The following is a 56,395-nucleotide window of genomic DNA, read 5'->3' on the forward strand; positions in this document are numbered from 1 at the left end:
CCCGATGCACCCAGTACGCCTCGTGCGACCCGACGAAGGACGCGTCGCCGCGATGCCACGCCGCGAGGGCGCCGTCCGGAGACCAGTAGAGCTGGTGCAGAAGATCCTGCCGGCTCTCACCGAAGTCCAGGTGAGAGGCCGAGGCGTACTTCAGCACCAAGATCCCGTCGAGACCGCCCAGCCCGTAGCCGTACTCCTCGCAGCGCACCGGATCGGGCCCGAAGTGACCCACCAGCGACATCGGATGTCCTCTCCGCGATATCCGTGATATTAAGGTAAGGCTAGCCTAAATAACTGTGCGTACGCCGGTATGCCCGGCGCAGGCAATGCAACCACTCGCTACGGAAAGACCTTTCTTCATGTCCCCTCGACCACCCTGGCGCCTGGCCGGCGCGCTGGCCCTCACGCTCGCCCTGCTGGCGGGCTGCGGCTCCTCCACCGCCTCCCCCGGCGCGGCCGGATCGGAGGGCGCGGCCGAGACCCGGGTCTTCAAAGCCGACAACGGTGACATCACCATCCCGGTCAACCCCAAGCGCGTCATCGCGACGGGCTACGCCGTGCCGGTGCTCATCGAGGCCGGGGCCTCCCTGGTCGGGATCTCCACCTGGCAGCGCGGCGTACCGCTGATGACCGACGCGGACCGCGCCACCTACGAGAAGCTGACCAAGGTCGCGGGCGAGACCGCCGCCGAGACCAACTACGAGGCCGTCGCCGCCGCCAAGCCGGACCTGATCGTGATCGGCGTGCCCAAGCCGGTGCTCGCCGACGTGGACATGAAGCGGCTCGCGTCGATCGCGCCCACCATCCACATCGGCCCCACTGTGCCGGACGCCTGGCGCGAGCTGTCCCGCCGCCAGTCCGACGCGGCCGGGCGGCTGTCCTACTTCGAGGCGGAGAAGGCCGCCTACGAGAAGAAGGCCGGCGAGCTGGCCGAGAAGTACCGCGACGCGCTCAAGGGAGTGAAGTTCGGGCACGTCGGGTCGTACGGCGACGTCGCCAAGGGGACCTTCCACCGCGAGTACGCCCACTCCTGGGGCACCAACATCGCGCAGGACATCGGGGTGACCTACTACGGCGAGGTCAAGGAGAAGGGCGGCGGCGGCAAGGACGTCGCCGAATACTCCGCGATCGAGGAGCTTCCGGACAGCCTCGGCGAGGCCGACGCGATCACGTACTCCGTCCAGCCGGACGGCACCCCCAACGCGGCCATCAAGCACGTGCTCGAATCCAAGCTGTGGCCGTCGCTGCCCGCGGTGAAGGCCGGCAGGGCGTTCCCGCTGCGGTACACCGAGGCCGCCACCTACCGGTCGGCGACGAAGACCCTCGACGCCATCGACCAGGCGCTCGCGCCGCTGCTCAAGCCATGAGCCATACGACTGAGGACAGGTCCGACCCGCGCGAGAAGGTGGCCGCGCACCACCGGGCGGGCAGCGGCAACGTCCGCGTGCCGTACCCGATCGGCGTCCGTACCACCACGATCGTGGCCCGGCAGGAGCTGACCCCGCGCATGCTGCGGCTGACGCTGGGCGGTCCCGGGCTGGACGGCTTCCACACCTACCAGGCCGATGACCACGTCAAGATCGTGTTCCCGGACGCGGACGGCACGCTGCGCGCTCCCGTCCCCAACGACCAGCAGATGCTCGACTGGCCGCACCCCATGCCGCCCACCCGGAAGTACACGATCAGGCGCTACGACGCCGCCGCCCGCGAACTCGACCTCGACTTCGTGCTGCACGACGGCGGCCTCGCCTCCACCTGGGCGGAGAAGGCCCAGGTCGGCGATGCGGTCGTGGTCGCCGGGCCGCCCGGGGCCAAGGCGTTCCCGCACACCTACGACCACTACGTCTTCGCGGTGGACCCCACCGCGCTGCCCGCCGCCGCGCGCTGGCTGGAGGAGGCCCCGGCCGACGTATCCGCACATGTCGTGATCGAATGCGACGATCCCGCCGAGCACGACTATCCGCTGCCCGGTGGGCGGCCGGGGGTCCAGATCATCCGGCTGGTCCGGGAGGGCTCGCTCTCCACGCTGGCCGACGTCGTGCGCTCGCTGGACCTGCCCGGCCGGGCGTTCCTGTTCGCGGCGGGCGAGGCGGGCGACATCAGGCCGCTGCGCGCGTGGAGCGCCGGACGGATGGACGCGCTGATCACCGGCTACTGGAAGCGCGGAGTAGCCGGGCTTGTCGAAGACTGAACCGGCGCAGGTCTTTGGGCGGCGGGGCTTCGAGCGGCGGGTCTTTGGGCGGAGGGTCGCCTTCCTGGTGGGGGGTCTGGTCCTGCTCACCGTCGCCGCGGTGGCGAGCGTGAGCGTGGGTGCGCACGGCGTCCCGCTGGAGGAGGTGTGGCGGGCGCTGACCGCGTACGCGGGCACCGACGACCATCTGATCGTCCGCGACGTGCGGGGGCCACGGACGGTCCTCGGGATCGCGGTCGGCGCGGCGCTCGGCGTGTCCGGCGCGCTCATCCAGGCGATGACCCGCAACCCGCTGGCCGAACCCGGCCTGCTCGGCGTGACCTCCGGGTCCGGCTTCGCGATCACGCTGGGGGGCGCGCTGGGCCTCGGCGGGTCACAACCCGCGCAGCTCACGCTCGCCGCCATCGGGGCGGTGCTGGTCGCCGCCCTGGTCTACGCCGTCGGCCGTACGTCGCCGCTGCGGCTGGTACTGACCGGCCTCGCGCTCAGTTCGGTGCTCGCCGGGCTGTCGCTCGGGCTGCGGCTGATGCTGCCCGACGTCTTCGACGAGTACCGGTTCTGGTCGATCGGCACGCTGGCCGGACGCGAACAGGCCCCGCTGACGCTGCCACTGCTGGTGATCGCCGGGGCGGTGCTCGGCGCGCTCGCGCTCAGCCGCTCGCTCGGCACACTGGCACTGGGCGAACAGGTCGCCCACGGCCTCGGCGGCCACGTCACACGGACCCGGGTGACCGCCCTGCTGATCGTTACCCTCCTGGCCGGCGCCGCCACGGCGGTGGCCGGGCCGATCACGTTCGCCGGCCTCATCGTGCCGCACCTGGTCCGCCGCGCGGCGGGCGGCTCGGTGGGCTGGCTGATCGCCCTCACCATGGTCGTCGGCCCGGTCCTGCTGGTGGCCGCCGACGTCGTGGCCCGCATCCTGCTACCCACCGGCGAGGTCCCGGTCGGCGTGGTGACCGCCTTTCTTGGCGGACCCGCCCTGATCTGGGCCGTCCGCCGCTACGGGACGGTGTCGCTGTGAGGGCGTACGTACTGCGCTTCGGCCCGTACTCCGCGTGTACCCCCGTCACGGTGGCCGCGCTGGTCCTGTTGTCCTGCGGGATGGTGTCGCTGTGAGGGCGTACGTACTGCGCTTCGGCCCGTACTCCGCGGCGCCCGACCGGCGTACCGCCGTCGCGGTGGTCGCCGACGTCGTGGCCTGCGCCGGCGGGGTGACCGCTCTTCTGGATGGACCCGCGCTGATCTGGGCCGTCCGCCGCTACGGGACGGTGTCATCGTGAGGGCGTACGTGTTGCGCTTCGGGCCGTACTCCGCGGCGCCCGAACGGCGTACCATCGTCACCGTCGCTGCGCTGACCGTCGCCGCGCTGGCGCTCGCCCTGCTCGGCCTGTGCCAGGGTGCGACCTGGGCCAGTCCCGCCGAGGTGCTGCGCGCCCTGGCCGGACAGGGCGACGCCGTTGTGGTGATCACCGAGTGGCGCGCGCCCCGGGTGGCCGCCGCCCTGGTGTTCGGCGCGGCGCTCGGCCTGTCCGGCGCGGTCTTCCAGAACCTCACCCGCAACCCGCTCGGCAGCCCCGACGTGATCGGCCTGGACGCCGGCGCGTACACCGGGGCGCTGGTCGTGATCACGATGCTCGGCGGCACGTCGGCGCAGCTCGCCATGGGGTCGATCCTCGGCGGGCTGGTGACCGCCGCCGCGGTGTACGTACTGTCGTCGCGCGGCGGGCTCAGCGGCCTGCGGCTGATCGTGATCGGCATCGCCGTCAACGCCATCCTGGTCGCACTGAACTCCTGGATCGTGCTGCGCGCCGAACTGGAGGTCGCCATCGCGGCCACCGCCTGGCACGCCGGTTCGCTGAACGGCGTCAACTGGGAGGACGTGCTGCTGCCGTTCGCCGTCATCGGCGTACTGGCGGCCGGCGCGCCCATCCTGGCGCACGCGATCCAGCAGGCGGCGCTCGGCGACGAGATCGCGATCACCTCCGGCGTGGACCTGCCCCGGCTGCGGCTGCTGCTGGTGCTCGCCGGGGTCACCTGCACGGCCACGGTCACCGCGGTCGCGGGCCCGATCGCGTTCATCGCACTGTCCGCGCCGCAGATCGGCCGCAGACTCGCGGGCGCGCCCGGCGTACCGCTCGCCCCCGCCGCCCTGACCGGCGCGGTACTCCTGCTCGCCGCCGACCTCGCCGCGCAACTGCTGCTCGCCCCGATCTCGCTGCCGGTCGGGGTGGTCACCACCGTCATCGGCGGCTGTTACCTGATCTGGCTGCTCTATCGGGAGGTGCGACGCGCATGACGGTCGCCGGCGCGCGGCTCGCCGCGCAGGAGATCACGCTCGGGTACGGCGAGCGCGTCGTCTCGGCGGGCCTGAACGTCGCCGTGCCGGACGGCGCGTTCACCGCCGTCGTCGGCGCGAACGCCTCCGGCAAGTCCACCCTGCTGCGCGCCCTGGTCCGCCTGCTGCGGCCCGAGGCCGGAGCCGTACTGCTGGACGGCAAGGACGTCCGCGGCTACCGCCCCAAGGCCGTCGCCAGGGAGATCGCGTTCCTGCCACAGAACCTGCTCGCCCCGGAGAACATCGTGGCCAGGCGTCTCGTGGCCCGCGGCCGGTACCCCCACCAGTCGCCGCTGTCCACCTGGTCCCCCGCCGACGAACGGGCCGTGGACGACGCCATGGTGGCGGCCGGCGTCACCGACCTCGCCGACCGCCCGGTCACCGAACTGTCAGGCGGGCAGCGGCAGCGGGTGTGGATGGCGATGGTCCTGGCCCAGGAGACCGGGCACCTGCTGCTGGACGAGCCGACGACGTTTTTGGACATCGCGCATCAGTACCAGTTGCTGGCCTTGCTGGCCCGGCTGCGCGACCAGGGGCGCACGATCGTGGCGGTGCTGCACGACATCAACCAGGCGTGCCGGTACGCCGACCACATCGTGGCGATGAAGGACGGGAAGATCGCGGCGGAGGGGCCGCCGGGGGAGGTGATCGACGCGGCGCTGGTGGAGGACGTCTTCGGGCTGCCCTGCGTCGTCGTCCCGGACCCGGTGACCGGCACCCCGATGGTCGTTCCTACGCTTTGACTCTGGCTGGGGCGAGGCTCAGCAGGCCGCAACCGTAGGACTTGGCCCGGCCGATGCCCGTGGTCAGCGCGGTGGTGAAAAGGTCTGCGTCGGTGACCACGAGATGACCGTCGAACCGGACCGGGTCGATGGTGATCTTGCTGCTCTCGCGGCGTTTGCCGATCAGCCTCGGGGCCGGGCTGGGCGCGACGTCGGGGCCGCCCTGACGGCTGACCGGGATCACGAAACCGTGCTGCTCGCCCTTGCTGATGAGCCATTCGAGCTGCTGAGCGGGCTGTCGCAACGGTACCCGCTTACGGTCTGCGCTGTCCTTGATGTGCGCGCAGCGCGTCGGGTTGGCCATCAGCCGGAACGCGAACCTCCGGCCCGGCACGACGGCGTCCAGCACGGGCTGGAGGGAACGTACCTCTGCCGCTCTGAGGAGGAGATCGGCGGGGAGGGCGCTCCAGTTTGGTTCGGTACGGCTCTGCACGTACTGGACGATCTGGCCGTTCGGGAGTGTGTCGATGCGCCACAGCACGCCGTGCTCACTGCGGAACGTGCCGGTGGGCGGCATTTCGGGATACCCGGACATCACGGTCCGGTGCATGTCGTGCACATCGGTGACGTCCCGGCGGAAGGCCGCCGACCTGGGGTTGACCAGGAGCTTTGTCAGGAACACTGGCGTGCTCCTTCGCTCGTCAGCACCACTTCCCCGATCCGCACGGCCCGCGCGGCGAACCGCCGGTCGTTCGCACTGAAACTGACCGGCTGGTCGTACCGGACCTCGGCACCGGGAGTCCCGGGCGGACACTCAACAACCGTCCGCAGCGGCTCTGCCGGAGTGTCTCTCCTCACCAACCATTGGTGCCGCTTCAGGATCTCCTCGGCCGGCTCTGGCTCAGGCCCCTCTCCTGGTTCGAGTAGGGGACGGGCCGGAACGTACGCCTTGCGCCCGAACGACAGCGGCCAGTGCGGATTCCGTACCGCGGCGGCGACCCTGTCGAGCATGCTCTCCTCGCCTTCGAGTACCACTAGGAAGAGCGCATCGGCCAGGTAGTAGCGCTCACTCACGACCGTCCGGTGCCCGGTGCCCTGCGTGGTGGGCACGTTCTGAGCGGTGTGATAGTCGCGCTCCATGACCCCCTCACGATCCACCCGCACGGCCAGCCGCAGCCGGGCCAACTCGGCAAGCGCCGCGTCATCGTCCCGGTCGATCCCCATCGCGGCTGCCATCAGGCCGACAACACCTGATTTGGTTGGTTCGGGCATCGTGTCCCGGATGATCCCGCGCGACCTGATCCCCCAGGACTGCATCGGCCCATCGAAACAGAGCGGAAGCGATGCGATCACAGCCCGTACTTCCCAGCGTCGATCACCTTGGTGGTGAAGTCGTTCAGGCTGTCCACCACCTGCACGCCTGCGACATCGGGGATCTTCCCCGACACGGACGCGGCCACGGCGGCACGGATCTGGTCGTCACCATAGAAGCCGCGCAGCTTGCCGAAGTGCTTGATCAGCTCGGTGGTGGACGCCTGCATGACGTCGGCGTCGGTGATGGGGTTGAGGAAGGCGTTGGCCAGGTTCCACGCCCCATGCTCACGGACCACGCCGAGCAGCGTGTCGGGCATGGTCCGGGCGGCCATCGAGTTCTGCTTGCCGCCGGGCACAGCATTGACGAACGCCAGCAGCCAGGCCCGCGCGGTCCGCTCGGCGAGATCGACGTCGCCTTCCAGGTTCTTGGCGAGCTGGGTGAGGTCCACGTTGGCGTAGCGGTAGTAGCAGGCGGTGTTGAAGTCGATCGTGCCGAGCATGTCGGCCCCGGACTCGTCCTCAGGCTTGAAGTCGTCCACGGCGGTGTAGAAGTCGAATTCGGTGAGCACGACATGGGTCGAGATCGCATGCGCCACCTGCGAGGCGGCGTCCACGTTGAGATCCTTGTTGTCAGCGATCATCCGTCCGAACAACGCGATGTCGGCGGCCCGGCTCGCATCGAGAATGCGTCGGATCTCCGCCTGCGCGGCCCTGTCCGGCTTGATCTTCTTCTTCTGCGCCTCCGTCTTGGCCTCGGCGAACGTCTGAAGTTTGTCCCAGTTGTCCCGGCAGTGGTCGGCCAGCCGTTCGACCGACTCCCGCCCGACGAACAGCAGGTACTCGGTGAGCCCCTTGTTCGCGTCCAGCCCGAAACCGAGCTGTTGCAGCGCCGCGATGACGATGGGACGCGCCTCGTCGGGGTCCTTGTCGTGCAGCGCCGCAACCACGCTGTCCAGCAGCCGCTTGGTACGCACCCCCACCTCGGCCCTGTCCAGCCCGTACCTGTCGAACAGCAGCCGGGCGGCTCGCTTGAGACTCTGACTGGAGATCCGCCCCCTGACGTACCCGCCAAAGGTCGCGGTCTTGGGCTGGCCCACGTCGTCCCGGTTCAAGTTGCTGACCGGAAAGGACTGGAGCAGGTGCAACTCGATGATCATTCCGTCGTCTCCGTGGAGTCGGTGGCCGGGGCTTCGCGGTAGTACTCCTCGGCCCACTTGAGGCGGATCTTGCTCGCCCGGTCGCCCCGGTGCTGGTCGCCCAGCAGTACGAGGAGGTCGTCGAGCAGCCGCCCATAGTGGACCGGCACGTCATGGGCGGACAACAGGCGGACGGCCTGGCGCAGATGGTGCGGCAGGGAGTTCTTGTCCCTGGCGAGTAACGCCATGAGCCGCCGCTCGACCGCCGGGCTGTCCAGCTTGCGGTGCAGCCTGCCCAGAGAGGCTCCGATCGTGTGGCGGCCTCCGCCGCCGTTCCAGCTCGCCGGGTGCAGCGCGAACAGACTGCCGAGCAGCAGCCAGATCTCCGCCTCCTCAGAGTCGGATGGCGGGTCGTGCTTGTACACGATCTGGTAAGCCTGGCCCTGCGGCCCGCCCTCCACGAAGGCGCGCCGCAGGCGTGCGAGTGTGCGGCGGGCGTCGGAGACCTGGTACGGATTGTCCGACCGCAGCGCGTGCCCCAGGTTGTTGAGGTATGTGACGTAATTGCCACGTCGTTCTGCGACCGACTCAGGCATCGTCGTCCTCCGTTTTGGTGACGTAGCCGCGGACCTTCTCCTCGAACCAGCGTTTCGACCGGTCAAGCCGCTTACTGAAGTCGCCGTAGCGCCTGCCGAGGGCCGCTGCCATGCGGCCCTCCGCAGGCGTTCCCTTGGCCCACCCCTCCGCGGCGGTGACCGCGAGCCGCCGGACCTGCCGTGCCCATTCCTGGGCGGCGGGCGCCTCAGAGCTTCCCGCCGCGCGGGCCGCACCGAGACCGATCAGGAATCGGCTGAACGGAGCGGAGAGCCCTGGCCAGTAGTAATGGTCGATGTCCGGCGTCTTGTCGGCGCCGAACTCCTTGCGGTGATCTTCCTGCAACGAGTGCAGCGCGGACCCCGCCTCGTCGGCCAGCGTGATGGCCGTGCCGATCAGCGCGCCAAGGGTCTCATCCCGCGCTCGGAGCAGTGGTACCGGTGCGGGGATCTGCTCCTCCAGCCAGGTTTCGACCACCGCCCCCTTGGAGTCGAGCCGCTGCCCGAACACGCGCAGCGTGTGGACCGTGTCCAGGGGGATCAGCCCTCGTTCGGCCAGCTCGGCGATCTGGTCGAGAGCGACCGGCCGTTGCCGGTTCCTGCCCTCCTCCCACACATCGGTCAGCAGCAGTTCGACGCTGTGCCGCCAGATGCCGCGCATCGGATGCAGCCGTACCGGGTACATGGGCGCGTCCGCCTTGAACCGGCCCCTGTTGTCACGGCGCCGGCGGAAGGCCGCCATCAGTTCCTCGTCGGGGGCCTTGATGTCGAGCCGGGTGCCCGGGGTGATGACCACGCCGTCCACGGTGTCGCCCGAGGCGGACAGTAGAACCCGCCTCGACGGCCAGGTCAGTAGGTCGGTCCAGCCGCGCGCGACACGCTTGTCGGGCGTCGGGGGCGTCGGGGCGTCCTCCCAGACCGGCCGGTCGTACTCGGTGGTCATGCGGGGCTTCTCCAGGCCGGGCTGGTAGACCAAGGCATTGAGCAGCAGGGTCTCCTTGAGCGTTTCGCCCTCCACCAGTACGACGCCGAACCGGTTGCAGGGGGCCTGCTCCGATGACTTGTCCTTCTCATAGGGGGTCTTCATGCCGCCCGGGTCGAAGGCGTGCAGGGTGACCAGCCAGCGGGCGGCCTCGGCCGCGGACAGTGTGACCGTGTCCGTGGCGGTGGTGTGGTCGAAGAGCGTCACATTGTTGCCGACCGCCCGGTACGGCACCAGCTTCGCGGCCGAGGACGGGTCCAGGCCGACCAGGTCCGGGCACTGCATGAACGGCAGGCGCTGGTGAAACAGGTCGAACCGCTCCCGGTGGCGCTCGGCGTACTCGGCGATCGGGTCGGTGGGCAGCCGTTCGGCCTTCCACAGCGCACTCCACTCCGCTTCGCTCGCCGGGCCGTCGTACGCGCGGTGCAGGATCGCGAGCAGCAGCCGGTGCAGGGCGGCCGTCATCGTCGGGGCCTCCGTGGCGATCCGGCGGATCGCGTGGGCCTGGCCGAACAGGTCCACGATGCCGGTGGACCAGTGCCGGCCATCGGTGCCCATGACCGGTATCCATTCCTGCGTGAGCAGGTCGAAGGACGCCGTGGCGGCCCTGCTAGCGGGCATCGGCGTACGCGCCGGGGCGGATGCCTCCTGCTGGGTCGGCTCGGGCTCCTCCACGAGCAGGCCGAAGTGTTCGCGGTAGCGCAGCACATATCCGGCGACCTCGCACCACCCGTCGTTGAGCAGCAGATACCGGTACTCGCGAAGCCAGGGCGAGTCACGGAAGGGTGGCGGCACGGGCGTCGCCGCGATTGCCTGTACGACCTCGGCGGGCACCCCGGCCGAGGTGTCGAGCGTGATCTCCGAGCCGTCCAGGGCCTCCAGCGCCTCGGTGCCGGGCGGGATGGGGGCCGTGAGGTCGATCGGCGGACCGCCCAGGATCGGTACGGCCCGGCCGTCCCCCTCGGCCCGGAACAGCACCACGTCAACTGACTCCGCCACGCTTCCCTCCCTTCTGCTGCCGTGTTTGGCGTGCGCTCTTGCCGTGCCGGGTCAGCTCGCCGAGATGGGTGACCGCGATTGGGTGCGGCAGGTACATCACGCGGCCGTCGCGTTCGTTCTTCTGCCGTTCCCGCGTCAGCTTCTCGGCCGCGGTCCGCCAGGATTCCTCCCACCCGGTCGGGCAGGGGATCGCCTCGTCGGGACCGTAGACGGCGTCGATCAGCTCCGTCACCTCTGCGGCGGGTTCGAGGGCGGTCCGCTCGCGCAGCAGTGCCCAGGTGCGCATCAACGTCATCGGGGCGTAGATCCGGTCAAGGTAGGCAGGGAACCGCGGCCCTGCGTCGGTGTCCTCGACTCCGGCGATGGCCAGTACCGGTTCACCGCGCCTGCTGAAGCGGTGCAGCCGCCCGGCGCGCTGGATCAGCCGGTCGATGGGGGAAAGGTCGCTCAGCATGGCGTCGAAGTCGAGGTCGAGCCCGTGTTCGAGGACCTGCGTGGCGACCACGATGGCCCTCGGCCGGGTGCCGTTCTTCCCGAAGAAGGCCCTGAGGTCGGCTTCGACCGCCTTGCGCTCACCGGTGGGCATGGGGCCGTTGATGGCGATCAACCGGGGGCGTTCGCCCGGAGGCAGGGCGGCGATCCGCTCTTCCAACGCCGTGTAGGTGGCCTCCGCCCTGCGTACCAGGTTGTGCACGATGGCGACGCACCCGCTGTCGGCCGCGCGGTCCAGCGCCCAGTCCGCGATGTCCTCATCGGGTACGTGCGCCAGCCGGACCCTCCGCCCGGCGTTCAGGTCGGAAAGGGCCGTGTCCATGCTCAGCACGCTGCCCTTGCCCGCCACCGTCACCCGGGGATAGCCAGGGTGCGGCTCGGGGTCGGGCGTCTCGCGGGGCAGGTTGCGCAGCAGGCCCGACTGCCAGGCCCGGATCAGTTCCTCCCTGCGGCTCGCGGGCAGCGTGGCCGAGAGCATCACCACGGAGGTGCCGAGGCGTCCGAGCCAGGCGAGCAGCCGGTCGAGGATCGTGGACATGTAGGTGTCGTAGGCGTGTACCTCGTCGATCACCACGACCTTCCCGGACAGGGCGGCCAGCAGGACGAAGAAGTGACCCGATCGGATGGCCCCTTTCATCGCCTGGTCGACGGTGCCGACGCCGAGCGGGGTGAGCAGGCTCTTCTTGCGGGTGAACCACTCCTGGGCCTGTACGTCGGAGTCGTCCGGGTCGTCGCGGCCGACATCCGTGGGGTATTCGTTCGCGGCGGAGTGGATCAACTGCACGATGGTCCGGTTGTCGCCCAGCCGCTTCTGGAGGTCCTGCACCTCGGTCAGCATCTGGTTGCTGGTCGCCTGGGTCGGCATCGCGACGTACGCGCCGATCAGGTTCAGCCTGTGGACGAGGGCGGCGGCGGTCTGGAGCCCGGCCTTGGATTTTCCCTCTCCGGTGGGGGCCTCGATGATGATCAGGGCGGGTTCGTCCCGGTCGGCGGTGATGTGTTCGGCGAGGGCCTGCACGGGGCGAGGGCTGTCGGCGGGGAAGAGTTCGGCGAACGTCGTGGGAGGTGTCCAGGGGTGCAGTTCGAGCCTGCGCACCGCCTCGGTGGCCAGGCGTTGGGCCTCGCTGGCGTACGTGGCGGGGTCGGGCGCGTCGGCGTACGGGAAGTTTCCGGTATCTGACGCGATCCAGTCGCTGACCGACGCCAACGCGGCGAACCCGACCGCGGCGGCGGCGCTCATGTGCACCTTCTCCCACGCTGCGTCGAGCGGCAGCCCGCGTAACGCGACGATGTCCTTGACGAAGGAGTCCCGCCATCCCTCCCAGGCGGGGCCGCCATGGTGGTTGATCTCCCGCCGCGCCTGCCGCAACGCACTGCCGTCCGGGAAGTACCCGTGGTGCCCACCGAGCGCCACTGCGATGACCTCGGCCGTTTCCTGCGTCGCACCCCAGCGGAGCAGCATGTCCTTCAGATGCATCGCGGTCAGCAACCCATGCGGCGTATCGACCCGCTGCTTCAACCCCGCCGGCTTACGCACGGCCTTCACATCCGCCGCCGCCCGCTCGGGGAAGTGGTCCGCCGCGAGGTCGGCCTTGAGGCCCTGGAAAGCCGGGCTGTATTTGCCCAGGTCATGCAGCCCGCACAACGTCGCAATCCACCCATCCGGATTCCCTAACGGCTCGAACCCGGCCCGTAACTCCGCAAAACACTGAGGCCCAAGCAGCTTGCCGATCAACCGCTCAGCCACCGCCGCCGTATCGAGCACATGACAGACCAGCGGGTGGTACCGATCCCCGGTCGCTTTCGCCCAGGGGGCCGAACTGGCGGGGGTCACCAGAGGAAACCTGAGTTGGACACGTTTCTCCTCAGCATGGCTGAGCGGGGATTCCTCGTCCGCGGGGAATGCGGAGAGGTCGTGCCGACGGGCAAAGAGCCGCCCGTGCCTTGGGAAAGGCGAGGTTGATCGTAGTGCATTGGTCCGAACACGGTGAGCGAAAAGAGTACCGGTCCCGGCTCAGTTCTTGAGCAGCCTGCTGGTGAATCCGGCGCGGAGGAGAGCCTGATAGGCGTCATGGACCTCTGCCGGGATGGGTTGCTCGATGGTGTAGCCGAGTCGGGGGTACTCGATCACCCGTTGAAGATCGCCCACGATCATGTCGATGACCAGCTTCGCGTCCCCGATCGAGCGGGCGTAGTCCTCTAGGTCGAGTGGTTCCGACGTGCACACGAACTCGACCTCCGGCCACAGCTTCCGGGCGGTGGCGTAGGCCCGGCGTTCCATGTACGGCTTGGAGATCAGCAGGACCGAGGTGGGGTGGTGGCCGGCGTCGGTGAGGACCTGGCGGGACAGGGTGATGTTCTGGCCGGTGTTGGTGGCGTGGGGTTCGAGGAGGATGGCCTGGTCGGGGACGCCGAGGGTGAGGGCGTGTTCGCGGTAGTGGACGGCCTCGCCACGGGGGAAACGGGCCGCGGTGGTGGGGGTGGTGGCGCCGGAGAAGACGAGCAGTGGGAACCGGCCGTCGTGGTACAGGGCGGCGGCGGTGCTCGCCACGCCGAGATCGTGGCTGCCCAGGCCGATGGCCACGTCGCAGCGGCGCGGAGGGTGGCGCAGGAGGTGGTAGTCCAAGATCGTCCGGGCATGCCGCCACTGTTCGTCACTGATCTGTTCGGCACTCACTCCGCTGCTCCCTGTCGGCCGCGGGACTCCTCGATACCGCTCATTCCCACATGTTCGGGTGGGAGCATAAGGGCGGGTGTCGTCGGAGGGAGTGCAATGACGGTCGTGCATTCGCCAGTGAGCATGCGTTCGCTCGATGGTCTGCGTTTGGCGGCGACCCTCACCACTCCGGCGGAGGGGCCTTCGGAGGCCGCCGTGGTCTTGGTACATGGCGGGGGCGTGACCCGGGAGGAGGGCGGGTTCTTCACCCGGCTGGCGGAAGGGCTCGGCGCGGCCGGGCTGGCGTCGTTGCGGTTCGACCTGCGTGGCCATGGGGAGAGCGCGGGCCGCCAGGAGGAACTGACCCTCGCCACGATCCTCAATGACATCCGCGTGGCGCTACGGTACGCCGCCGAGGCGATCGGTGCTGAGACGGTGAGCCTGCTCGGGGCCAGCTTCGGCGGCGGGATCTGTGGCTACTACGCCGCCCACCGGCCCGCTGAAATCCACCGGCTGGTGCTCCTGAACCCTCAGTTCGACTACAAGCGACGGACCATCGACAGCCGCTCCTACTGGCACGATGACCGGCTCGACGAACAGACCGCCCGCCTTCTCGACGCCCAGGGCTACATCCAGTTCACCCCGCAACTCAGGCACGGGCGTCCGCTGCTCAATGAGGTGTTCTGGCTCCAGCCGCACACCATCCTGGAGGAGATCAAGGCACCCACGCTCATCGTGCACGGCACCGCCGACACCCTCGTCCCGATCGAATCCTCCCGCGCCGCCGTGCCCCGCTTCACCGCCTCCTGCGAACTGATCGAGATCGAAGGGGCCCAACACGGCTTCGCCGTCCACGACGACCCGCGCTACCTCCTCCCGCAAAGCCAGGCTTGGCAGGCGTCGGTCATCCGATCGATCGCCGAGTGGTTGTGCCACGACGGCTGACCCTGGGCGCCTCTTTCGGTGCGAGTCGGCATCGCACTACGGGTTTCTTTCCTCCGTCAAGGCAACGCAGAGCGAACGCACGAGTGGTCGGGTGTTCCATCGGCTGAGAACTCGCATGGTGTCCATCAGCACGGTCCACGTACGTCTTGAACATGTCTCATGGGCGATCTGAGCCGCTTTCAGGCCGACCATGGCAGCCTCGTCCGGCTCGCCGGTCAACGCCAGGGCGGCGGCCCGCCGTGCTTGGAAGTATCCGGCGTCTCGGGAGGACAACCCTCCAGTGGCGATGATGCCTCCGAGGATCTTCGCGGCGCGGGCCGGTTTGCCGGCCTCGGTGTAGCACGCCGTACTGCGTAGCAGCAGGGTCCCCTCATTGAAGAGATCACCCAGTTCGTTCGGCTCGCCGGTATCCGTTGCTCGGGTGAGGAGGTAATGGGCATCGTCCAGCTTCCGCTCGACCACATGGAGCGGCTCCCCGAGCATCGCCAAGCCCAGGGCCTCCTGTTGAGCGCTCTCTGCTTGTACCCTGACCGGAAGTCCACTTCGCTGAGCCGCCTCGGCCAGGGTGAGTACCCGCAGGGCGTCACGGCGGTCATAGGCGAGTTGTGATTTGCGTATGAGTATGTAGCCCTGCATGGGGTCGTCCCCGGCCTCCTGCGCCAGTTCGGTGGCCCGGTCGTACCAATACTCCGCAGTTCGTAGATCGCGCAGGTCTCGGTAGAGCCATCCGAGGAATTCTGCGGCGTCGGCCCCAACAGTCAGCAACGCTCGCCGTACGCGAGGCTTGACATCTCGGACGTTGTACTGCACTGCGCCGAGCACATCGAGCACGCCCGGCAATGCGGCCGTCGGACCTAGGCGGCCGTCGGCGGCCTTGCTCTCATCGAGTTGCCGACGCAGCGTGCCCACGATGGAAGCGGTACGGTCCCACATGCGAGGTGGCAAGTCGTCCATGGCCATGGCGGTCCAGGACACAGGGCCGTGGTTCCCGACCGTCGTGGGAAAGTGGTCGAGGTCGGGCGCGCCGTTCTCGTTCGGCAGGGCGAACCACAGGTCCCGGGACGGCATGCCGAACAAGCGCGCCCAAGCGATCAGGCGGGTGAGGTCCTGGATGGGCGGCCCGGACTCGATGCGGCTGAGCTGAGCCTGGCTGAGCCGCAGCCATCCCGCGACACGCTCCTGGGAGAGTGGCTTGCCATGCCAGGGGTGACGCCGGTAGGCCCGCAGCACCCGGCCGATGTGCCGGGCGGCGAACGCCTGACGCAGTGCGTCCTCAGCCCAGAACTCGCGGGGCACGATCGGAGGGCCGTGGTGTCGGGCTCCGCGACGGAGGCATGGACCACAACAGATGCCGTCATTGTCATGGGCCAAGTGTGCGCTACATGTGGCACACCGCCTCTGGTTCGAGACCGTCGCCATGTCCGCCTTCCCTGCCATGCCCCCATGAACCGGGGATGAAATATGGCCTCCAAGAAGTTGCGAGATTATCGCGCTTGATTGTAAGCACCTCGGGCGCCATTCGCCGGTGACCTATGCGTGAGATGCATGAGCGCGTTATACGGCGACTGACATGGCCTCAGCCGCTGGAGCCGGGCAAGGTCACGGACAGGATCGGTCGGTACTCATACCGGTGCGGAGCCGTTCCGCACAGCGTGCGGGGATCATCACATGCGGCAATGTATTAGCTGCGAGGCAAAATGGTGCACATCATCCAGACCCGGAACATACGCAGTATTCCCCTCCCGTCAATGGTCTCGTCCGTGGCCACCGCCCGAATGCATACCAACGACTTATTGCGCGAATGGTGCCTGCTGCATGTGGCGGAAGACGCTGAGCTGATCGTCAGCGAGATTGTAACGAATGCCATCAAAGCCACAAATATCATCCCGCCGCAGGCGCGCTATCCGGAACTGTACGACCGATTGGAGGTCATCTGTCTCTCTCTGTATCAATACGCCGGCGAACTGCTCATCGAGGTCTGGGACCCGCGTCGCGAGGAACCCGAGATCACCCCGCACACCCTTGATGAGGAGGGTGGACGAGGACTACAGATCGTCGCGTCGCTCGCTACTCGTTGGGGTACCCGCTGGCCGATTACCGGAGGCAAGGTCGTCTGGGCGAGCCTCACCATCGATTCGTACCCATCCAAGGCCGGTGACAGCCGGTGAACACCTCTGCGAAGGGTGTGCAGTGGACGACCTGACCGCGCGTGATCGTGCGCACCTGGGGGCGATCGAGGCCACGTTTCCTGGATGGCACGTCGTCGTGGATCGGGGATGGTGGTGGGCCACAAAGCACGTGCCGCCGACGGCCGAGCAGCGGGCGGCGGGGGTGTTGCATCAGTTCGCTCGGCAGGGGCCGTACGAGATGGTGGCGGCGCTCACTGTGCAGCTGGGGATCTTGGCTCGGATGGGGGCGGCCTGAAGGGCTGCCCGGTGGGGGTTAGTGGCGGACTCGGTACCTGAGGTGGAGGGCTCGGTGGCCCTGGAGGACTACGGGGTCTTCGAGGAGGTGGTGGCCGCCGGTGAGGCCGGCGAGGTAGGGGATGCCCTCGCCGAAGATGACGGGGACGAGGCTGACGCAGACCTCGTCGACCAGGCCGAGTTGGAGGGCCTGGCGGGAGATGTCGGCGCTGGCGATGCAGACGCCCTTGCCGGCGGCGATCTGCTTCGCGCGGGTGATCGCGGGTTCGATGCCGTTGACGAAGGTGGTTCGTGGCCACGGGGAGGTGTCCTGGGGTGGCTGGTGGGTGACCACGACGACGGGGGCGCCCACCGGGTGGCTGTCGCCCCAGCCGTCGGCGATGTCGAACAGGCGGCGGCCGGAGACCAGGGCGCCGGTGTTGGAGGTGAACTCGCGGAGCAGTTCCGCGCTGACCTCGTCGACGTTGAAGGCGACGTGTTCGTTGGCGCTGGGGACGGTCACGTCTCCGACGCCGTACCAGTCGAAGAGCTCCGCGGGCTGGTCCGCCGGGTCCGCGATGAAGCCGTCGAGCGACATCGTCATGTGGGTGTAGACCTTGCTCATGTCTGATCTCCTTCTCACCAGTCGGCTTGCTTAAGACAAGCAGGCTTCATCTAAGCAAGTCAAATGGTACGCTCGGGGCCATGCGTACACGTGAGTACGGACAGTTCTGCGGGCTGGCCCGCGCCGCCGAGATCCTTGGGCAGCGTTGGGCCGTGCTCATCCTCCGTGACCTGCTCGTCGGGCCGCGGCGGTACTCGGATCTGGCGGCGGGTCTGCCGGGCATCCCCAGCAATGTGCTCGCCGCGCGGCTGAAGGAGCTCGAACAAGACGGGCTCGTCGTCCGGCAGGCGCGTGGTGGGGCCGACCGGTCGATCGTCTATCGGGTGACGGACCGGGCGGAGGAGCTGAGGCCCGCGCTGGATGCGCTCGCGAGTTGGGGGGCCGCCGGGATGCGGGTGCCCCGGGAAGGGGAGGTGGTCACGGAGGCGTCGCTGGTCACGGCGTTGCGGGTGGCGGCGGCGGGTGGGAGGCCGCCTGGCGCACGTCGTACGGTGACGTGCGTGGTGCGGGCGGGTGACGCCGTCGCGCACGCGATCGTGAGCGGTACGCGCGTCACCGCCGGGCCTGGTGAGCACCCGGCGCCAGACTTGACCATCAGCGCCGGGTCAGGGCCAGGACTTCGCGATCTGCTGGCGGGTACGCTCGGGCCCGAAGCGGCCGTCGCCGAGGGCGTCATCGAAGTCACCGGCGACAGGTCCTTGCTCGCCGATTTCGCCGCCACCTTCCACGTCCCCTACTCGGCGTCCCTCACAGGATCGGCTGCGTGATATTGACGGATCAGCCAGGTGCCCTCGACGCGCTGGGCGACGACGGAAAGGCGTACCGGAATGGTGTCGCCGGTGGGGGCGGTGAAGGTCACGTCCGCGAAGCCGGCCGCGATTTCGTCGTGCAGCGGGGTCGTCCGCAGTACCTCCAGGTGTGCTTCCGTGCCTTCGGCGACGTTGTCGTAGTACTCGGAGATTTCGGCAGGGCCGACGAGTAGCCGGGGGCTGATGCCCTGGAACGACGTCCGGCGGGCGTTGAAGGCGTTCTGCCAGTGCTCCATGAGGTCGGCGATGGCGTCGTACGCGCCGCCGTGGACGACTTCGTGTTGCCATTGGCCGCGGGGCTGGGTGTGCGGGCGCCAGTAGTGTCCGGCGATGTCGTCGGGGTCGAAGGCGGTGCCCGGGGCGACGGGGCCCGCGATGGTGACGCTGGCCGCGTGGACGCCGGAGGGGCCGAGTACGCCGAATCGGACGTCACCGCGGTGCGTCACATCCGCGCCCTGCTGGACGCCGGGCTGCCCACCGTGGTCATCGCCCGCCTGCTGGACTGCGTCCATGACGACGGCGACCGGCTGGTACCGACCGCCTGCCCCGGAATGGTGGACAACCTGCGACGGGAGCAGCGCCGGATCGCGGCGACGATCGACCGGCTCCAGTCGTCCCATCAGGTGCTCGACGGCATGCTCACCGCCGCCCTGCGATCACCGGCGGGTCAGGGCGAGCCGGCGTCGTAGGGTGTCTACCCCGGTGGCGAGCCCACCGCCTGCTTCACCAGCGCGCTGATCTGGGTCCGCGCATCCGGCGTCACCTCGGTCACGGCGAAGGCGACCGGCCACATCGAGCCGTCGTCCAGCTTCGCCAGGTCGCTGAACCCGAGCGTCGCGTACCGCGTCTTGAACTTCGCCGCGATCTGGAAGTGGCACACGATCTTGCCGTCCAGCGCGTAGGCGGGCATCCCGTACCAGAGCCGCGGGGCGAGGGCAGGGGCGCTGTCCATGATGACGGCATGGACCTGCTCGGCCATGATCCGGTCCGACTCCTCCATCTCGGCGATCTTCGCGAGCATGTCCCGCTCCGCCTCGGCCGCCTTGTCCGCGCGCGAGCCGCGCCGCGCCGCCCTCTTCTGCTCCTGGGCGTGCTCCTTCATCGCGGCCCGCTCCTCGGCCGAGAATCCGTCATATGTGCTGCTCATGGCATAAATTCTGCCTCAGCGGGATGCCTGCTCGGCATTTCGGACGAACGCGCGGACCAGGTCGGTTTCGCCGGCGGTGCGCCAGATGAGCGCCCAGCGGGCCGGTAGGGCGTCGGTGATGGGGATGTAGGCGATGTCCGGGCGGGAGTAGTAGCGGGCGACGTGGGCGTGGACCGGGGAGACGGCCTCACCCGAGACGACGATGGGGAGCATCTGCTCCCAGGTGCCGACAGTGGGGCCGATCTGGATGGGACGGCCGCTGGGGGTGTGCGTGGGGACGAGTGCTTCGCGCCAGTAGGCGGGGCAGGCGCCGTCCATGACGACCTGGTCGTGCAGGTCTTCGTAGGTGATGGATTCGCGGGAGGCCAGGGGGCTGGACCTGGCGGCGGCCAGTACGACGCTTTCGGTGTAGACGACCGGGCCGACGGTCAGGTCGGGCTCGTTGACCGGGAGCCAGATGACGCCGATGTCGGTCTCCGCGGACCGCAGGCTGCCGAACGGGTCGCCGAAGTGGGTGTGCCGGAGTTGTACTTCGGCGCCGGGATACGCGGCGGTGTAGGCGTCGATCAGCGGCCGGTAGTCGTCGAAGTTGGAGGGGATGAGGCCGAGCCGAAGTACGCCGGTCGTGCCGCGGGCGGCCTGCCTCGCGCGTTCCATGCCCTCGTGCAGGCCGCGGTACATGGGCAGGATGTCGGCGTAGAGCTGCTTGCCGACGGGGGTGAGCGCGACCGCCCGGTTGTTGCGCTCGAACAGGGCCGCGCCGATGCGGCGTTCCTGCTTCTTGATGGCCTGGCTGACCCTGGCCTGTGTCACGTGCAGGCGTTCCGCCGTGCGGCCGAAATGAAGCTCCTCGGCCAGCGTCAGGAAGATCTCGATGTCCCGCAGCTCCATCTGCGTAGATTAGCGAGGGGTTATGACATGGCACGAAGTTCGTCGTTGCTCACCCGTGAAGCCTGCCGCCACGCTTGCCGATGTGAACGTCATCGCCTCCGCGGTGTCGCTGAACGTCGATGACGTGGCGGCTTCCAGCAACTTCTTCGTGTCCCACCTCGGCTTCCACGAATCGCTCACGGCCGCCGGCCTCGCCTGCCTGACCCGCTCGGACGCCGCCGCCGACATCATCCTGCACCTGCGCGGCGGCTCGGGTGAACCGCCGGCGGGTGTGGTGGTGGTGTTCGGCGTGACGGGCGTAGCCGCGGAGTACGAGCGGCTGCGCGCCGAAGGGGCCGCCCTCGGCGTGCCGCTGTGCACCGAGCCCTGGGGCGAGCGGTACTTCGAGCTGACCGACCCCAACGGGATCGTCGTGCGGCTCACCGAATGGGTGCCGCCCTCCGGCGGCTGATCCCGACAAACCTCCCGATAAGGACGACCATGACCTTTGACGCCGCACACTGGCAGAAGCGCCTGGACGAAGTACGCGAGCGGCACCACCTCCCCGGCGCGTCGCTGGCCGTACTGACGAACGGCGAGATCCACGAGCTGGCCGGCGGTGTGCTGCACCGCGGCACCGGCGACCCGGTGACCACCGACGCGCTGTTCCAGGTCGGCTCGATCACCAAGGTCCACACCTCCACGCTGGTCATGATGCTGATCGACCAGGGGAGACTCGACCTCGAAGCCCGCGTCGCCGACATCCTGCCGGGCTTCGCGGTGGCCGACCCGCACGCCACCGAGACGGTGACGGTCCGGCACCTGCTCAACCACACCAGCGGCATCAGCGGCGACCACCACGAGGACACCGGCCGCGGCGACGACTGCCTCGCGCGTTACGTGGACTCGATGCGCGACCTGGGCCAGGACTGCCCGCCCGGCGAGGTCGTCTCCTACTGCCCGGCCGGTTACGTCCTGCTCGGCCGGATCATCGAGGCGGTCACCGGCCGGACGTACGACCGGGCGCTGCGCGAGATGCTGCTGGACCCGCTCGGTCTCACGCACACGGTGACGCTGCCGGAGGAGGCGCTGCGGTTCCGCGTCGCGATGAGCCACCTCGGCCCGGCGGGCGCGCCGCCCGAGGTCGCCCCCTCCTGGAACCCGCTCACCCGCGCCCAGACGCCGAACGGCGGCTACCTGTGCGCGACCGCCGCCGACATCGTCCGGCTGGCGAAGTTCCATCTGGACGGCGGCGTCGCGCCGGACGGCACCCGCCTGCTGTCGGAGCGGGCCGTGGCGCGGATGCAACGCCGCGAGATGGAGGTCGCCGACAAGTGGACGGTCAGCTCCGACGCGTGGGGCCTCGGCTGGACCCTGTACGACTGGACCGGCGTCTTCGGCTTCGGCCACGACGGCGCGACCATCGGCCAGCACGGTTACCTGCGGGTCGCACCCGAGGCCGGGGTGGTCATCGTGCTGCTCGGCAACGGCGGCGACACGCCGTGGACGCACTCGCGCCGCGTCTACCAGACGCTGTTCCGCGAACTCCTCGCCGAACTGGCGGACGCCCGGATGCCGGACGACTTCGCCCCCGCCACCGAGCCGATTGAAACCGACTTCACTCAGTACACCGGTACATACCGCCGCGCGGGGGTGGAGATCACCGTCAGCCTGGACAACGGGCGGCCGAAGGTCGTCTACGAGTTCGTGGACGGCATGGCGGGCCTGGCCCCGGCCCTGGAACTGGAGGTCGCGCCGGTCACCCCGACGGTCTTCGCCGGCCGTACCAACCCGGCCGAGGACTGGATGCCGATCGTCTTTTCGACCCTCCCGGACGGCACCGGCTGCTGCTACATCGGCCTGCGCGCGGCCCCCAAGGTCGCCTGAGCCGGGTTCGCTATGGTCGCTCGATGACGATCACGTACGAGTGGCGGGGCCGTTTCGAGAACGACGCGCTCAACGCGCTGCACGCCGAGGGGTTCGGCCACGCCCCGCTCCAGGACGACTGGTGGGCCCAGGTCAACCGGCACAGCCTCGGCTGGGTCTGCGCCAGGGAGAACGGCGAACTCGCCGGATTCGTCAATGTGGCCTGGGACGGCGGCGTCCACGCCTTCATCCTGGACACCCTCGTGGCGGAACGGTGCAGGCGGCGTGGGATCGGCACCGAGCTGGTCGCGGTCGCAGTGAAACAGGCCAGGGCGGCGAAGTGCGAATGGCTGCACGTCGACTTCGACGACGAGCTGACCGGCTTCTACCTGTCGGCCTGCGGGTTCCGCCCGACGAAGGCCGGTCTGATCGCCCTGTGAGCGCCGATCCGGGCGAGGGGCCCCGCGGCCCCTCGCCCCGGAGACTCAGCCGGTCAGGTAGAGCTGTTCGAAGTGGGCGTTGCCGAAGGAGCGGCCGGAGGCGTCCTGCTTGGGCCGACCGGCTTCGGCTCAACCTCGACTTCTTCGGGCGTTGTGAAACCTGACATAAAGTCTAGTGCCGCGCCACCGAACCTTGCTGGGGTTTTGATCTCGTCAGGTGAGCACGCCAGCCTTGTCCCGGAGTAGTTCTGGGAGGTGGTCATGGCACGTAAGCCCGAGGTGTTCGTTCGGCCGTTGTCCATGGAGGAGGGCCGGCGCCTGCAGAAGATCACCCGGACAGCGAAGGATCCGGTGAGACTGCGGCGGGCGATCGTCGTGCTGATGTCGGCCCAAGGGCGGCCGGCTTCGGCGATCCGGACGTTGATGCAGGTCGGCGATGACTACGTGCGCCAGGTCGTGCACGCGTTCAACGAGCGGGGGTTTGATGCGCTGGACCTGAAATGGAGCGGGGGCCGTCCGAGGAGGATCAGTGAACGGATGCGCAAGCGCATCTGCCTGATCGCCCGGACCACCCCCGCCGAGCGGGGCATCACCGCGTTCTCCACCTGGAGCCTGGCCAAGCTCGCCGCCCATCTGCGGCGGATCAGGCTGGTGACCTCGATCAGCCCGCAGCACCTGGCGCGGATCTTGACGGCGGGCGGGGTCTCCTGGCAGGCCACCACGACGTGGAAGAGCAGCGACGACCTCCGGCTTCACCGCCAAGATGCAGAAGGTCTTGGCCCTGTACGACGCCCAGCCGCGCGGCGAGCGGGTGATCTGCGTAGATGGGTTCGGCCCGCTCAACCTCCAGCCGCGTAAGGGCCGGGTCTGGCGACCGAGGCGTCGTCCGCGGCGGCTGCGGGCGACCTACCGCCGCGACGACGGTGTCCGCCATCTGCTGGGCACGTTGGACCTGGCCACCGGCAAGCTGTACTACCGGATCCGGCGCCGCAAACGGTGGAAGGAGTTCCTGGTCTTCCTCAAGACGCTCCGGGGCCGGTGGCCCGGCGAGCGCCTGTATGTGATCTGCGACGACGACTCGCCGCACGAACACGCCGAGGTCCGGGCCTGGGCCCGGGCCGGCGACGTCGAGCTGGTCTACCTGCCGACCTACGGGGCGTGGTTGAACTGGATCGAGTCCGAGTTCGCTGCTCTTCGGTACTTCGCGCTCAACGGCACCGACCACCGTAGCCATGAGGAGCAGAACGCCGCCATCGCCGCCTACATCCGCTGGCGCAACCAGCACGCCGCCCCGAAGGTCAGCTTCGCTGCCGGCTCCCCGATCCGATCATGGACCAGTTACCCCACCAAGGTTGCGTGATGCACCACTAGCTAGAAACGCGATACCAAAGATCGTTAGCCGCCCGTCGGGCGCGCTCGCGTCGCCGTCGCAGCGCCGGTTGAGTTGCCTGCCGGTGAGCTGATCGAGCACCCGCATCGCATGCCGGGCACGCAGGGTAGTTGTGTGTCGCGTTGGCCCGCCCCTTATCGGTTCTTCCGGCTCTTTGTGTCTGTGAGTACAGCGATGCTAATTCTCGGTAATTATAGAGGCTGCCCCGTTATCAAACCGAGTAAGGCACCTGGGCGATCACGTCGACGCTGCATGCACCGCCTCTGGCCACGGGGTCGGGGATTGAAATGGTTCATTATCGCCCGCCGGGAGATGGTTGTTGTCTTCTTCGCTCTGGTTAACGTGCGCTTACGATTATGCTATCGATTAGCGCATACTTCGAAAACTGTGAAACCTTCTCTTGATCTCTGTCGGCCGTTGATCGACCATCGGGCCGTTGCCGCATTGACACGTTGACGGGGGTGCCCGTTGTATCGGATGCGCTTGAGTATGCTATTGCTCGTCGTGGTGAGTTTGGCGCTCGGCATGGTTCACCCGGGCGCGTTGAAGGCGCAGGCGCACGAACCTGCTTTCAAAGCTGGAGCGGCACCTCCAGTTGTGTCCGTCCCGCATATCGAACCTGATCGTGCCCGGCCACAGGCGGACACTGTAGTGCGAGCCCCGGCGCCGCAGCCGGGTAGCGCACGGGCCAAGGCGTTGCGGGAGATCCAGAGCAAGGTGGCCGAGTCGCTCGCGGGGCCAGAGCGGCCAGGACCGTTGAAACAGCCAGATCCTCCGGGCGCGCGGATGCCAAAGATCGATGGGGCGGCGGTCAAGGCGCCTGGCCGGAAGGTATACCCGCAAGTGACCCCAGCATCGTTCGCCGGGGGGCAGCGGCTTCGGCCAGCGGTGCCAGTACCGGCGCGGAAAGGCCCTCTAAGGGTGGCGCGGCGGGTGCAGAACTATTGCGCGGAGTATTACCCGGGCGGGTTTCTGCCAGGGCAGCCGACGACCAACAACCGTGTTGGGAAGCTCGCTTTCGAGCTGGTCAACTGCGGGGACTTTGCCTGGAATACGGGCAGCGTGCGGCTGGGTTACTGGGTGTACGACATGTCCGGGAACTTGATCAGCAAGGACGGAGCACGGACGAGCTTTAAGTCTGATGTGCCACCGGGGTGGTCGGTGACGTTCACTGCGGATCTCGGACCGCTCAGTCCGGGCGACGGGACGACCAAGAGCAGGTCGTACAAGGTCGCCTGGAATCTGCTGGAGGGTGAGTCGACCTGGTTCTCCGAGCGTGGCGTGATCTCTCCGGTCGTCACCTACACGGTCTTCAACCAGTTCCCGACACTGACGATCAAAGGTCCTGCAAACGAGGCCGCAGTGACGACCACCCGGCCGACGCTCTCGGTGGAAGGCGGCGACCCCGACGCCTATCCGGGAAGGCCGCTGGAATACAGGTTCACGATCTGCGCCCGGTCGGGGGCGACCAGCGGGCAGTGCCGGGATTCGGCGTGGACGACATCGACCAGTCATGTACCACCAATGAACACGCTGTACTGGAACACCCTGTACGAGTGGTCGGTGGCGGTGCGGGACGGGCTGGACACCACTGCGGCGACAGTGTCGAACTGGTTCACAACGGTAGTGCCCAATCCAGACCAAGCCGCGCTGTACGGTTCCGGAGCCGGAGACGCACAAGTGGCGGGGGTGAACCTGCCGGCCGGAAACTTCACCACCCAGGCCCCGCAGATCACGGTGCCCTCTTACGGCATTCCGATGGTGCTGGCTCCGACCTACAACAGCCTGGACCGGCGGGAGGGCTCGTTCGGAGTGGGCTGGAGTTCGATCCTCGACATGCGGATGGACCGGGACCCTGGTGGTCTGTTCATGTTCACCCATCCTGACGGCCGTCAGGAACGCTTCGGCTGCAATGGCCAGGACGGAACCTTCTCCCCGTCGATCGGGAGCGGTACGCGTACCCGGATCTGGGCCTCCGGTAACACCTCTGGCAACTATTGCGGTGGTCTTCTGTACGTTTACGTCGGCCCGGCGGCGTTCGTCTTCGACCAGGAGGGTCGGCTCCGACATATTGAGAACAGGTTCAACGAGCTCGACCGATGGCAGTTCGAATATACCGATGCGGACGCACCGCCCACCCGTATATCGCACCCCATCACGGGGCGCGGTTTCCGCCTTACCTGGTCGGCCGGGACCGTGACCAAAGTGGAGGTATTCTCCCAGCCTGCTGGACAGCCGTTACAGGTGCTGTCGACCTGGGCCTTCGAGTCCCCAGGAGAGAGCACATCGGAGCGGCGGCTACGGAAGATCATTCCTCCGGTCGGCGATTCGATCCACTACTTGTACAACGGTCAGCAGTTGTTACACCAGATCTGGGCGAGTGACGGCCAGCGATGGGACGGCCTCCAGCAGATCTGGTATTTCACCAGTGGCCGCGTAGACTTCGTGTCCGTTCCAGGCGGCATCGCCTGGCGGTTCGCCTACACCCATGTCGATGGCGGCACCCTGCCCAGGGAGGTCGTCGTCACCAATCCACGAGGACTCCAGGCCACCTGGAAGTTCGACTCGGCTTACCACCTGGTACAGCGGATCGGGGAGAACGGGGGCACCCGGTCGTGGGTGTACTGGCCTGGGGCGGACGGGCCCACCGGCTACCTCTCCCACGTCATCGATGAGAACAGCAACATCATCCACACCTCATACAGCCGGGGAAGGCTGAGCGGCAGGTCGGTATATGCCGGCGACGACGAGGAGTCCGTCCAATACACGTACTACGGCTATGGCAGTAACACGCCGCAGGATCCGCGTTTCGACCAGCTTTCCGCGATGACCGACGCGCGGGGAGCAGGGGTTCATAACCGGGCGTTCACCACCGAATTCGAGTACGACGAACGAGGCCGGCTGACCAATCGTAAGGATCCCCCCACCTCAAGCGACAGCGATGGACAGGGGACCTCCTACTTCTACACCGATGGACTTGAACAGGCATACGGCGCCCCCGCGGGACGGACCATGCCGGCGGGTCTGCTGCACAGAGTGATCTCACTGGGGTCGGTCGATGTCGAGTATTCCTACGACGAGCGGGGCCAGCTCAGGGAAACAAGAGAACACCGGCAAGACACCGCCCCCTCGGGGTCTGGCGCGCGAACCGTCTACGACTACGACGACGCTGGCCGGTTGATCAGTCGCACGGTCCACACCAACACCGTGGCCGCACCGGTGACCACCGCCTACGCCTACGATGCCGTCGGCAACCTCACCCGCGAGACCGGACCTCGCGTCCGTAACCGGATCACCGGCGCGTACCACCAGCAACAGGCCGACTACCTCTATGACACGATGTTCCGGCTGGTCAAGACGACCGTGTCCGACCTGACCGGCGAGGATCCAGCGCGCATCACCAGCTATGTGTACGGCAACGACAACCGAGTCAAATCGATCACCTACCCCGACGGTGGGACGATCGCCTATGCCTACGACCAGAACGGCAATCTGACACGGACTACCAACCAACTCGGCACTGTGACCGAAATGGCCTACAACCAACGTGATCAGCTGATATCGGTTGTGCTGAAGGGATTCAACGACACCCCAGACGCCGATGACTCGTCACGGGACGTCTATCTGGCCCAGTACGCCTACGATCTCGGCGGGCGCCTGACCCGGGAGACCGATGCGCTCGGCCGCACCCGCGCTCACACCTATCTGCCCAATGACCGGCTCGATACGGTGACCCTGGTGGGGTTCCGCAACGCCGACGGGACCACTCGAAATCTGCCGATCGCCGACTATGATTACGATGCCGCGGGCAATGTAGTCAAGACCACCGAGTTCGGCACGAGGGTTACGACCACTGAGTACGACGCCTTGTCCCGGCCCCTCAAGATCGTGGAAGATCCGGGCGGGGTCAACCGGACCCGCACGTTCGGCTACGACACTTTCGGCCACTTGGCCTGGCAGCGACTGAGCGACGGCTCGGGCCGTACGGAGGAAACACGGTTCGAATACGAGGTCCGTGGCCTGGTGAAGAGCCGCACGACAGAGAACGGCGGCATCGACGTTACAACGTCGTTCAGTTACGACGACTGGGGGCTCCTGACCAAGGTCACCGACCCCCTCGGTAATGTGGCCACGTTCGCCTATGACGAACTAGGACGTCGGGTCACGGAAACCGCGCCTTCGGTCGAGGTAGAGGAAATGGGCAAGCCCACCGCGTGGGCCGCTCCCCAGACGGTCACCGGATACAACGCCTTCGGGCAGGTCACCCACACGCGCGATCCACGCGGATACACCGCATTGTCCGACTACGACGCGGCCGGTCGGCGTACCCGCTTCACCGGGCCGCCTCAGCCGGCAGCGGGCGGTGGAACGGTGACCCCGACCGGTTCCTGGGCCTACGACAAACTCGGGAATGTCCTGGAAGAGACTGATCTACGTGGCCAGACGGTCAGCTACCGCTACGACAAACTGGGCCGGCTGTACAAAAAGACCGACCCGCTGCTGCCTAGCGCGGAGGTACGCGGTTCGACCCTGATCCGCTACGACGACGCAGGGAACGTGATCGCAGTCACCGACTCCATTGGCGCCGCCCAAGAATGGACCTACGACGACCTGAACCGGGTGGCCGCCTCGACCGACGTAACGCGCCAGGCCGGGAACGATGTGTTGCGGTACTCGACCCGATACTTCTACGACGACATCGGCAACCTGACCCGCACCCTTACCCCCGGGGGATTGGAAGTTCGCCGCACTTATGACGCGTTGGGGCAATTACGTTCCGAGACGTTGCCCGGCCGTGGCCCGACGAGCTTCGACTATGACGCCGCGGGTCGTACCACCAAGGTCACTGACCCGCTTGGCCGGGCGGTCACTTCGGCCTATGATCTGGCCGGACGGCTGATCGAGCATCGGCGGCTCGCTCCATTCGGAGATGTGCTGGCCACGCAACGCTTCGAGCATGATCTCGCGGGCAATGTGACCAGCGTGATCAGCCCGCGGGGCAACACGACTGAGTATGTCTACGATCCTCTGAACCGCCTGCTCGGAGCGATCGAGCCGTTGATGCCGAACGGCCAGTCCACGACCCAGTTCGCATACGACGCCGCAGGCAACCAGACCAAAGTGACCGATGGCCGCGGTAACACCACCTGGACCACATATACGCCCGGTGGTCAGGTCGCCTCAGTGGTCGAGCCGTCCACCTCAGCCCACCCCGCGCTCCTGGATCGGACCTGGACCAGTGAATACGATGCCGGCGGTCTGCCGGTCAAACTGACCAAACCCGGTGGCGTGTCGATCACCCGAACCTACGACCCACTGGGTCGGCTGACCAGTGAGGCCGGCTCCGGCGGTGGCGCCACCAGCGCCACCCGGACCTGGCGCTACGACGGGGTAGGCCGGGTCATCGCCGTCGGTCATCCCCGCAGCGAGCTGCGCTTCGACTACGATGACCGGGGCCTGTTGTTACGTTCGTACAGTGACGACACGGCCCGGTTCACCGCCTTCGGCTACGACGCCGACGGTCGGCTGACCGCTCGCGGCGACCCCAACATCAGCGCTACGAACACCGGCTATACCTACTCTGGCGCTGATGTGCGAAGGGTCGATGATCACCAGGCCGGAATCTCCCGCACCTATGATCGTAACCTTGCCGGTGAGGCTACCAAGGTCACCCATAGCGATGGTGTGACCCGTAATATCCATCGTGACGACTTCGGCCGGGTCACCTTCGACGCCACCGCCCGCGGCGGGTCGTCAATTTCCACCCTCCTCTACGGCTACGACGTCGATGGCAACGTCACACACAAGTACCTGCACGGTCCGCAGAGCGCCCGGTTCGGTGGCGGCCGGTATATCTACGATGCGGCCGGTCGGTTGTCGACCTGGGAGCCGTTCGGCGGTGATGACCACCAGAAGTACGGCTACGATGTGGTCGGAAACCTCACTCGGATCGACAAGGTCGATCCGGACAGCGGACAGCTCACCCAAGGCCCCGCCCGCAGCTATGATCAGCGCAACCGGCTGACCAGCATCGGCAGCCAGATCTTCGAGTACACTCCGCGCGGCACTCTGGCCACATCAGGATCGACCCCGCTGACCTTCGACGCCTTCGACCGAATGGTCGGCGACGGCGCCACCTCCTATACCTACGACAGCCTTGACCGAGTGGCCACCCGAGGCAGTACGGATTTCTTCTACGAAGGTTTCTCCGAAGAGATCACCGAGGACGGCACGCACCGCTATCTGCGTGGCCTTGCCGATGAACCGTTGTCGACCGCCCCGCTGTCCGGTGGCGCAGCCTCGCGCTATGTGACCGATCACCACGGCGATGTGGTGGCGACTTATGCCTCGACCGGTGCACCGGTGTTGACCGGATACGACCCGTACGGCGCGCCCGGCACCGCCCCTGCCCCCGGCAGCCAGGCGCTTGGCTACCAGGGAGAGTGGACCGACCCCGCGACCGGCAGGGTCAACATGCACGCCCGCTGGTACACACCCGGCACCGCTACTTTCGCCTCCCGCGACAATGCGCCCTTACCACCGGTTCCGGCGGCCGGCGCCAACCAATACGGTTACGCCGGCGCGAACCCCCTTTCCGCCACCGACCCCACAGGCCATTTCCTGCAAGGCCTGTTCGGTGCCGTGCAGTCGGCGATCGACGCCGCATTCAACGAGATCACCGCGGGGATGCGCTGGCTGGCCTGGAAAGGCCGCATGATCATCGCCTCCCATGCCGTCCGCTCGTTCCTGATGACCGCGGCACGCCAGACCGTCGCCGCAGTGGCGCGAGTGGCCGCCGGTTCGGCGCTCGCGGCCTGTTTCGCCAGCGTCGTGTGCGGCACCGTAGTGGTCGTCGGCGGCCTGGCGACCATCGCCGTCGGCGGCGCCGTCTACTACTTCAGCCGCCAGCCTGACGGATCGCTGACCCCTGTCACGCCCCAGCCGGCCAAGCCGAACGCCACCCCCGCTCGAAATCCGAAGGGCACCGGCCGGCCGAAGGGAAACGCGCCGCGGACAGGTACAGTCCAGCAACCCACCAGCACTACCGGGACGCCAAGCCGAAGCAACAACGGCGGCGGCGACCGACCCAAAGCCGGCAAGCCATCACGAGGTACGCGAGCCAACAGCCCGGGCGGCAGCGGAGAGCCCATCGCGGACCTTCCCAAGCCACCACCCCCGCCGGTCGTCACCACGCACCAGTACACGACGTTCGAAACCAGCAGCAGCCGCTACTACGACGCCGACTACATCTACGACCGCGTCGACAACTGGACCCGCACCTACGAGTACACCATCACCACCTACCACGACGGCCAAGTGGAACGCGGCGGCGACGTCGAAGTGGCCTGGGAGCACTCCTGGAGCATCACTCGAACTCCCACCATCGACCTGTCCGCCGCCGCACCCGAACCCATCGGCGGGAACCCGCCACCGGTCTATCCACTTACGGTCACGGCTAACGGCGTCGCCTCGGATGAGCGACCATGCGGTGACGGCGGCACGATTCAATCCTGCCTGCCCGAACCCGTCCCCGTCGCCGGTGGCTGCGCCACCACCGGCTTCACGATGTTCTCCTGCACGGTGGAAGAGCCCCGGCCCGGCCAGGGCGCCCCCGCGAATCCCACCGCGGAAGACCCCGCCCCCGCCAACCCGCAACCCGGCGGCACAGGCGGCAAGCCCCCCGCCAAACCACCGGCAGGGCCTGTTGCTCCCGACCCCGACGGCGCCAACGGGGACTACAGCAACTTCTATGGCGGTGACCAGGGCGGCGTGATCGCAAGCGCGAAGGATGGCGTTCTCAGGCTCGCGATCGAGAGGGGACCTACTACTCCCAGAGGTTCTCAGATGTTCGATGACGCGGTCAAACACTTCGGTGTGGAAAGGATTAGGGCAATTGAGGGTAAATGGATTAGTAAAATGCCGAGCAACCTGAACACCTTCAATGAGCTGGTGCGTGGAGGGTTGACCCCGGCCGAAGCGGCGGCGGCGACTTTTACTGGCAAGATGGCTGCCAGATATGGCTTCACCACAGTGGCACGTATCAGGACCGTTGGACGGCCTGGTGTGTACACCAATGTCGAGGTACTGTTCACGAGGTAGGGAGGTTCCAGGTGGAGACGACTGAGCAGGTTGTGGCTCAAGCGCGCACGCTTATCGAAGGGAGGTGCAGTCTTTCCGAACTGCTCCACTTTCTCAAGACACGTGAGTCTCTTACTTTGACCCCCTTCAATTTTCTACGAGTACTTCATGAGGCTGCGGGAATACCATTGACACTATCTCAAGAACTCCTCGAAATGCTCGACTGTGAGATGATGCCCATGGAGCCGTCCGATGAAGTTGAGCGTGAGTGGATACGTATTATCGACACTCTTGAGTGATCTAATTCGGCGAACTCTCTGGCCAGATACGGGTGCGCGCGGGGCGCGGCCTGCTGTTGTTGTGTAACGATCAATGCATGAGCGGCAGGACTGCTTTGAGAATGTGGCGGTAAACGTGTTTGCGCGAGGTCTTGCGCCGCTCCACGATGATTGCAGGTCGGGTCGGCTGGCATAGTCTCGGGTACGTTTGTGTCAGCGAGTACGGGGACCTGGTCGGGCCGGTACCGGAGTGGTCGCGGTCGGCGTGAAACAGGCCAGGGCGGCGAGGTGCGAATGGCTGCACGTCGACTTCGACGACGAGCTGACCGATTTCTACCTTTCGGCCTGCGGTTTCCAGCCGACGAAAGCCGGTCTGATCGCCTTGTGAGCACCGAACCGGGCGAGGGGCCCCGCGGCCCCTCGCCCGGAAGGGGCGGGTCTGGGACGGGAACTTCGAGGTCAGCGTCTCCGTTGCTGGTCAAAGGCTGATTCGCGGCAGCCCTTTCGGTGATAATGGCAACGGATTTCATTGTCCGTGCCGGGTGTCGCCGGGCAATGGGCGATTGGCGACGGCGTGCGCCTCCTCATGGCTCATGCCGTACATGCGCAGCAGATTCTCGGCCAGTTCGTCCGCCGAGTGCTCGTCCACCAGGTCGGGGTGTTCGAGCCAGAGTTGGAGGAACCCGAGCAGCGAACCGCCGGCCCCGGCCAGCGCCACGTACGGGTTGCCGGGCCGGAAGCGCCCGGCGGCCATGGCGTGGCGGATGTCGCGCAGCGCCCGGGGGGCCATGCCCTTGTCGGAGTCCAGGTACGGCAGGCCGGTGTGGGTGAGGATGCGGGCGATCTGCGGGTGGGTGTCGACCATTCGCCCGGTAAGCCGGACCGAGGCGGCGAAGACCTCCGCCGGGTCCTCGATGCCGGCACCGGTGTGCCGATCCCGGCTCCGGGCCGCGCGGGCGCGGGCGTCCTGGTCCGGTACGGAGAAACCATGTTGCAGTTCGACGCGGGGCGCGGCACCGTGCTGCGCCTGACCGAGGCGGGCGTCGGCCTGCACGAGCTGACCGCGCTGTTCGTCACCCACGCGCACAGCGACCACGTGATCGGGCTGCCGGACGTGGTGCTGGGACGCTGGATTCAGGACCATGTGTGGCAGACCGGACCTCTCGACCTCCACCTCCCGGCGGGGGCCGCCGCCGAGTTCGCCGCGCGGATGCTGGACCCGTACGCGGCCGACATCGCGCTGCGCCTGGAGCACGTCCAGGAAGCGCCGCCCGAGCTGCGGCCGCACGCGTTCGCCTGCGCGTCCGAGCCCCGGGAGATCTGGTCTCGGGACGGGGTCGCGGTGGAGGCGGTCGCCGTCCACCACGAGCCGGTCCCAGACGCGGTCGCCTACCGGGTCCGCACCCCCGACGGCACGGTCGTGATCTCGGGCGACACCCGCGTGTGCGAGGAGGTGGAGGTGCTCAGCCGGAACGCGGACGTGCTGGTCCACGAAGCGTGCCGGACCACGGCGCTGCGCGCCGCCGTCGCCGGGACCCCGTTCGAGAAGATCTTCGCCTATCACGCCGACACGGTCGCGCTCGGCGGCCTGGCCATGCGCGCCGGGGTCGGGCACCTGATGCTCACCCACCTGATCCCGGCTCCGGACGACGAGGCCGGGGAGGGCGCGTTCGAGCAGGACGTGCGCCTGGGCGGCTACACGGGCACCCTTGCCGTGGGGCGCGACCTGATGACGGCGACCATCGGCTGATCGCCGGGCGCGGCGGGCGAGGGGCCGCGCGGCCCCTCGCCCTGAAAACTCAGCCGTTCAGGTACAGCTGTTCGAAGTGGGCGTTGCCGAAGGAGCGGCCGGAGGCGTCCTGTTTGGGCCAGCCGGCGACCTTGGCGTGGTGGGCGTTGACGACGTTGGCGAAGAAGGGGATGATCCAGCCGCCGCGGTCGAACTGGATCTGGTACATCTGCCGGGTCAGTTCGGCCCGCTTGGCCTCGTCCACCGTGGACAGCGCCTTGTCGTGCAGCTCGCGCAGCGCGTCCAGGTCGGCCTTGGGCATGTGGGTGAGGGTGGTGCTCTCGCTCAGGTCGGTGAGGGCGAGCAGGGTCAGGTAGTTGCCCTGCGCGGGCCACTTGTCCACCGAGAACGGCCAACTGTGGAACTGCGGGCCGAACAGCGTGGCGGTGTCCACCTGGCGGACCTTGATGGTGATGCCGATCTCGGCCGCGTTGTTGGCCAGGACGGTCGCCATCGACACGGCCTCGGCGGAGACCGGTCCGGCCACCAGCTCGACCGTGATGTTCTCCTTGCCGGCCTCCTTGAGCAGGGCCTTGGCCTTCTCGATGTCGCGCTTGCGGGTCAGCTCGGTCGGGTAGCCGGGGGCGTACGGCTCGGGCAGGTCGTAGGCGACCCGGCCGTGGCCGGACACGCAGGAGCTGAGCGCCTGCTCGCGGTCGATGGCCAGGCGCAGCGCCTGCCGGACCCGCACGTCGTCGAAGGGCGGCTCTTCCATGTTCATGTAGATGCCGGTCCACGCGCCGGTCTCCGACTCAAGCAGCTTGAGCTGCTGGTGCTGGCCGATCAGCGGGATCTGCGCGAACTGCACCATGTTGATGGCGTCCACCTGGCCAGTGACCAGCGCGTTGATCCGGGCGGAGTCGTCGTTGATGACGTTGACGACCAGTTCGTCCAGGTACGGCTTGGCACCCAGCCCGGCCGGGGCCGCCGAGTCGCTGGGCTCGGACTCGCCGTCGGCGTTCCAGTAGTTGGCGAACCGCTCGCACACCCACTGCCGGTTCGCGGTGAAGCTCTTGTACTTGAACGGCCCGGTGCCGACCGGGTTCCTCGGGTCGAAGTCCACCGGGACGATCTTGTGCGGGCTGGCCAGCGCGTAGTTGAAGGTGGAGTTCGGCCGGAGGAGCTTCATCCGGATCGTCCGCTTGTCCACCTTCTTGATCTCATCCAGGTCCACGTACGGCTTGAACTTGCCGACCGTGACCGACCCCGCCTGGGTGAAGGTCCGCTTGAAGGTGAAGATGACGTCCTCGGCGTCCAGCGTCTTGCCGTTGTGGAACTCGATCCCGTCCTTGACGCGGATGGTCCACTCGTCACCGGCCTTGTTCGGCTCGATCAGCTCGGCCATCGCCAGCCGGTACTGGAGGTCGTTGCTGAAGTCGGCGAGCTGGTCGTACAGGACCCTGGCCATGAAGCTCACCGGCGCGCTGTTCAGCAGCACGGGGTCGAGGGTGTCGGAGCCCTTCGCGCCGCCGGTGGCCACGGTGAGCCGCCCGCCACGCGTGGGCTTGCCCGCCGCGCCCGCGCCGGTGGCGGCGGGCTGCGCGCCGCCGCCGCTCCCGCAGGCGGCGAGCAGTTCCATCGCGGCGGCGGACATGCCGAGCGCCGCGGCCGTGCTCAGGAACCCGCGCCGGCTCGGCCCCTGGTTGATTCGTTGGGTCATGTGGGGTCCTCCAGTGACAGGGGGAGTCGGGACGGATCACCGGTAGGCACGGCCGACAGTTCGGGCGTCGCCGCGATGAGATCCCTGGTGAACTGATCGCCAGGACGGTCGAGCACGTCATCGACGGGCCCGCCTTCGACGATCCGCCCGGCGCGCATGGCGACGACGTGGTCCGCCACGGCGCGGACGAGTCCGAGGTTGTGCGTCACGAACAGCAGGGCGAGCCCTTCCTCGTCCTGCAACCGGCGCAGCAGCCGCACGATCGACGCCTGTACCGAGACGTCCAGTGCCGAGGTGACCTCGTCACAGATCAGCACCTCTGGGCGGCAGACCAGCGCCCGCGCGATGGCCACGCGCTGCCGTTCGCCGCCGGAGAGCTGGTCGGGGTAGGACGCGGCTGCGGCGGGCGAGAGCGAGACGCGTTCCAGCACCTCGGCGATCTCGGCCGCCGCCTTGGCGGCGGACATGCCGAACAGCACCTTCAGCGGCTCGCGCAGCGTCTCGCCGATCGAGCGGCGCGGGTTCAGCGAGTTGTACGGGCTCTGGAAGATGTACTGGATCGCGCGGCGCGACTCGCGCGAGCGGTCACGCGCGCGGGTCGCCAGCGGCGCGCCCTGGAAGGTCATCGTGCCGGTGTGGTCGCGGTGCAGCCCGATCACGCAGCGGGCGAGCGTGGTCTTGCCGGACCCGGACTCGCCCACCAGCGCCAGGCACTCGCCCTTGGCCAGGGTCAGCGACACGTCGTGCAGCACCTGCTTGCGCCCGTGGAACGCGTTCACGCCGGTGACCTCCAGCAGGACCTCGCCGCGCTCCCCGGTACGGCCGGCCGCCAGGGCCGGGGCCGGCTGGGCGGGTTCGGCGGCGAACCGGGTGGCGTGCAGGCAGCGGACGATGTGGCCGGGGGCGATCTCGACGGGCTCCGGGACGGTGGTGGCGCAGGCGGGGTCGGCGTGCTTGCAGCGGGGGTGGAACGCGCAGCCGCCCGGCCGCTGCCCGGGCATCGGGGTGTCGCCGGGGATGGCGGTCAGCTCGCGGCGTTCGGAGACCTGGGGGACGGCCGCGATCAGGGCCCGGGTGTAGGGGTGGACGGGCTCGCCGAAGATCCGGGAACTCGGGCCGGACTCGACGATCCGCCCGGCGTACATGACCATGACCCGGTGCGCCAGCCCGGCGACCACCGCCATGTCGTGCGTGACGTAGAGCGCGGCGACCTGGTGGGAGGCGCACAGGTCGCGCACGGTGGCGAGCACCCGCGCCTGGGTGGTGACGTCGAGCCCGGTGGTCGGCTCGTCCAGCACGATCACCCGGGGCCGCAGCAGGAACGCCAGGGCCAGCGTCACGCGCTGCTGCTGGCCGCCGGAGAGCTGGTGTGGGAAGCGGGCCAGGAAGGCGTCACTGTCGTCCAGGCCGACCTCGCGCATGGTGGCCTTGATCCGCGCGTCCCGGTCGGGTTCGGGCATGTCCGGGCGATGGAACTCGAACAGCTCGTCCAACTGGCGGCGCAGCCGCAGCGCGGGGTTCAGCGCCATGGCCGGGTCCTGCGGCACGTACGCGACCGAGCTGCCGCGCAGCTTGGCGAGCTGCCCCTGGCCCAGCCCGACGACCTCCTGGCCGCCAAGGACGATGCTGCCGCCGGCGATGGTCGCGCCCCGCCGGGCGTCGCCGAGCAGCGTCACCCCGGCCGTCGTCTTGCCCGAGCCGGACTCGCCGACCAGCCCCAGTACCTCGCCCGCGGCGATCTCGAAGTCGACGAGGTCCACGACGTCCACGCCGCGCCCGTCCAGATCGACGCGCAGGCCCTTGACCGTTACGGCGGTCACACGGTCACCTCCTTGGGCGTCTCGGCGGCCGGTGAGACCCGTGCCACGGTACGCGCGAAGCCCTCGGCCATCAGGTTGGTGCCGAACGTGAAGGCCGCGACGCACAGCGCGGGGACCACGACGCCCCACGGTTGCAGCGCGAGGCCCTGGTAGTTCTCCCGGATCATCAGGCCCCAGTCGGCGGCGGGCGGCTGGAGTCCGACGCCCAGGAAGCTCATCGTGGTCACGATGCCGATGGACCAGGTCAGCCGGAGCCCGAACTCGACCATCAGCGGGGTCATCACGTTGGGCAGCACCTCGCGGCGCACGATCCGCAGCCGGGAGGCGCCGAGGGTCTCCGCCGACTCCACGAACTCGCGGGCGACGACCTCCTTGGCCGCGCCGTACGCGACCCGCGCGACCTGCGGCACCCAGGCGATGGCCACGATCAGCGGCATCAGCGCCAGTTCGGCCTGGGCCATCGAGACGAGCAGCAGGATCAGCACCATCGGGGGGAAGGCGCGCAGCACGTCCATGGCCCGCATCAGGACCTCGTCCACCACGCCGCCGCTGTAGGCGGCGGTCATGCCGATGGCCGAGCCGACGCCGACGCCGAGCAGCGTGCCGACGAACGAGACCCACACGATGCTGCGCCCGCCTTCGAGCACCCTCGACAGCACGTCCTCGCCGAGGTAGTCGGTGCCGAGCATGGCGAGGGACGACGGAGGCTGGTACGGCGCGCCCACGATGGCGCTGTGCGAGTGCGGCGCGAGCAGCGGCCCGATCGCGATGATCAGCAGGATCAGCCCGGTCAGCACCATCCCGATGCGCATCCGGGGTTCGCGCAGACAGCGGCGTAGCAGTGCCGTGTTCACTGGCCGGCCGTTCTGAGGCGGGGCGTGACGTACACCGTCAACACGTCTCCGAGAAGGTTGAAGATCACGTAACAGGCCGCGAACACCAGGCACACCATCTGGATGACCGGGAAGTCCCGGTTGTTCACGGCGTCCACCAATGTGGTGCCGAGGCCCGGATAGTTGAAGACCTGCTCCACGACCACGACGCCGCCGGTCAGGTACGCCAGCGCGAGCGCGGTGCCCTGGATCGCCGGGACGAGTGCGTTGCTCAGTACGTGCCTGCGCAGCACCACTCGCTCGGGGACGCCCTTCAGCCGGGCGATCCGCACGTACTCCGACTCGTACACGTCGATCACCGAACCGCGCACCAGCCGGGACAGGTACGGCAGGACGCCGAGCACCAGCGCGGCCACCGGCAGCACGAGTTGGGCGGGCTGCCCGAGCGGGTTCTGACCCGGGCCTAGTAGAACGGTCCCAGGGAGCAACCGCAGCACCGAGGTGGAGAAGAGGATGACGAGCAGCAGGGCGATGATGGCCTCGGGCAGCGCGGTGAGCCCGAGCGTGACGACGAGCATCGCTTTGTCGAACTTCCGGTCCCTGCGCCGACCGGCCAGGGCGCCGACGTACACCGACAGCGGCACGACGATGGCGGCGGAGATCACGACCAGCACGGCCGAGTTGATCGTGCGGTCGCCGATCAGCGCGGCCACCGGCTCCCGCGTCACCAGCGACTGGCCGAGGTCGCCGGTCACGATGTGCCCCAGCCAGGCCAGGTACTGTGAGATGAGCGGCCGGTCCAGGCCGAGTTCGGCGCGTAGTGCGGCCACGCTTTCAGGTGTCGCGTCGTGCCCCAGTACCGCGCGCGCGGGGTCGCCGGGCAGAACCTGCGTCGCGGCGAACACCAGCACCGATACCAGCAGCACGACGGCGGCGCCCAGCAGCAGTCTGCGTACTAGCCATAGCCGCCGGGAGCCTGAGAAGCGTCCGTCCAAGTCTGGTCACCTCCTGCCACCCGGTAGTTCAGGAGAATGGCCCTCTCTGTTGTCAGTGTCAACACATTTGGGGATACGGTTCGGCAGCATGGAGATGGAGATCGAACGGGCGGCGGCGGGGGATGTGCCCGGGATCGTCGGCATGCGCAGGGCGGCCGAGGAATGGCTGGCCGGGAGGGACATTTGGCAGTGGCCGCCTGGGCTGCTGACGTCTACGCATGTAGAAGCACAGATAGCGGCCCGCGAGTGGTACGTGGCCAGGGCGGCGGGCGGCCGGCTGGCCGGGGCGTTCCGGCTGCTGTGGTCCGATCCGCGGGTGTGGCGGGAGCGGGACGCGTTCGCCGCGTACGTACACGGGCTGATGACCGACCGCGCGTTCGCGGGGGCCGGCGTGGGGGCGCGGATGCTCTCCTGGGTGGCGGACCGGGCCAGGGAGAAGGGGGCGGGCATGGTCCGCCTGGACTGCGTGGCGAACAACCCCCGCCTGCGTCAGTACTACGTGGACCTCGGCTTCGACGAGGTCGGACGGCATAAACTGAACGAGCGATGGACGGCCGTGCTGCTGGAGCGGCGGACCGGTCCCGGGTGTTGACATCGACAACACATCGCTCACATACTCGAATCCGCTCCCGTGTGACGCCGTCTGTCACGGATCGTCACTGCGACCGGTTTCCACAGTGATCGGAGTTCTGACGTGCAGAAGATCTACGTCCTCTACAAGCTGAAGCCCGGAGTGTCGCCCGAGGAGTACATCGAGTGGTCCAAGACCGTCGACCAGGCGATCACCAGCAAGCAGAAGGGCGTGCAGAGCTTCCGCGTCTTCCTGATCGACGGCGCCCGCGGCAAGGAGTCCCCCTGGGACGTGGTCGAGGACATCGAGGCCGACTCATGGGACGCCTGGGAAGAGGTGCTGACGCAGCCGGCCATGAAAGAGGTGGTCGCGGGCTTCCAGAAGTACGCCGAGCGCGACTCCTCCATCGCGATCTACGGTCGCGAGATCCTCTAGCCGGGCCGGGGAGGGCGTGGGCATGACCTCGACACCGGGCGACGACGTCGGATTCTCCCTGGGCGCGCCGAACGACCCGGACCTTCTTGTGCCGTTCGCCCGGCAGGCGGAACGGCTCGGCTTCACCGGCCTGTGGACGCAGGACACGGTGAACGCCGCGAACTACTCCCTGGACGGCCTGCACGTGCTGTCCTACCTGGCGGCGGTCACCGAGCGCCTGCGCCTGGGCATCGGCGTGCTGTACTCCGGCCGGCGCAACCCCGCCGTCGCCGCCCGCGAGCTGGCCACCATCGACCAGCTCTCCCGGGGCCGGCTCATCGTCGGGCTCGGCGTCGGCAACGCCTACCACCGCGAGGCCCTGACCGCCCTCGGCATCCCGATGGACCGGCCCGTCCGGCGCATGGTGGAGGGCATCGGCGTGATGCGCGCGCTGTGGAGCCAGGACGAGGCCGGCTACGACGGCGATGTGTACTCCTTCACCGGCATCCGCTCCCAGCCCAAGCCGGTGCAGCGGCCGGGGCCGCCGATCTGGATCGGGGCGCGGGCCGAGCAGGCGCTGCGCCGGGCCGTGCGGATCGCCGACGGGTGGACCGGGGCGGCCCCCGCCGCCACCGCCGACTTCATGGACCAGCTCGCCGTCGTCCGGCGGGCCCTTGAGGACCAGGGCCGCGACCCCGCCGGGTTCACGATCTCCAAGAGCGTCTACATCGCGGTGGAGGACACCGTGGAGCGGGCGCGGGAGAAGCTGGTGCCGGTGTTCCAGCGGTCGTTCGGCGGCAACCCGGTGTACGACGCGGACGGCATGGCCGACCGGGTCGCGATTTTCGGCCCGCCGGAGCACTGCGCCGAGCGGCTGACCGAACTCACCGACGCGGGGGTGCGCGAACTGATCCTCTACCCCATGTACGACCGGATGGAGCAGGCGGCGGCCCTCGCCGAGGTGACCGCGTCCTTCGCCAAGGCGCGGCGCGGATGAGCGCCGGCCCCGTGCTCCTGGGCTACGTCGACCGGCTCAGCGTCGCGGCGGGCGAGGAGATCCGGCTCATGGTCAGCGCCACCGCCGACTACCAGGTCGAACTGCTGCGCCTGGTCCACGGCGCGGAGGACGCTCGCGGGCCGGGCGTCCGCCAGGAGGTCGTGGACCTGCCGATCGGCGCCCGCAAGGGCAGTGTCCAGCCGCTGCCGTCCGGTTCGTACCTGCGTGCGCCCGCGCACCCGGCGCTGGACGCGGACGCGTTCACCGTCACCGCCTGGATCATGCCCACCCTGCCCGCGAACGGCGAGCCGCGCGCGATCGTGGCCCGCAGGGACATCGGCGAGCGGCGCGGCTGGGCGCTCGGCCTGACCGGCGACGACCACCTCGCGGTCTGGGCCGGTCCCGGCGACGCGCCGGTCGCGGTGACCGACCGGCCGATCCCGGTGGGCCGGTGGACGTTCGTCGCCGCCGCGTTCGGCCCGGACGGCGTCACCTTGACCCAGGTCCCCGCGCCGGAGTGGCCGGTCGGGTCCTGGCGCGCGTCGGCCCGCCGCGAAGGGCCGGTGGAGTACGCCGCCGCAGGCGTGGAGCCGCTGGTGGCGGCCTGGCGCGCTGGCGGGTCGGCCGAGTCGCAGTTCGACGACCGGGCCGCGGCGCACTTCAACGGCCGGATCGACCGCCCCGCCCTGTACGCGGGCGCGGCCACGCCGGAGGCCCTGGCCACGGCCGACCCGGACCGGTTCGGGCTGCCGGAGCTGGTCCGCTGGCGGCCGGGGCAGAGCCCGCACGGCACCCGGGTGCCCGACGACGGCCCGCACGCGCTGCACGCCGAGGCCGTCAACACCCCCTCGCGCGGCGTGCCCGGCGCGAACTGGACCGGCGGTGAGATCGACTTCCGGCTCGCCCCCGGCGAGTACGACGCCCTGCACTTCCACGACGACGACCTGACCGACGCGGGCTGGGACGCCTCTGTCGTGCTGCGCCTGCCCGCCGCGCTGCGCAGCGGCGTCTACGCCTTCCGGCTGCGCGCGGGCGAGGACGAACTGCGCGTGCCGTTCTTCGTACGGCCCGCCCGCGGCTCCAGCACCGAGCGGGTCGCCGTCCTCATCCCGACCTTCACCTACCTCGCGTACGCAGGCTCGCACAGCAGCATCGAGAAGGCCGGCCCCGAGGGCCTGGACTACCCGGTGACGCCGCAGCACGTATGGGCCGCCGAGCACAAGCTGTGCAGCCTGTACGACCTGCACCGGGACGGCAGCGGCTGCTACTACGCCTCGCGGCTGCGCCCGCTCACCACGCTCACCCCCGACTACTCCGGGCCGTTCGGGCTGTGGAACCTCAGCGCCGACCTGTGCCTGATCGACTGGCTGGAGCACGAGGGCATCGGCTACGACGTGGTCTGCGACGACGACCTGCACACCGAGGGCGTGGCCGCCTTGTCCGAATACGACGTGGTGCTCACCGGGTCGCACCCGGAGTATTACACCAGGGCCATGCTCGACGCGCACGAGTCGTACCTCGCGGCGGGCGGCCGGATGATGTACCTCGGCGGGAACGGGTTCTACTGGGTGACCGGCGTCGCCCCGGACCAGCCGCACGTCATCGAGATCCGGCGCGGCCATACCGGCACCAGAGGGTGGGAGGTCCCCCCGGGGGAGACCCACCTGAGCACCACCGGCGAGGCCGGGGGCCTGTGGCGGCACCGCGGCCGGGCCCCGCAGCGGCACGTCGGCGTCGGGTTCACCTCCCAGGGCGGGCGCGGGCACGGCCGGCCGTACCACGCCGCCCCCGGCTCCCGCGACGAGCGCGCCGCCTTCGCCCTGGCCGGAGTCGACGGGCCGATCGACGCGGACGCGCTGGTCGGGCACGGCGCGGCGGGCATGGAGATCGACCGGGCCGACCCCGCGCTCGGCACCCCGCCGCACACGCTGGTGCTGGCCACCGCCGACGGCTTCCCCGACTCCTTCCAGCACGCCATCGAGGAGGTGCTGACCGCCAACTCCCGGCAGAGCGCCAGCGTGGAGCCACGGGTGCGCGCCGACATGGTGCTGCTTGAGCACCCCTTCGGGGGAGCGGTGTTCAGCACCGGCTCGATCGCCTGGTGCACCGCGCTGGGCCTCGACGGGTACGCCAACCCGGTCGCCAAGGTCACCGGCAACGTGCTGCGCCGCTTCCTCGACCCCGCCCCCCTCGACCGCCCGCAGGAGCAGCGATGACAGCGCCGACGCCCCCCGGAATCGACGAAGGCCGCCTGGCCCGCCTGCTGGAACGCGAGCGCGCCGCCTGGGTCGCGGCCCGGCCCAAGGCGGTGGCCCTGCACGAGCGGGCCCGCGCCTCGCAGGTGCACGGCACGCCGCACCACTGGATCAGTCAGTTCCCGCCGCCGGTGCCGCTGGTGGTCGAGCGCGCCGAGGGCGTCCGGCTGCACGACACCGACGGGCACGTCTACACCGACTTCGGGCTCGCCGCCACGGCGGCGCTGTGGGGGCACACCCACCCCGCCGTGATCTCGGCGTTGCGCGACCAGCTCGGCCGGGGCACGATCACCATGTGGCAGGGGGAGGACCACGTGTGGGTGACCGAGGAGCTGAGCCGCCGGTTCGGGCTGCCGTACTGGCAGTTCGCGGTGTCGGGCACGGACGCCAACCGGTTCGCGCTGGTGCTGGCGCGGGTGGCCACCGGGCGGAAGAAGATCCTGGTGTTCAACCGGGCCTACCATGGGGCGCTGGAGCCGACGTACGTGGTGCTGGCCGACGGCGGCGTCGCCCCGGAGCCCGGGGTGGACATGGGCGGCGTCGACGTGCGGCGGACGACCGAGGTCGTGGAGTTCAACGACGTGCCCGCGCTGGAGCGGGCGCTTTCCGGCGGTGACATCGCGGCGGTGCTCGCCGAGCCGGTGATGACCAACGGCGGCGCGGTGATCCGGCCCGAGCCCGGGTTCCACGCGGCGCTGCGCTCGCTCACCCGAGAGGCGGGCACGCTGCTGCTGTTCGACGAGACCCAGACGATCCCGGCCGGGCCCGGCGGGTGCGTCCGCGAACTGGGCCTCGAACCGGACCTCATCGCCATGGGCAAGTTCGTCGCCGGTGGGATTCCGGCGGGCGTCTACGGCATGTCGGAGGAGGTCGCCGCGGTCGCGGCGCGGTACACCGAGCACGGCGACGGCGGGCTCGGCAGCACGCTCGCGGGCGGGCCGCTCGCCGTGCGGGCCATGCGGGCGGTGCTCGGCGAGGTCATGACGGACGCGTCGTACGCGCACATGAACCGGCTCGCCGAACGCTACGCGCGCGACGTGGCCGAGGTCATCGCGCGGCACGGGCTGCCCTGGCACGTGGGCCGCCTCGGGGCCCGGGTCTCCTACGCGTTCACGCCGGAGCCGCCGCGCAACGCGGGGTCGCTCTACCCCAAGCCGGGCGGGTCGGTGCGGGTGGCGCTGTGGCTGTTCATGGCCAACCGGGGGATCTTGCTGAACGGCATGAGCGGCGCGGCGCTGTTCTCGCCGCTGACCGAGGAGGCCGACGTGGTACGGCACGGCGAGCTGTTCGCCGAGGTGATCGCCGAGCTGGCCGGGGCGTGAGCGTGGAGCGGCTGCGCGCGGACATCGACCGCTCCCGGGTGCCGGGGGCGTACGAGCCGGGGCGCTGGTCGGTCGCGCCGGGCAACCGCGACACCGCGATGCCCGAGGCGGTGAAGCTGCGCGACGCCACACTGCGGGCGCTCGGCTCGCTGTCGGACGTCCCGGTGGCGGATGCGGACCGGGCGGCGTTCGTGGCGCTGCTGGCCGGGTCCGGGGTGCCGGAGATCGTCACCGGCGGGCTCGGCCGTGACCCTGACCAGATCCGCGGCGACCTCGCGATCATCAGGGCCGAGAACCCCGGCTGCGTGACGATCTGCCCGTTCGTGGGCAGCGTCGAGGCGGCGGAGCGGGCGCGGGAGTACGGGTACGACGCCGTGCAGGTCGCGGTGCCGGGGTTCGGCCCGGCGTCGCTGATCTACGATTCGTCGCTGGGCACGCCGGAGGAGGTCACCCGGCAGGTCGTGGTCGAGCGGTCCACGGCGGTCATCGAACGCGCGCACGCGCTCGGCCTGCGGGTGGCCGGCGCGATGATGATGGTGTCCTACCTGACGCCGGATGTGCTGGCCGAGACCGTGTCCGCCCTGGTCGCGGCCGGGGCCGACGAGATCGACCTGTTCGACGGGCCGGGCGCGGCCGGGCCGGAGGCGCTGGCCGACCTGGTGCGCGCCACCGCCGCCGCCGGGCCGGACGTCGCGGTCCACCCGCACAACACCTTCGGGCTCGGCGTGGCCTGCGCGGTCGCCGCCGTGCGCGCGGGCGCGGGCGCCGTCGAGGTGTCGGTGAACGGCTACTGCGGCGGCCCCGGCAACGCCGACCTGGCGGCGACCGCCGCGGCCTTCGAGGCCCTGTACGGCGTGCGCACCGGCCTGCGTCTGGCGGGTATGACCGAGCTGGCCAGGACCGCGGAACGGCTCACCGGCCGCCCGGCCGCGCGGCACCAGCCGATCACCGGCGTGGACGCCTTCAACTGGGGCGGCGGCGACTGGATCGCCGTCGAGCACGAGGTCGATCCGCTGCTGCACAACTGCGTCGAACCAGAGCTTTTCGGCAACCGCCGCCGCGTCCCGCTGACCGAGCAGAGCGGCCCCCGGGTGCTGGCCGGGGTCCTGCGCGACCTCGGGATCGAGGTGGCGGCGGCGGACGTGCCGGAGGTGCTGGACGCGTGCGTACGCGAGGCGCGCGCCCTCGGCCGGCTGCTCCATGATGACGAGATCAAGGCTCTGGCCAGGCCGTTCCGGCGTCAGTGAGCGCGTAGTACGCCCAACACCCAGCCGGCCGCCGCGGCGGCGACCAGCACCCCGAGCCGGACCAGATCCGCGACGCCGCTGAAGACCAGGTGCCCGGCGTGGTTGACCAGGAAGCCGGTGACGAACAGCCAGGCGAAGACGCCGGTGCACAGCGCGGCGCGCACGTCGGCCGCGCACGCCGCGTACCCGCCCACGAGCACGGCCACGAGAACCAGCCGCGCCTCGGGCCGGCCCGCCGGCACGAGCGCCGCCGCCACCAGACAGGCCACGATGGCGGCGGCGAACCCGAGACCGATCAGCAGGCCGCTCGGCCGGGGCGGAGCGGAGCCGGGAGGCTGCTCGGCGACCTTGGCGACCTTGGCGACATGGAGGTACATGCCTCCATCCAGCCCCGCCCCGGACGCGCGGGCAATGCCCCGCTACGCGTTCCGGACGCCCGTCCCGGGATTCTTGATGCGGCCCCTACACCTGGCTATGCTTCGCGCGCCGCGATGGCCTCGATCTCCAACAGCCACGCCTCGTCGTAGATACCGGTGATGATCACCGTGAGCGCGGGAGTGTGCTCGCCGAGCACCTCCCGGCGGATGGCGGAGTTTTCGGTCCGGTAGGCCCGATCGGACAGGAACGTGGTCACCTTGACCAGGTCCGACAGCCCCATGCCATGGTGACTCAGCACGTCGGCCACATTGGCCCACACCTGCCGGCACTGCGCCGCGAACCCCTCGGGCACGCTCCCATCGGGACCCACCGGAATCTGCCCGCTGACATGCACCACCCGCGCGGGCGCGCCGATCTCGTACGAGTGGACGTATCCACCCCCATCGGGCACCCCGGGACCGGGTGACGTCCGTGGCCTTCGGCCCGGACGGCCGTACGATCCTGACGGGCGGTGACGACGACGTCGCCAGGCGCTGGGGATATCCGGAGCAGTGGCCGGACCGGCCGGGGGTGGACGCCGCCGAGGCGTGGCTGTGCCGGGTCGTCACCACTCCGATCGGCACGGCCCGCTGGCACGCGTACTTTCCCGGCGTGCCCAACCGGCCGCCGTGCCCATGACGGCGGGCCCATGACGCCGGGCCGGAAATGGCCGGAAATTACCGGAATTCGGCCCTCGCGTTGCTGGTAGTGGGACGCCTGCCGCCACCAGAGTGACCCCATGGAGGACAAGGGACCGCTGGACGTGGGTCCGGAAGAGGGCGCGCGGCTGCTTGCGGCGGTCGCGGAGCTGGTCGTCGGGCACATCAGGACCGTCCCGGACGGTCCTGTCGCCCCCGCCGAGCCGGACACCGCGCGGATTCGCGAACGGCTGGCCGGGTACGACTTCGAGCGCCCGGCGCCCGCGGACGACGCGCTCACGGACGTGACCGAAATGCTGCGCCGCTGGGGTGTGCACACCACGCACCCGCGCTACTTCGGGCTGTTCAACCCCACTCCCAACTGGTGGGGGGTGGCGGGCGAGCTGCTGGCCGCGGGGGTCAACCCGCAGCTCGCCGCCTACAGCCACGCCCCGGCGGCGGTCGAGATGGAGCGCCATGTGCTGCGGTTCATGGCGGCCAGGCTCGGCCTGCCGGACGTCGCCGAGGGCAGTTTCACGGTCGGTGGCGCGGAGGCGAACCTGACCGCCGTCGTGGTCGCCCTGACCAGGGCGTTCGACGACTACGCGCACGCCGGGGTACGCGGGCTGCCGGGCTCTCCGGTGCTGTACGCGTCGGCCGAGAGCCACCTGGCCTGGCTCAAGATCGCGCACATGACGGGCCTCGGCCGCGACGCCGTACGGCTGGTCCCCGTGGACGCGCGGTACCGGCTGGGCCTCGACCGGCTGGGCGAGATGCACGCGGCCGACGTCGCGGCGGGGCTCCTGCCCTTCCTGCTGGTCGGCACCGCGGGGACCACGGCGGGCGGCGCGCTCGACCCGCTGCCCGAACTGGCCGCGTTCGCGGCGGAACGGGGGCTGCACTTCCACGTCGATGCCGCCTGGGCGGGCGCGGTCGCCCTGTCGGACCGGCTGCGCCCGCTGCTGGCGGGCGTGGAACTCGCCGACAGCGTCACCGTGGACGCGCACAAGTGGCTGTCCGCGCCGATGGGGGCGGGCATGTTCCTGACCCGGCACCCGGAGACGCTGGCGCGCAGCTTCCGGGCGAGCACGTCGTACATGCCCGGCGAGACCGCGGACGCGCCCGACCCCTACGCCACCAGCGTGCAGTGGTCGCGCCGGTTCGCCGGGCTGAAGGTGTTCCTCGCGCTGGCCATCGCCGGGCGTCCCGCCCACGCCGCACAACTGGAGCGGGACGTCCGGCTCGGCGAACTCCTCGCCCGCCTGCTGGCCGAGGACGGCTGGGAGCGGATCAACGACACCCCGCTGCCGCTGGTCTGCGTCGCCGCCCCGGAGGCCGAACGCGACGGGCCCGAGCACAGCGCCGCCTGGCATGCGGCCGTCGTGGACCGCGTGGTCACCGGCGGCGAGGCATGGGTCAGCACGGTACGCCTGGCCGGTCGCCCGGCCATCCGCATCTGCCTGACCAGCCACCGCACCGGCTCGGCCGATATCGAAGCCCTGGTGACCGCCCTGACCCAGGCCCGCACGGCGGTCAACGAGAGCGGGTCGGCCTGAGGCGGGCGGTCGTGGTCCGGTCGGCCTTGATGGTGAGCGTGGCGGTGGTGTGGCCGGGCCGGCTCGGCGTCGTAAGTGGGGGGACCCGTGCGCTCCTTCGCGCGAGACGGTGATCCCCAGTGTTCACCGCCGCGCCCGGACGGTCGTGTCCACTTCCGGACGCGCTCAGAGCAGGTGAACGTCGTCGTAGTGATCGGGGGAGAACCACACCCGCCCACTGCCCCGGTCGATGACCAGGCGGTACTCATCCCGCGCCGCGCCCCGCCGCCGGGAGTACACGTCGTACTCGCTGTACCGCCCGCCCGCCGGCAACTGCCCCTCCCGATTGCCGAACCGCCCCCCGGAGAAGTTGTACCGCCCATCCGGCCACCGGTGCCAGCCCCGCCCGGCCGGACTGCCCTTCGATTTCCAGATGTCCGCCGCCTCCCGGGCATCGGCACAGCGCGGGATGGCGCAGGTGCCGTAGATGTCGGCGGCGGCGGGCGTACCGGTCAGCGACGCGGCCAGCACGACGGCGAGCAGACAACGAGCGATGCGCACGAAGGTCCCTCCTTCGCGGAACAGGGCCACCTCCCTGATCTTCCCTGATCACCGTGCGTCACCGGGTGGATTCGCGGAAGTCCGGGTCTTGCCCGCGGCGCGGGGGCGGGGGACGCCGTCCACCGAGACGCAGATGCCGAAGACGCGGTCGTGGCCGGTCCACCCGTTCACCCGGCCCCGGTTGTTGCTGATCTGGAGGCGTCCGCCCGGCGCGTCCACCGCCGACACGAGGTGCAGGTACACGGTGCCCCGCACCCTGGCCAGCACGATGTCACCGACCTCGACCTTCGCCGGGTCCACCGGGGCCACCCGCACCTGCTGGCGGCTCCGGATCAGCGGGACCATCGACGAGCCGGTCGGCCTGAACTCCACGGTGGCTCCGGCGGCCACGCGCGCGGCCATCGCGTCCAGCATGCCCATGGGCACAGCATCCCGGCTCGCTCCCGGTGGTTGCACCGGATTTTTGCGGTCGCCGGGAACCGCTGGGGGGCGGGGGCCGACTACTGGGGTGTCCGTAACCCGAACCGGGAGCAGCCCGAGCCGCTTCCGGGAGAGGAGGGAACGCCCATGATCAAGAAGCCGCTCACGATCGTGGTCCGCCGGAAGAAGACCCGTAGCCGGCTGCTGAACAACCACGGCTGACAGGTAACCGGAAGCAGGACGGTCGCCGCCGGGCGGGTTCCCGGCGGCGGCCGGTCGGATCTCGTGGCCGTCGTACGGAGGAAGCAGGCGTGACACAGACGGAGTTCCGCCGGGCGCGGACGTTGACGATCTACTGGCACGAGGGGGAACTGACCGCCGAGAACTACCTGGAGAGCCGGTCCACCGACGCGGAGGCCGACAACGCCGTGGCCGTGGACGCCCGCGCGGTGGAACTGCTGGAGCACTTCACCGATTGGTCGACCCCCGAGAAGGTGGCCGCCGGGCTCGGCGAATTCGACGCCGGATCGGTGCGGGAGGCGGTCCTGGCGCTGGCCGAGGCCGGGCTGCTGGTGGACCGGGACGGCGCGCGGCGCGAGGAGGCGTTCCTGCACGCCTGGCGGGACTGGGGGGAGGAGGCCAGGTTCTTCCACTTCGGCACCCGCAACACGATCTACACCGGCGACGGCGTGGAGCAACGCCGCTCGGACGCCCGCTGGGTACGGCGGACCGGCGGCGACCCGCCCGCCATCTTCAAGTCCTATCCGGACGCGCCGCGCATCCACCTCCCCCGGATCTTCCTGCCGCTGACCGACCCGTTCGGCGACGTGCTGACCCGGCGGCGTACCCACCGCGTGTTCACCGGCGAGCCGGTGACTCTGGCCCGGTTGTCCACGGCGCTGTTCTACACCTTCGCCCCGATGCAGCTCTACGACGCCGGCGACCTCGGCACGCTCATCCTGCGCACCAGCCCGTGCGGCGGGGCCAGGCACGAGTTCGAGGGGTACGTGGCGGTGCTCGACGTCGAGGACGTGCCGCCGGGGCTCTACCACTACAACTGCGAGGCCCACGCGCTGGAACTCGTCGATCCCGCCTTCGACCGATCCCGGCTGCACCGGCTGACGTACGAGTCGGAGATGTGCACGCCGTCGGCCTTCGTGTGCTTCGTGACGGCCGTGTTCGAGCGGACGATGTACAAGTACCGGCATTCGCGGGCGCTGCGGGTGACCCTGCTGTCGGCCGGGCACCTGGCGCAGACGTTCGTGCTGACCGCGACGGCGGTCGGGCTGGGCGCCTGGCAGAGCGCGGCGTTCCGGGACGAGGAACTCGACGCGGCGCTCGGCGTGGACGGGTTCGCGGAAGGGGCCCTTTACATGTTCGGGGCGGGGATGCCGGTGCTGGGCGAGACCGGGATGCCCGCCGGGATCAACCGGGCCGGGCTCACCGATCCGCGCGGCCTCGTCAAGGCGCACCGGCCCGGGTGAGCGGGGCGTACCGGCGGCTGTGGCGGCAGCGGTGGGTGCCCGCGCTGCTGCTGGTGGGCGTGTGCGCGCGGGTGCCGTTGCAGGCGTACGTCTTCGCCGTGCTGCTGCTGGCGGTGGAGCGGACCGGGTCCTACCCGGCGGCGGGCGTGGTGACCGCCGCGAGCGGCCTCGCGTACGCCGCCGGGGTACCTGTCCACGGCAGGCTCGTGGACAGGTACGGCCAGACCTGGCCGCTGCGGGCCGCGTCCGTGGTCAACGCCGCCGCGTTCACCGGCCTGCTGGTGACCGCCCAGGTACGGCCCACGGCCGGGGCCCTCGCCGGGTGGGCCGCCGCGGTGGGGCTGTCGCTGCCGCCGGTCGCCGCCGCCGCGCGGGCGCTGTGGTCGCGGGTGATCGCCGACGACGGGATTCGGCGTACCGCGCTGGCGGTGGACGCCATGGTGCTCGACGTCGCGCTGATCGCCGGGCCGCTGCTGGTCACCGCCGTCAGCGCGGCGGTGGGCGCGGCCTGGGCGGTCGGCGGCTGCGCGGTGGTGCTGCTCGGCGGCACGCTGTGGTTCAGCACGCTGCCCCCGTCGCGTGCGTGGACGCCGTCCCGGCGCGGCGGCGGCCTGGCCGGGCCGCTGCGCGCGCCGGGCGTCGTGGTGCTGCTGCTCGTCTCGCTGCTGGCGGGCGCGCTGCTGGGCGTGCTGCGGCTCGGGTTCGTGGAGTTCGCGGGCGAGCGGGCCGACCCGGCCGCCGGGGGGCTGGCGCTGGCCGCGTTCGGCGCGGGGAGCCTGCTCGGCGGGCTGGCGTACGGCGCGCGGTCCTGGCGGGCGGACGCCGCCGTGCGGATGCGCTGGATCCTGCTCGGATACGCCTGCTGCGTCGGGGCGCTCGCGGCGGCGCCGGGCGTGCCCGCGCTGGTGGCGCTGGCGCTGCCCGCGGGCTTCTTCCTGGCCCCGCTGGTGATCTGCAACTTCGAGCTGGTCGGCCGGTGCGCGCCCGCGGGTACCACGACGGAGGCGTTCGCCTGGGGGATCACCGCCACCTTCGCCGGGTCCGCGCTGGGCAACGTGGTGGCGGGCGCGCTGGCCGGGGCCGTACCGGCGGGCGTCGTGTTCGCCACCGCCGCGGGCTTCGCCGCGCTGGCCGCCGCCATCGTCACCACAGGCACCAAGACCCTCATTGTCCCGACAGCCGTGGAAGGTTCCTGATGCACGTGTTACGGCCCGCAAGCGCCGCGGCTGCGGTGACGGCGGTACTGCTGATCGCCGGCTGCGCCTCCCAGGCCCGGCCCCAGGCCGCGACCGGAACGCCCGGGTTCGTCCCGGTCACCGTCACCGACTGCACCGGCGTCGAATCGGTCGTCAAGGCCCCGCCGAAGCGGGTGGTGGTGCTGACCCCGAGCGTCCTGGAACTCCTGCTCTGGCTCGGCCTCGGCGACCGGGTCGCCGCGATCGGGCAGCAGCCGCGCCCGGGCAGCCTGCCGCCGCGCTTCGCCGCCCAGGTCGCGGCCATCCCGGCGCTGTCCGGTAAGTACACCGCGGGCAGCGGCTACCAGCCGGTCCCCCGGGAGGAGCTGCTGTCCGCCGAACCCGATCTCGTCCTCGGCGGGTTCTCCAGCAACTTCGAGGCCGCGGGCGCGGTCTCCCAAGCCGACCTGGCCGCCGCCGGAATCCCGTCCTATCTGGCGCTGTCCACCGCGTGCAAGTCCGCGGCGACCGCCCCGCAGACCGGCTTCGACCTGGTGTGGCGCGACCTCGGCAATCTCGGCCGGATCTTCGGCGTGCCCGATCGGGCCGCGAAGGTCATCGCCGAGATGCGGCGCAAGGCCGCCGGGATCGAGGCGCCGGGCGAGCGGCCCGGCGTGTTCCCCTTCGAGTACGACGAGGGCACCGCCACCCCCAGCGCGCCCGGCAACCGGCAGGCGATCAACGCGGTCATCGAGACCGCCGGGGGCCGCAACGTCTTCTCCGACCGGGACGAGGCGTACACCAAGGTCGGCTGGGAGGAGGTCGTCGCCCGCGACCCGCAGGTGATCCTGGTGATCATCTACGACAAGGGCGACCCCGCCGCGAACGACGCCCGGTTCGCCGAGGCCGAGCGGTTCCTGGTGGGCAACCCGGCGCTGCGCGGGGTGCGGGCGGTGCGCGAGAAGCGGTTCGCCCGGCTGGTCTACGAGTCGGCCTCGGTGGGCGGCGTACGCAACGCCGACGCGGCGGTCGAACTCGCCGGACAGTTGCGCCCGGCCGGATGAGGGCCAAACCGTGGGCCGCGTACGCCGTGCTCGCCGCGCTGCTGGGCGCGGGGCTGGCCGGTTCGGTACTGCTCGGCACGGTGGACGTGCCCGTGGACACCGTGGCCCGCGTCATCGCCTGGCACCTGACCGGCCAGGGCGACCCCGCCGCGTGGAGCGTCAGCCAGGACACCGTGATCTGGAACCTGCGGCTGCCCAGGGCGCTGCTCGCCGCGCTGGTCGGCGCGGGCCTCGCCGTGTCCGGCGCGGCCACGCAGGCGCTGGTGCGCAACCCGCTGGCCGACCCGTACGTCCTCGGCCTCACCTACGGCGCGGCCGTCGGGGCGGTGGCGGTGATCGTCATCGGGATCGCCCCGCTCGGCGGGGCCACGGCCGGAGCGGCGGCCTTCGCGGGCGCGCTCGGCGCGTTCGCCGTCGTGTACGGCCTGGCCCGCGCCGGCGGCACCTTCGCCCCGCTGCGGCTGATCCTGGCCGGCATGGCCGTCACCTACGGCCTGTCCGGGGTCACCAGCTTCCTCGTCCTGCGGACCGATGATCCGGGGATGACGCACTCGGTGCTGTTCTGGCTGTTCGGCAGCCTGGCCGAGGCGAACTGGGCGGCGCTCGGGCTGCCCGCGCTGGCCCTCGTCGTGACGATGGCCGCCCTGCTCGCCCAGGCGCGCCCGCTCAACGCCCTGCTGCTCGGCGACGAGACCGCCGCCGGCCTCGGCGTCCCGGCCACCCGGCTGCGCCGCCGGTTGTTCCTGCTCATCGCCCTGCTCACCGGCGTGCTGGTCGCCCTCGCCGGGGGCATCGGCTTCATCGGCCTGATCGTCCCGCACGCCGCCCGGCTGCTGGTCGGCAGCGACCACCGGCGGCTGCTCCCGGTGGCGGCCCTGGCCGGGGCGGCGTTCCTGGTCCTCGTGGACATTGCCGCCCGCGTCGCCCTGCACCCCCAGGAACTTCCGGTCGGCGTCGTCACCAGCGTCATCGGGGCCCCGCTGTTCCTCTGGCTCGTGCACACCCGCGCCCGCGACACCACCGGACTGTGATCACCATGACCAGCCTGACCCTGAGCGACGTGCACATCACCATCGGCGGTACGCCGATCGTCACCGGTGTGGACCTGCGCGTGCCGTCCGGCCGCCGGGCCGGGATCATCGGCCCGAACGGCAGCGGCAAGAGCACCCTGCTGCGGGCCGTGTACCGGCACCTGCCGATCGCCCGGGGCAGCATCGCCGTCGGCGACGAGGACCTGTGGCGGCTCACCCCGCGCCGGGCCGCCCGGCTGGTCGCCGCGATGCCCCAGGAGACGAAGTCCGACTTCGACGTCACCGCCTGGGAGATGGCCGCGGCCGGGCGCACCCCGCACAAGCGTCCCTTCGCCCCCGACACCGCCGAGGACACCGCGATCGTCGCGGACGCGCTGACCCGCGCCGGGGTGGCGCACCTCGCCCGCCGCCACTTCGCCACCCTCTCCGGCGGCGAGAAGCAGCGGGTGCTGTTCGCCCGCGCCCTCGCCCAGCAGGCCCCGGTCCTGGTGCTCGACGAGCCCACGAACCATCTCGACGTCCGCCACCAGTTCGAGCTTCTCGACCTGATCACCGCGGCCGGCACGACCGTCGTCGCCGCGCTGCACGACCTCAACCTGGCCGCCGCCTACTGCGACGACCTGTACGTCCTTTCCGGGGGGCGGGTGGTCGCGCACGGGCCCCCCGCCGACGTCCTCACGCCGCCGCTGGTCGGCGAGGTGTTCGGGGTGGACGCTCACGTCACGGCGGCCCCGGGGTCGGACGCGCCGCATCTCATCCTGCGTCCTCGGAGCGGTACGGGGCGGTGAGCGCGGCGACGAGCTGGCCGCGCGCCCTGGCCACCCGGGACCGCACGGTACCGATCGGGCAGCCGAGCAGCGCGGCGGCCTCCGCGTAGGAAAGGCCCGCCACCTGGGTGAGCACGAACGCCTCCCGCCGTTCCCTGGGCACGGCGGACAGCAGGTCGGCCAGCACGATCCGGTCCTCAAGGCCGGGCAGGCCGGGCGGGCGGGAGCGCTCGGCGGCGGCCTGCCAGTCGGGCAGGTCGGCGACGACCGGGCGGGCCGCCGCCGCGCGGAAGCGGTCCACGACCACCCGCCGGGCGATGGCCAGCAGCCAGGTACGGGCCGAGGACCTTCCGGCGAACCCGGGCAGGCTGCGGAGCACCCGTAAGAAGGTCTCCTGGGCGAGATCGTCGGCGGAGCGGTCGTCGGTCAGGTGGGCCAGGAAGCGCCGCACGTCTTCGTAGGCGGCCTGGGCGAACGCGGCCAGATGGGCGGCCTCGCCGCCGCGCGCGGAAAGGGCCAGTGCGGTGAGTCGTTCGTCGTCGGTGACTGGCCGGGTGTCGTCGATGGCGGTCATGCTGATCACCTCTGGGTCGGCAGAGCGACAGAGCCATGAATCGGTGGATCAGTGCATGGCGAAGCGGCCGGCCCGCGACGGCAGGTGTCGTGATGTGAATGTCAGCGTGGACGTCAAAAAGCCGGCGAGAGCACGCCGGACGCGCCGGCGACCCGAGGTCCCGGGGGATCCGCTGCTCCGCCGCCTGCCGCAGGTCCGATCAGCCGGCGCGCCGCGCCGCGGGCGGTCCACGCCGGTGGATCGCCGCCGCGATCAGCCGTAGCGCCGGTGGCTCGGGGTCCCAGGCGTGGACGGTGTACCGGGGCACGGTGGCGATGGGCGACACGGCGAGGGGCCGGTGCCACAGCGCGAGCACGGGTCTGCCCCACAGCCGGAGCATGAGCGACAGGGCGCTCTCGCCCCGGTGCAGCCACCATCCGCTCAGCACGGCCACGGCGAGGTGGACGGCCATCATGCCGGGTCCCGAGCCGTTGTGCCCGTGCTCGGGGACCGCTTCGGGAAGCGGCGAGACCCGCGCGAACATCTGGTGCAGCAGGACCTGAACCCCCACCCCGG

General features: G+C 69.9%; 58 protein-coding genes (2 of these 58 only partly in view). 34 read left to right on the forward strand and 24 right to left on the reverse strand.

Annotated features, from left to right (window positions below):
- Positions 1-241: the start of a helix-turn-helix transcriptional regulator gene (locus tag ACH34R_RS22480; protein ID WP_397563442.1), read on the reverse strand. 608 nt of this gene lie to the left of the window's left edge; 241 of the gene's 849 nt are visible here — the first part of the coding sequence; its start codon is at positions 239-241; its stop codon lies off the left edge, out of view.
- Positions 242-359: 118 nt separating this feature from the next.
- On the opposite strand from ACH34R_RS22480, the gene ACH34R_RS22485 reads away from it, so the two are divergent.
- The 6 genes from ACH34R_RS22485 (at position 360) to ACH34R_RS22510 (ending at position 5,269) form a co-directional block, all read left to right on the forward strand.
- Positions 360-1,367 (forward strand): ABC transporter substrate-binding protein, encoded by a 1,008-nt coding sequence (locus ACH34R_RS22485; protein WP_397563443.1) that lies wholly within the window; start codon positions 360-362, stop codon positions 1,365-1,367.
- Positions 1,364-2,191 carry a siderophore-interacting protein gene (locus tag ACH34R_RS22490; protein ID WP_397563444.1) on the forward strand — a complete coding sequence of 276 codons (828 nt, stop codon included), beginning with the start codon at positions 1,364-1,366 and terminating at the stop codon, positions 2,189-2,191. The genes ACH34R_RS22485 and ACH34R_RS22490 overlap by 4 nt, the downstream gene beginning before the upstream one ends.
- Positions 2,178-3,212 (forward strand): FecCD family ABC transporter permease, encoded by a 1,035-nt coding sequence (locus ACH34R_RS22495; RefSeq protein WP_397563445.1) that lies wholly within the window; start codon positions 2,178-2,180, stop codon positions 3,210-3,212. Before ACH34R_RS22490 ends, ACH34R_RS22495 begins: the two co-directional genes overlap by 14 nt.
- 91 nt (positions 3,213-3,303) lie before the next feature.
- Positions 3,304-3,471: a hypothetical protein gene (locus tag ACH34R_RS22500; protein WP_397563446.1), complete on the forward strand. Its 168-nt coding sequence runs from the start codon at positions 3,304-3,306 to the stop codon at positions 3,469-3,471.
- On the forward strand, positions 3,468-4,487 hold the full coding sequence (locus ACH34R_RS22505) for a FecCD family ABC transporter permease (RefSeq protein WP_397563447.1): 1,020 nt from the start codon (positions 3,468-3,470) through the stop codon (positions 4,485-4,487). Before ACH34R_RS22500 ends, ACH34R_RS22505 begins: the two co-directional genes overlap by 4 nt.
- Positions 4,484-5,269 (forward strand): ABC transporter ATP-binding protein, encoded by a 786-nt coding sequence (locus ACH34R_RS22510; protein WP_397563448.1) that lies wholly within the window; start codon positions 4,484-4,486, stop codon positions 5,267-5,269. Before ACH34R_RS22505 ends, ACH34R_RS22510 begins: the two co-directional genes overlap by 4 nt.
- On the opposite strand, the gene cas6e is transcribed toward ACH34R_RS22510, so the two are convergent.
- From cas6e to ACH34R_RS22545, 7 genes are all read right to left on the reverse strand, one after another.
- Positions 5,259-5,930, reverse strand: a complete 672-nt coding sequence (gene cas6e / locus ACH34R_RS22515) for a type I-E CRISPR-associated protein Cas6/Cse3/CasE (protein ID WP_397563449.1) — start codon at positions 5,928-5,930, stop codon at positions 5,259-5,261. The genes ACH34R_RS22510 and cas6e overlap by 11 nt on opposite strands.
- On the reverse strand, positions 5,921-6,601 hold the full coding sequence (gene cas5e, locus ACH34R_RS22520; protein ID WP_397563450.1) for a type I-E CRISPR-associated protein Cas5/CasD: 681 nt from the start codon (positions 6,599-6,601) through the stop codon (positions 5,921-5,923). The genes cas6e and cas5e overlap by 10 nt, the downstream gene beginning before the upstream one ends.
- Positions 6,598-7,719, reverse strand: a complete 1,122-nt coding sequence (gene cas7e / locus ACH34R_RS22525) for a type I-E CRISPR-associated protein Cas7/Cse4/CasC (protein WP_397563451.1) — start codon at positions 7,717-7,719, stop codon at positions 6,598-6,600. The genes cas5e and cas7e overlap by 4 nt, the downstream gene beginning before the upstream one ends.
- Entirely contained in the window at positions 7,716-8,294 is a 579-nt protein-coding gene (gene casB, locus ACH34R_RS22530) for a type I-E CRISPR-associated protein Cse2/CasB (protein ID WP_397563452.1), read from the reverse strand. Before casB ends, cas7e begins: the two co-directional genes overlap by 4 nt.
- Positions 8,287-10,272, reverse strand: a complete 1,986-nt coding sequence (casA, locus tag ACH34R_RS22535) for a type I-E CRISPR-associated protein Cse1/CasA (RefSeq protein ID WP_397563453.1) — start codon at positions 10,270-10,272, stop codon at positions 8,287-8,289. Before casA ends, casB begins: the two co-directional genes overlap by 8 nt.
- On the reverse strand, positions 10,256-12,598 hold the full coding sequence (gene cas3, locus ACH34R_RS22540) for a CRISPR-associated helicase Cas3' (RefSeq protein ID WP_397563454.1): 2,343 nt from the start codon (positions 12,596-12,598) through the stop codon (positions 10,256-10,258). Before cas3 ends, casA begins: the two co-directional genes overlap by 17 nt.
- Before the next feature lie 180 nt (positions 12,599-12,778).
- A complete protein-coding gene (locus tag ACH34R_RS22545) occupies positions 12,779-13,441 on the reverse strand; it encodes a YdcF family protein (protein WP_397563455.1) in 663 nt (220 codons plus the stop codon).
- 123 nt (positions 13,442-13,564) lie between these two features.
- On the opposite strand from ACH34R_RS22545, the gene ACH34R_RS22550 reads away from it, so the two are divergent.
- The gene (locus ACH34R_RS22550) at positions 13,565-14,365 is read left to right on the forward strand and encodes an alpha/beta hydrolase (protein ID WP_397563752.1); all 801 of its coding nucleotides are present in this window, start codon (positions 13,565-13,567) and stop codon (positions 14,363-14,365) included.
- Between the two features lie 36 nt (positions 14,366-14,401).
- Here ACH34R_RS22550 and ACH34R_RS22555 read toward each other — a convergent pair whose 3' ends face one another.
- On the reverse strand, positions 14,402-15,661 hold the full coding sequence (locus ACH34R_RS22555) for a helix-turn-helix domain-containing protein (RefSeq protein ID WP_397563456.1): 1,260 nt from the start codon (positions 15,659-15,661) through the stop codon (positions 14,402-14,404).
- Between the two features lie 464 nt (positions 15,662-16,125).
- Between ACH34R_RS22555 and ACH34R_RS22560 the strand changes: the two genes are divergently transcribed.
- Positions 16,126-16,533 (forward strand): ATP-binding protein, encoded by a 408-nt coding sequence (locus ACH34R_RS22560; protein ID WP_397563457.1) that lies wholly within the window; start codon positions 16,126-16,128, stop codon positions 16,531-16,533.
- 22 nt (positions 16,534-16,555) lie between these two features.
- Entirely contained in the window at positions 16,556-16,789 is a 234-nt protein-coding gene (locus ACH34R_RS22565) for a hypothetical protein (RefSeq protein ID WP_397563458.1), read from the forward strand.
- A gap of 18 nt (positions 16,790-16,807) precedes the next feature.
- On the opposite strand, the gene ACH34R_RS22570 is transcribed toward ACH34R_RS22565, so the two are convergent.
- On the reverse strand, positions 16,808-17,392 hold the full coding sequence (locus ACH34R_RS22570) for a dihydrofolate reductase family protein (protein WP_397563459.1): 585 nt from the start codon (positions 17,390-17,392) through the stop codon (positions 16,808-16,810).
- An 80-nt stretch (positions 17,393-17,472) separates the two neighbouring features.
- Here ACH34R_RS22570 and ACH34R_RS22575 point away from each other — a divergent pair, with 80 nt between their 5' ends.
- A complete protein-coding gene (locus tag ACH34R_RS22575; protein WP_397563460.1) occupies positions 17,473-18,159 on the forward strand; it encodes a winged helix-turn-helix transcriptional regulator in 687 nt (228 codons plus the stop codon).
- Here ACH34R_RS22575 and ACH34R_RS22580 read toward each other — a convergent pair.
- Entirely contained in the window at positions 18,126-18,647 is a 522-nt protein-coding gene (locus ACH34R_RS22580; protein WP_397563461.1) for a hypothetical protein, read from the reverse strand. The genes ACH34R_RS22575 and ACH34R_RS22580 overlap by 34 nt on opposite strands.
- Here ACH34R_RS22580 and ACH34R_RS22585 point away from each other — a divergent pair.
- Positions 18,639-18,890: a hypothetical protein gene (locus tag ACH34R_RS22585; RefSeq protein WP_397563462.1), complete on the forward strand. Its 252-nt coding sequence runs from the start codon at positions 18,639-18,641 to the stop codon at positions 18,888-18,890. The genes ACH34R_RS22580 and ACH34R_RS22585 overlap by 9 nt on opposite strands.
- A 5-nt stretch (positions 18,891-18,895) precedes the next feature.
- Here the strand turns inward: ACH34R_RS22585 and ACH34R_RS22590 are convergent, their stop codons facing one another.
- On the reverse strand, positions 18,896-19,348 hold the full coding sequence (locus ACH34R_RS22590; protein WP_397563463.1) for an iron chaperone: 453 nt from the start codon (positions 19,346-19,348) through the stop codon (positions 18,896-18,898).
- 15 nt (positions 19,349-19,363) lie between these two features.
- The gene (locus ACH34R_RS22595) at positions 19,364-20,239 is read right to left on the reverse strand and encodes a LysR family transcriptional regulator (protein WP_397563464.1); all 876 of its coding nucleotides are present in this window, start codon (positions 20,237-20,239) and stop codon (positions 19,364-19,366) included.
- An 82-nt stretch (positions 20,240-20,321) separates the two neighbouring features.
- On the opposite strand from ACH34R_RS22595, the gene ACH34R_RS22600 reads away from it, so the two are divergent.
- The 8 genes from ACH34R_RS22600 (at position 20,322) to ACH34R_RS22635 (ending at position 32,659) form a co-directional block, all read left to right on the forward strand.
- On the forward strand, positions 20,322-20,690 hold the full coding sequence (locus ACH34R_RS22600; RefSeq protein ID WP_397563465.1) for a VOC family protein: 369 nt from the start codon (positions 20,322-20,324) through the stop codon (positions 20,688-20,690).
- A gap of 29 nt (positions 20,691-20,719) precedes the next feature.
- Entirely contained in the window at positions 20,720-22,105 is a 1,386-nt protein-coding gene (locus ACH34R_RS22605; protein ID WP_397563466.1) for a serine hydrolase domain-containing protein, read from the forward strand.
- Positions 22,106-22,128: 23 nt separating this feature from the next.
- Positions 22,129-22,524, forward strand: coding sequence for a GNAT family N-acetyltransferase (locus ACH34R_RS22610; RefSeq protein ID WP_397563467.1), 396 nt, complete (start codon positions 22,129-22,131; stop codon positions 22,522-22,524).
- A gap of 300 nt (positions 22,525-22,824) precedes the next feature.
- On the forward strand, positions 22,825-23,382 hold the full coding sequence (locus ACH34R_RS22615; protein ID WP_397563753.1) for a transposase: 558 nt from the start codon (positions 22,825-22,827) through the stop codon (positions 23,380-23,382).
- Positions 23,288-23,884 (forward strand): IS630 family transposase, encoded by a 597-nt coding sequence (locus tag ACH34R_RS22620; protein ID WP_397563468.1) that lies wholly within the window; start codon positions 23,288-23,290, stop codon positions 23,882-23,884. Before ACH34R_RS22615 ends, ACH34R_RS22620 begins: the two co-directional genes overlap by 95 nt.
- A 951-nt stretch (positions 23,885-24,835) precedes the next feature.
- On the forward strand, positions 24,836-32,014 hold the full coding sequence (locus tag ACH34R_RS22625; RefSeq protein ID WP_397563469.1) for an RHS repeat-associated core domain-containing protein: 7,179 nt from the start codon (positions 24,836-24,838) through the stop codon (positions 32,012-32,014).
- An 11-nt stretch (positions 32,015-32,025) separates the two neighbouring features.
- Entirely contained in the window at positions 32,026-32,292 is a 267-nt protein-coding gene (locus ACH34R_RS22630) for a hypothetical protein (RefSeq protein WP_397563470.1), read from the forward strand.
- 229 nt (positions 32,293-32,521) lie between these two features.
- The gene (locus tag ACH34R_RS22635; RefSeq protein WP_397563471.1) at positions 32,522-32,659 is read left to right on the forward strand and encodes a hypothetical protein; all 138 of its coding nucleotides are present in this window, start codon (positions 32,522-32,524) and stop codon (positions 32,657-32,659) included.
- Positions 32,660-32,797: 138 nt separating this feature from the next.
- On the opposite strand, the gene ACH34R_RS22640 is transcribed toward ACH34R_RS22635, so the two are convergent.
- Positions 32,798-33,367: a TetR/AcrR family transcriptional regulator gene (locus tag ACH34R_RS22640; protein ID WP_397563472.1), complete on the reverse strand. Its 570-nt coding sequence runs from the start codon at positions 33,365-33,367 to the stop codon at positions 32,798-32,800.
- On the opposite strand from ACH34R_RS22640, the gene ACH34R_RS22645 reads away from it, so the two are divergent.
- On the forward strand, positions 33,260-34,021 hold the full coding sequence (locus ACH34R_RS22645; protein ID WP_397563473.1) for an MBL fold metallo-hydrolase: 762 nt from the start codon (positions 33,260-33,262) through the stop codon (positions 34,019-34,021). The two genes, ACH34R_RS22640 and ACH34R_RS22645, sit on opposite strands and share 108 nt — an antisense overlap.
- Positions 34,022-34,070: 49 nt before the next feature.
- Here the strand turns inward: ACH34R_RS22645 and ACH34R_RS22650 are convergent, their stop codons facing one another.
- From ACH34R_RS22650 to ACH34R_RS22665, 4 genes are read right to left on the reverse strand one after another with little or no spacing between them, the layout of a single operon-like run.
- Positions 34,071-35,720 carry an ABC transporter substrate-binding protein gene (locus ACH34R_RS22650; protein WP_397563474.1) on the reverse strand — a complete coding sequence of 550 codons (1,650 nt, stop codon included), beginning with the start codon at positions 35,718-35,720 and terminating at the stop codon, positions 34,071-34,073.
- Positions 35,717-37,540, reverse strand: a complete 1,824-nt coding sequence (locus ACH34R_RS22655; RefSeq protein ID WP_397563475.1) for an ABC transporter ATP-binding protein — start codon at positions 37,538-37,540, stop codon at positions 35,717-35,719. The genes ACH34R_RS22650 and ACH34R_RS22655 overlap by 4 nt, the downstream gene beginning before the upstream one ends.
- Positions 37,537-38,394 carry an ABC transporter permease gene (locus tag ACH34R_RS22660; protein ID WP_397563476.1) on the reverse strand — a complete coding sequence of 286 codons (858 nt, stop codon included), beginning with the start codon at positions 38,392-38,394 and terminating at the stop codon, positions 37,537-37,539. Before ACH34R_RS22660 ends, ACH34R_RS22655 begins: the two co-directional genes overlap by 4 nt.
- Entirely contained in the window at positions 38,391-39,368 is a 978-nt protein-coding gene (locus ACH34R_RS22665) for an ABC transporter permease (protein ID WP_397563477.1), read from the reverse strand. Before ACH34R_RS22665 ends, ACH34R_RS22660 begins: the two co-directional genes overlap by 4 nt.
- An 88-nt stretch (positions 39,369-39,456) precedes the next feature.
- Between ACH34R_RS22665 and ACH34R_RS22670 the strand changes: the two genes are divergently transcribed.
- The 6 genes from ACH34R_RS22670 to ACH34R_RS22695 all read left to right on the forward strand — a co-directional run bounded on the left by ACH34R_RS22670 (position 39,457) and on the right by ACH34R_RS22695 (position 46,174).
- Positions 39,457-39,960: a GNAT family N-acetyltransferase gene (locus ACH34R_RS22670; protein ID WP_397563478.1), complete on the forward strand. Its 504-nt coding sequence runs from the start codon at positions 39,457-39,459 to the stop codon at positions 39,958-39,960.
- A gap of 102 nt (positions 39,961-40,062) precedes the next feature.
- The gene (locus tag ACH34R_RS22675; RefSeq protein ID WP_397563479.1) at positions 40,063-40,374 is read left to right on the forward strand and encodes a hypothetical protein; all 312 of its coding nucleotides are present in this window, start codon (positions 40,063-40,065) and stop codon (positions 40,372-40,374) included.
- Positions 40,375-40,396: 22 nt separating this feature from the next.
- Entirely contained in the window at positions 40,397-41,350 is a 954-nt protein-coding gene (locus tag ACH34R_RS22680) for an LLM class flavin-dependent oxidoreductase (protein ID WP_397563480.1), read from the forward strand.
- Complete coding sequence (locus tag ACH34R_RS22685; RefSeq protein ID WP_397563481.1) at positions 41,347-43,566, forward strand: N,N-dimethylformamidase beta subunit family domain-containing protein; 2,220 nt, start codon at positions 41,347-41,349, stop codon at positions 43,564-43,566. Before ACH34R_RS22680 ends, ACH34R_RS22685 begins: the two co-directional genes overlap by 4 nt.
- On the forward strand, positions 43,563-44,927 hold the full coding sequence (locus ACH34R_RS22690) for a transaminase (RefSeq protein ID WP_397563482.1): 1,365 nt from the start codon (positions 43,563-43,565) through the stop codon (positions 44,925-44,927). The genes ACH34R_RS22685 and ACH34R_RS22690 overlap by 4 nt, the downstream gene beginning before the upstream one ends.
- Positions 44,924-46,174 (forward strand): hypothetical protein, encoded by a 1,251-nt coding sequence (locus tag ACH34R_RS22695; protein WP_397563483.1) that lies wholly within the window; start codon positions 44,924-44,926, stop codon positions 46,172-46,174. Before ACH34R_RS22690 ends, ACH34R_RS22695 begins: the two co-directional genes overlap by 4 nt.
- Here the strand turns inward: ACH34R_RS22695 and ACH34R_RS22700 are convergent.
- Together ACH34R_RS22700 and ACH34R_RS22705 are read right to left on the reverse strand one after the other, a co-directional pair.
- Positions 46,168-46,551: a hypothetical protein gene (locus ACH34R_RS22700; protein WP_397563484.1), complete on the reverse strand. Its 384-nt coding sequence runs from the start codon at positions 46,549-46,551 to the stop codon at positions 46,168-46,170. The two genes, ACH34R_RS22695 and ACH34R_RS22700, sit on opposite strands and share 7 nt — an antisense overlap.
- Before the next feature lie 95 nt (positions 46,552-46,646).
- Positions 46,647-47,003 carry a RidA family protein gene (locus ACH34R_RS22705; protein WP_397563485.1) on the reverse strand — a complete coding sequence of 119 codons (357 nt, stop codon included), beginning with the start codon at positions 47,001-47,003 and terminating at the stop codon, positions 46,647-46,649.
- Between the two features lie 11 nt (positions 47,004-47,014).
- On the opposite strand from ACH34R_RS22705, the gene ACH34R_RS22710 reads away from it, so the two are divergent.
- Entirely contained in the window at positions 47,015-47,230 is a 216-nt protein-coding gene (locus ACH34R_RS22710; protein ID WP_397563486.1) for a hypothetical protein, read from the forward strand.
- 100 nt (positions 47,231-47,330) lie between these two features.
- Entirely contained in the window at positions 47,331-48,785 is a 1,455-nt protein-coding gene (locus tag ACH34R_RS22715) for a pyridoxal phosphate-dependent decarboxylase family protein (protein WP_397563487.1), read from the forward strand.
- Positions 48,786-48,950: 165 nt separating this feature from the next.
- Here ACH34R_RS22715 and ACH34R_RS22720 read toward each other — a convergent pair whose 3' ends face one another.
- Both ACH34R_RS22720 and ACH34R_RS22725 read right to left on the reverse strand, forming a co-directional pair.
- A complete protein-coding gene (locus ACH34R_RS22720) occupies positions 48,951-49,325 on the reverse strand; it encodes a ribonuclease domain-containing protein (protein ID WP_397563488.1) in 375 nt (124 codons plus the stop codon).
- 48 nt (positions 49,326-49,373) lie between these two features.
- Entirely contained in the window at positions 49,374-49,745 is a 372-nt protein-coding gene (locus tag ACH34R_RS22725; RefSeq protein ID WP_397563489.1) for a hypothetical protein, read from the reverse strand.
- A gap of 30 nt (positions 49,746-49,775) precedes the next feature.
- Between ACH34R_RS22725 and ACH34R_RS22730 the strand changes: the two genes are divergently transcribed.
- The 6 genes from ACH34R_RS22730 to ACH34R_RS22755 all read left to right on the forward strand — a co-directional run bounded on the left by ACH34R_RS22730 (position 49,776) and on the right by ACH34R_RS22755 (position 55,287).
- Positions 49,776-49,967 (forward strand): hypothetical protein, encoded by a 192-nt coding sequence (locus ACH34R_RS22730; protein ID WP_397563490.1) that lies wholly within the window; start codon positions 49,776-49,778, stop codon positions 49,965-49,967.
- Between the two features lie 89 nt (positions 49,968-50,056).
- Positions 50,057-51,229 (forward strand): SagB/ThcOx family dehydrogenase, encoded by a 1,173-nt coding sequence (locus ACH34R_RS22735; protein WP_397563491.1) that lies wholly within the window; start codon positions 50,057-50,059, stop codon positions 51,227-51,229.
- Positions 51,226-52,425 carry an MFS transporter gene (locus ACH34R_RS22740; RefSeq protein WP_397563492.1) on the forward strand — a complete coding sequence of 400 codons (1,200 nt, stop codon included), beginning with the start codon at positions 51,226-51,228 and terminating at the stop codon, positions 52,423-52,425. Before ACH34R_RS22735 ends, ACH34R_RS22740 begins: the two co-directional genes overlap by 4 nt.
- Positions 52,425-53,468: an ABC transporter substrate-binding protein gene (locus ACH34R_RS22745; RefSeq protein WP_397563493.1), complete on the forward strand. Its 1,044-nt coding sequence runs from the start codon at positions 52,425-52,427 to the stop codon at positions 53,466-53,468. The genes ACH34R_RS22740 and ACH34R_RS22745 overlap by 1 nt, the downstream gene beginning before the upstream one ends.
- Entirely contained in the window at positions 53,465-54,499 is a 1,035-nt protein-coding gene (locus ACH34R_RS22750) for a FecCD family ABC transporter permease (protein ID WP_397563494.1), read from the forward strand. Before ACH34R_RS22745 ends, ACH34R_RS22750 begins: the two co-directional genes overlap by 4 nt.
- A gap of 5 nt (positions 54,500-54,504) precedes the next feature.
- Positions 54,505-55,287: an ABC transporter ATP-binding protein gene (locus ACH34R_RS22755; protein WP_397563495.1), complete on the forward strand. Its 783-nt coding sequence runs from the start codon at positions 54,505-54,507 to the stop codon at positions 55,285-55,287.
- On the opposite strand, the gene ACH34R_RS22760 is transcribed toward ACH34R_RS22755, so the two are convergent.
- Positions 55,253-55,840, reverse strand: a complete 588-nt coding sequence (locus tag ACH34R_RS22760; protein ID WP_397563496.1) for a sigma-70 family RNA polymerase sigma factor — start codon at positions 55,838-55,840, stop codon at positions 55,253-55,255. The two genes, ACH34R_RS22755 and ACH34R_RS22760, sit on opposite strands and share 35 nt — an antisense overlap.
- Positions 55,841-56,039: 199 nt before the next feature.
- Positions 56,040-56,395, reverse strand: partial view of a hypothetical protein gene (locus ACH34R_RS22765; protein WP_397563497.1) — the 3' portion only. It continues 202 nt past the right edge of the window; 356 of the gene's 558 nt are visible here — the last part of the coding sequence; the start codon falls outside the window, past its right edge; it ends in the stop codon at positions 56,040-56,042.

The organism is Spongiactinospora sp. 9N601 (assembly GCF_044326295.1).
Taxonomy (GTDB): Bacteria; Actinomycetota; Actinomycetes; order Streptosporangiales; family Streptosporangiaceae; genus Spongiactinospora; species Spongiactinospora gelatinilytica.

Coding starts and splice junctions, on each gene's coding strand:
- ACH34R_RS22650 (WP_397563474.1), bottom strand. CDS start 35,720: ATGACCCAACGAATCAACCAGGGGCCGAGCCGGCGCGGGTTCCTGAGC.
- ACH34R_RS22510 (WP_397563448.1), top strand. CDS start 4,484: ATGACGGTCGCCGGCGCGCGGCTCGCCGCGCAGGAGATCACGCTCGGG.
- ACH34R_RS22755 (WP_397563495.1), top strand. CDS start 54,505: ATGACCAGCCTGACCCTGAGCGACGTGCACATCACCATCGGCGGTACG.
- ACH34R_RS22575 (WP_397563460.1), top strand. CDS start 17,473: ATGCGTACACGTGAGTACGGACAGTTCTGCGGGCTGGCCCGCGCCGCC.
- ACH34R_RS22615 (WP_397563753.1), top strand. CDS start 22,825: ATGGAGGAGGGCCGGCGCCTGCAGAAGATCACCCGGACAGCGAAGGAT.
- ACH34R_RS22680 (WP_397563480.1), top strand. CDS start 40,397: ATGACCTCGACACCGGGCGACGACGTCGGATTCTCCCTGGGCGCGCCG.
- ACH34R_RS22685 (WP_397563481.1), top strand. CDS start 41,347: ATGAGCGCCGGCCCCGTGCTCCTGGGCTACGTCGACCGGCTCAGCGTC.
- ACH34R_RS22595 (WP_397563464.1), bottom strand. CDS start 20,239: ATGGAGCTGCGGGACATCGAGATCTTCCTGACGCTGGCCGAGGAGCTT.
- ACH34R_RS22715 (WP_397563487.1), top strand. CDS start 47,331: ATGGAGGACAAGGGACCGCTGGACGTGGGTCCGGAAGAGGGCGCGCGG.
- ACH34R_RS22690 (WP_397563482.1), top strand. CDS start 43,563: ATGACAGCGCCGACGCCCCCCGGAATCGACGAAGGCCGCCTGGCCCGC.
- ACH34R_RS22760 (WP_397563496.1), bottom strand. CDS start 55,840: ATGACCGCCATCGACGACACCCGGCCAGTCACCGACGACGAACGACTC.
- ACH34R_RS22725 (WP_397563489.1), bottom strand. CDS start 49,745: ATGGGCATGCTGGACGCGATGGCCGCGCGCGTGGCCGCCGGAGCCACC.
- ACH34R_RS22550 (WP_397563752.1), top strand. CDS start 13,565: ATGCGTTCGCTCGATGGTCTGCGTTTGGCGGCGACCCTCACCACTCCG.
- ACH34R_RS22590 (WP_397563463.1), bottom strand. CDS start 19,348: ATGAGCAGCACATATGACGGATTCTCGGCCGAGGAGCGGGCCGCGATG.
- ACH34R_RS22670 (WP_397563478.1), top strand. CDS start 39,457: ATGGAGATGGAGATCGAACGGGCGGCGGCGGGGGATGTGCCCGGGATC.
- ACH34R_RS22485 (WP_397563443.1), top strand. CDS start 360: ATGTCCCCTCGACCACCCTGGCGCCTGGCCGGCGCGCTGGCCCTCACG.
- ACH34R_RS22645 (WP_397563473.1), top strand. CDS start 33,260: ATGTTGCAGTTCGACGCGGGGCGCGGCACCGTGCTGCGCCTGACCGAG.
- ACH34R_RS22490 (WP_397563444.1), top strand. CDS start 1,364: ATGAGCCATACGACTGAGGACAGGTCCGACCCGCGCGAGAAGGTGGCC.
- ACH34R_RS22700 (WP_397563484.1), bottom strand. CDS start 46,551: ATGTACCTCCATGTCGCCAAGGTCGCCAAGGTCGCCGAGCAGCCTCCC.
- ACH34R_RS22745 (WP_397563493.1), top strand. CDS start 52,425: ATGCACGTGTTACGGCCCGCAAGCGCCGCGGCTGCGGTGACGGCGGTA.
- casB (WP_397563452.1), bottom strand. CDS start 8,294: ATGCCTGAGTCGGTCGCAGAACGACGTGGCAATTACGTCACATACCTC.
- ACH34R_RS22570 (WP_397563459.1), bottom strand. CDS start 17,392: ATGAGCAAGGTCTACACCCACATGACGATGTCGCTCGACGGCTTCATC.
- ACH34R_RS22750 (WP_397563494.1), top strand. CDS start 53,465: ATGAGGGCCAAACCGTGGGCCGCGTACGCCGTGCTCGCCGCGCTGCTG.
- ACH34R_RS22620 (WP_397563468.1), top strand. CDS start 23,288: ATGCAGAAGGTCTTGGCCCTGTACGACGCCCAGCCGCGCGGCGAGCGG.
- ACH34R_RS22605 (WP_397563466.1), top strand. CDS start 20,720: ATGACCTTTGACGCCGCACACTGGCAGAAGCGCCTGGACGAAGTACGC.
- ACH34R_RS22610 (WP_397563467.1), top strand. CDS start 22,129: ATGACGATCACGTACGAGTGGCGGGGCCGTTTCGAGAACGACGCGCTC.
- cas7e (WP_397563451.1), bottom strand. CDS start 7,719: ATGATCATCGAGTTGCACCTGCTCCAGTCCTTTCCGGTCAGCAACTTG.